This is a genomic window from Cupriavidus numazuensis (assembly GCF_905397435.1).
GTDB lineage: Bacteria > Pseudomonadota > Gammaproteobacteria > Burkholderiales > Burkholderiaceae > Cupriavidus > Cupriavidus numazuensis.
In genome coordinates, this window is the sequence record NZ_CAJPVI010000047.1 from 1 (window position 1) to 55,855 (window position 55,855).

Annotated in this window: 56 protein-coding genes and 1 tRNA gene; 31 read left to right on the plus strand and 26 right to left on the minus strand. The window is 64.3% G+C overall.

Annotated elements, in window-relative coordinates:
• Positions 1 to 279 precede the first annotated feature (279 nt).
• The 5 genes from pyk to gcl form a co-directional block, all read right to left on the minus strand.
• Positions 280 to 1,743 carry a pyruvate kinase gene (gene pyk / locus KHO41_RS29775; protein WP_211956837.1) on the minus strand — a complete coding sequence of 488 codons (1,464 nt, stop codon included), beginning with the start codon at positions 1,741 to 1,743 and terminating at the stop codon, positions 280 to 282.
• Positions 1,744 to 1,830: 87 nt separating this feature from the next.
• Positions 1,831 to 3,138 (minus strand): glycerate kinase type-2 family protein, encoded by a 1,308-nt coding sequence (locus KHO41_RS29780; protein ID WP_211956838.1) that lies wholly within the window; start codon positions 3,136 to 3,138, stop codon positions 1,831 to 1,833.
• Between the two features lie 271 nt (positions 3,139 to 3,409).
• Complete coding sequence (glxR, locus tag KHO41_RS29785) at positions 3,410 to 4,330, minus strand: 2-hydroxy-3-oxopropionate reductase (protein WP_211956839.1); 921 nt, start codon at positions 4,328 to 4,330, stop codon at positions 3,410 to 3,412.
• A 69-nt stretch (positions 4,331 to 4,399) separates the two neighbouring features.
• Positions 4,400 to 5,182 carry a hydroxypyruvate isomerase gene (gene hyi / locus KHO41_RS29790; protein WP_211956840.1) on the minus strand — a complete coding sequence of 261 codons (783 nt, stop codon included), beginning with the start codon at positions 5,180 to 5,182 and terminating at the stop codon, positions 4,400 to 4,402.
• A gap of 131 nt (positions 5,183 to 5,313) precedes the next feature.
• Positions 5,314 to 7,098 carry a glyoxylate carboligase gene (gene gcl / locus KHO41_RS29795; protein ID WP_211956841.1) on the minus strand — a complete coding sequence of 595 codons (1,785 nt, stop codon included), beginning with the start codon at positions 7,096 to 7,098 and terminating at the stop codon, positions 5,314 to 5,316.
• A gap of 177 nt (positions 7,099 to 7,275) precedes the next feature.
• On the opposite strand from gcl, the gene KHO41_RS29800 reads away from it, so the two are divergent.
• The gene (locus tag KHO41_RS29800; RefSeq protein WP_244874097.1) at positions 7,276 to 8,082 is read left to right on the plus strand and encodes a hypothetical protein; all 807 of its coding nucleotides are present in this window, start codon (positions 7,276 to 7,278) and stop codon (positions 8,080 to 8,082) included.
• A gap of 887 nt (positions 8,083 to 8,969) precedes the next feature.
• On the opposite strand, the gene KHO41_RS29805 is transcribed toward KHO41_RS29800, so the two are convergent.
• Positions 8,970 to 10,181: a M20 aminoacylase family protein gene (locus tag KHO41_RS29805; protein ID WP_211956842.1), complete on the minus strand. Its 1,212-nt coding sequence runs from the start codon at positions 10,179 to 10,181 to the stop codon at positions 8,970 to 8,972.
• A 29-nt stretch (positions 10,182 to 10,210) separates the two neighbouring features.
• Positions 10,211 to 11,506, minus strand: coding sequence for an MFS transporter (locus KHO41_RS29810; RefSeq protein ID WP_211956843.1), 1,296 nt, complete (start codon positions 11,504 to 11,506; stop codon positions 10,211 to 10,213).
• Positions 11,507 to 11,850: 344 nt separating this feature from the next.
• Between KHO41_RS29810 and KHO41_RS29815 the strand changes: the two genes are divergently transcribed.
• The 3 genes from KHO41_RS29815 (at position 11,851) to KHO41_RS29825 (ending at position 14,156) form a co-directional block, all read left to right on the plus strand.
• A complete protein-coding gene (locus KHO41_RS29815) occupies positions 11,851 to 12,798 on the plus strand; it encodes a LysR family transcriptional regulator (RefSeq protein ID WP_211956844.1) in 948 nt (315 codons plus the stop codon).
• 64 nt (positions 12,799 to 12,862) lie between these two features.
• On the plus strand, positions 12,863 to 13,774 hold the full coding sequence (locus KHO41_RS29820) for a LysR family transcriptional regulator (RefSeq protein WP_011299414.1): 912 nt from the start codon (positions 12,863 to 12,865) through the stop codon (positions 13,772 to 13,774).
• A 22-nt stretch (positions 13,775 to 13,796) separates the two neighbouring features.
• The gene (locus KHO41_RS29825) at positions 13,797 to 14,156 is read left to right on the plus strand and encodes a DUF2784 domain-containing protein (RefSeq protein WP_211956845.1); all 360 of its coding nucleotides are present in this window, start codon (positions 13,797 to 13,799) and stop codon (positions 14,154 to 14,156) included.
• Between the two features lie 188 nt (positions 14,157 to 14,344).
• Here KHO41_RS29825 and KHO41_RS29830 read toward each other — a convergent pair whose 3' ends face one another.
• The 6 genes from KHO41_RS29830 to KHO41_RS29855 form a co-directional block, all read right to left on the minus strand.
• Positions 14,345 to 15,166, minus strand: a complete 822-nt coding sequence (locus tag KHO41_RS29830) for a crotonase/enoyl-CoA hydratase family protein (protein ID WP_211956846.1) — start codon at positions 15,164 to 15,166, stop codon at positions 14,345 to 14,347.
• 69 nt (positions 15,167 to 15,235) lie between these two features.
• Entirely contained in the window at positions 15,236 to 16,897 is a 1,662-nt protein-coding gene (locus KHO41_RS29835; protein WP_211956847.1) for a long-chain-fatty-acid--CoA ligase, read from the minus strand.
• Positions 16,898 to 16,973: 76 nt separating this feature from the next.
• Complete coding sequence (locus KHO41_RS29840; RefSeq protein ID WP_211956848.1) at positions 16,974 to 17,759, minus strand: enoyl-CoA hydratase-related protein; 786 nt, start codon at positions 17,757 to 17,759, stop codon at positions 16,974 to 16,976.
• 31 nt (positions 17,760 to 17,790) lie between these two features.
• On the minus strand, positions 17,791 to 18,591 hold the full coding sequence (locus KHO41_RS29845) for an SDR family oxidoreductase (protein WP_211956849.1): 801 nt from the start codon (positions 18,589 to 18,591) through the stop codon (positions 17,791 to 17,793).
• 484 nt (positions 18,592 to 19,075) lie between these two features.
• Positions 19,076 to 19,768, minus strand: coding sequence for a GntR family transcriptional regulator (locus KHO41_RS29850; RefSeq protein WP_211956850.1), 693 nt, complete (start codon positions 19,766 to 19,768; stop codon positions 19,076 to 19,078).
• A gap of 47 nt (positions 19,769 to 19,815) precedes the next feature.
• The gene (locus KHO41_RS29855) at positions 19,816 to 21,207 is read right to left on the minus strand and encodes a C4-dicarboxylate transporter DctA (protein WP_211956851.1); all 1,392 of its coding nucleotides are present in this window, start codon (positions 21,205 to 21,207) and stop codon (positions 19,816 to 19,818) included.
• 393 nt (positions 21,208 to 21,600) lie between these two features.
• Here KHO41_RS29855 and KHO41_RS29860 point away from each other — a divergent pair, with 393 nt between their 5' ends.
• Complete coding sequence (locus KHO41_RS29860; protein WP_211956852.1) at positions 21,601 to 22,854, plus strand: allantoate amidohydrolase; 1,254 nt, start codon at positions 21,601 to 21,603, stop codon at positions 22,852 to 22,854.
• Positions 22,855 to 22,903: 49 nt separating this feature from the next.
• On the plus strand, positions 22,904 to 24,172 hold the full coding sequence (locus KHO41_RS29865) for a M20/M25/M40 family metallo-hydrolase (protein WP_011299405.1): 1,269 nt from the start codon (positions 22,904 to 22,906) through the stop codon (positions 24,170 to 24,172).
• 65 nt (positions 24,173 to 24,237) lie between these two features.
• Here KHO41_RS29865 and KHO41_RS29870 read toward each other — a convergent pair whose 3' ends face one another.
• The gene (locus tag KHO41_RS29870; protein WP_211956853.1) at positions 24,238 to 24,744 is read right to left on the minus strand and encodes a MarR family winged helix-turn-helix transcriptional regulator; all 507 of its coding nucleotides are present in this window, start codon (positions 24,742 to 24,744) and stop codon (positions 24,238 to 24,240) included.
• 61 nt (positions 24,745 to 24,805) lie between these two features.
• Here KHO41_RS29870 and KHO41_RS29875 point away from each other — a divergent pair, with 61 nt between their 5' ends.
• The 3 genes from KHO41_RS29875 to KHO41_RS29885 are packed head-to-tail and all read left to right on the plus strand — an operon-like array spanning position 24,806 to position 26,357.
• Complete coding sequence (locus tag KHO41_RS29875; protein ID WP_211956854.1) at positions 24,806 to 25,285, plus strand: carboxymuconolactone decarboxylase family protein; 480 nt, start codon at positions 24,806 to 24,808, stop codon at positions 25,283 to 25,285.
• A gap of 2 nt (positions 25,286 to 25,287) precedes the next feature.
• Complete coding sequence (locus KHO41_RS29880) at positions 25,288 to 25,734, plus strand: GNAT family N-acetyltransferase (protein ID WP_376989839.1); 447 nt, start codon at positions 25,288 to 25,290, stop codon at positions 25,732 to 25,734.
• A gap of 2 nt (positions 25,735 to 25,736) precedes the next feature.
• On the plus strand, positions 25,737 to 26,357 hold the full coding sequence (locus KHO41_RS29885) for an FMN-dependent NADH-azoreductase (protein WP_211956856.1): 621 nt from the start codon (positions 25,737 to 25,739) through the stop codon (positions 26,355 to 26,357).
• A 27-nt stretch (positions 26,358 to 26,384) separates the two neighbouring features.
• On the opposite strand, the gene KHO41_RS29890 is transcribed toward KHO41_RS29885, so the two are convergent.
• A complete protein-coding gene (locus tag KHO41_RS29890) occupies positions 26,385 to 26,960 on the minus strand; it encodes a GNAT family N-acetyltransferase (protein WP_244874098.1) in 576 nt (191 codons plus the stop codon).
• Between the two features lie 141 nt (positions 26,961 to 27,101).
• On the opposite strand from KHO41_RS29890, the gene arsC reads away from it, so the two are divergent.
• Complete coding sequence (arsC, locus tag KHO41_RS29895; protein WP_211956858.1) at positions 27,102 to 27,461, plus strand: arsenate reductase (glutaredoxin); 360 nt, start codon at positions 27,102 to 27,104, stop codon at positions 27,459 to 27,461.
• A 224-nt stretch (positions 27,462 to 27,685) separates the two neighbouring features.
• Here arsC and KHO41_RS29900 read toward each other — a convergent pair whose 3' ends face one another.
• The 8 genes from KHO41_RS29900 to KHO41_RS29935 all read right to left on the minus strand — a co-directional run bounded on the left by KHO41_RS29900 (position 27,686) and on the right by KHO41_RS29935 (position 36,400).
• On the minus strand, positions 27,686 to 28,189 hold the full coding sequence (locus tag KHO41_RS29900; RefSeq protein WP_211956859.1) for an energy transducer TonB: 504 nt from the start codon (positions 28,187 to 28,189) through the stop codon (positions 27,686 to 27,688).
• A complete protein-coding gene (locus KHO41_RS29905) occupies positions 28,186 to 30,426 on the minus strand; it encodes a hypothetical protein (protein WP_211956860.1) in 2,241 nt (746 codons plus the stop codon). The genes KHO41_RS29900 and KHO41_RS29905 overlap by 4 nt, the downstream gene beginning before the upstream one ends.
• 54 nt (positions 30,427 to 30,480) lie before the next feature.
• Positions 30,481 to 31,056 carry a hypothetical protein gene (locus KHO41_RS29910; protein ID WP_211956861.1) on the minus strand — a complete coding sequence of 192 codons (576 nt, stop codon included), beginning with the start codon at positions 31,054 to 31,056 and terminating at the stop codon, positions 30,481 to 30,483.
• A gap of 121 nt (positions 31,057 to 31,177) precedes the next feature.
• Positions 31,178 to 32,488, minus strand: coding sequence for an HlyD family type I secretion periplasmic adaptor subunit (locus KHO41_RS29915; protein ID WP_211956862.1), 1,311 nt, complete (start codon positions 32,486 to 32,488; stop codon positions 31,178 to 31,180).
• Entirely contained in the window at positions 32,485 to 34,230 is a 1,746-nt protein-coding gene (locus KHO41_RS29920) for an ATP-binding cassette domain-containing protein (RefSeq protein ID WP_211956863.1), read from the minus strand. Before KHO41_RS29920 ends, KHO41_RS29915 begins: the two co-directional genes overlap by 4 nt.
• A gap of 431 nt (positions 34,231 to 34,661) precedes the next feature.
• Positions 34,662 to 34,892: a hypothetical protein gene (locus tag KHO41_RS29925; RefSeq protein ID WP_211956864.1), complete on the minus strand. Its 231-nt coding sequence runs from the start codon at positions 34,890 to 34,892 to the stop codon at positions 34,662 to 34,664.
• 184 nt (positions 34,893 to 35,076) lie between these two features.
• Positions 35,077 to 35,724, minus strand: a complete 648-nt coding sequence (locus KHO41_RS29930) for an exonuclease (RefSeq protein ID WP_211956865.1) — start codon at positions 35,722 to 35,724, stop codon at positions 35,077 to 35,079.
• 25 nt (positions 35,725 to 35,749) lie between these two features.
• Positions 35,750 to 36,400 (minus strand): MBL fold metallo-hydrolase, encoded by a 651-nt coding sequence (locus tag KHO41_RS29935; RefSeq protein ID WP_211956866.1) that lies wholly within the window; start codon positions 36,398 to 36,400, stop codon positions 35,750 to 35,752.
• A 260-nt stretch (positions 36,401 to 36,660) separates the two neighbouring features.
• On the opposite strand from KHO41_RS29935, the gene KHO41_RS29940 reads away from it, so the two are divergent.
• Entirely contained in the window at positions 36,661 to 37,404 is a 744-nt protein-coding gene (locus tag KHO41_RS29940) for a septal ring lytic transglycosylase RlpA family protein (RefSeq protein WP_211956867.1), read from the plus strand.
• 72 nt (positions 37,405 to 37,476) lie between these two features.
• Here the strand turns inward: KHO41_RS29940 and rsmI are convergent, their stop codons facing one another.
• Positions 37,477 to 38,376 carry a 16S rRNA (cytidine(1402)-2'-O)-methyltransferase gene (gene rsmI / locus KHO41_RS29945; protein ID WP_211956868.1) on the minus strand — a complete coding sequence of 300 codons (900 nt, stop codon included), beginning with the start codon at positions 38,374 to 38,376 and terminating at the stop codon, positions 37,477 to 37,479.
• 11 nt (positions 38,377 to 38,387) lie between these two features.
• Here rsmI and KHO41_RS29950 point away from each other — a divergent pair, with 11 nt between their 5' ends.
• The 18 genes from KHO41_RS29950 to KHO41_RS30035 all read left to right on the plus strand — a co-directional run bounded on the left by KHO41_RS29950 (position 38,388) and on the right by KHO41_RS30035 (position 51,990).
• Positions 38,388 to 38,771, plus strand: a complete 384-nt coding sequence (locus KHO41_RS29950; protein ID WP_211956869.1) for a YraN family protein — start codon at positions 38,388 to 38,390, stop codon at positions 38,769 to 38,771.
• An 85-nt stretch (positions 38,772 to 38,856) separates the two neighbouring features.
• On the plus strand, positions 38,857 to 39,444 hold the full coding sequence (locus KHO41_RS29955; RefSeq protein WP_011299392.1) for a phosphoheptose isomerase: 588 nt from the start codon (positions 38,857 to 38,859) through the stop codon (positions 39,442 to 39,444).
• Between the two features lie 75 nt (positions 39,445 to 39,519).
• Positions 39,520 to 40,293, plus strand: coding sequence for a BON domain-containing protein (locus KHO41_RS29960; RefSeq protein WP_376989838.1), 774 nt, complete (start codon positions 39,520 to 39,522; stop codon positions 40,291 to 40,293).
• A 129-nt stretch (positions 40,294 to 40,422) separates the two neighbouring features.
• Entirely contained in the window at positions 40,423 to 40,749 is a 327-nt protein-coding gene (locus tag KHO41_RS29965; protein ID WP_211956871.1) for a c-type cytochrome, read from the plus strand.
• Between the two features lie 9 nt (positions 40,750 to 40,758).
• Positions 40,759 to 42,018 carry an NAD(P)/FAD-dependent oxidoreductase gene (locus KHO41_RS29970; protein WP_211956872.1) on the plus strand — a complete coding sequence of 420 codons (1,260 nt, stop codon included), beginning with the start codon at positions 40,759 to 40,761 and terminating at the stop codon, positions 42,016 to 42,018.
• 98 nt (positions 42,019 to 42,116) lie between these two features.
• Entirely contained in the window at positions 42,117 to 43,010 is an 894-nt protein-coding gene (locus KHO41_RS29975; RefSeq protein ID WP_211956873.1) for an EamA family transporter, read from the plus strand.
• Positions 43,011 to 43,085: 75 nt separating this feature from the next.
• Positions 43,086 to 43,502 (plus strand): ArsR/SmtB family transcription factor, encoded by a 417-nt coding sequence (locus KHO41_RS29980; protein WP_211956874.1) that lies wholly within the window; start codon positions 43,086 to 43,088, stop codon positions 43,500 to 43,502.
• Positions 43,503 to 43,571: 69 nt separating this feature from the next.
• Complete coding sequence (gene soxC, locus KHO41_RS29985) at positions 43,572 to 44,921, plus strand: sulfite dehydrogenase (RefSeq protein ID WP_211956875.1); 1,350 nt, start codon at positions 43,572 to 43,574, stop codon at positions 44,919 to 44,921.
• A complete protein-coding gene (locus tag KHO41_RS29990) occupies positions 44,905 to 45,939 on the plus strand; it encodes a c-type cytochrome (protein ID WP_211956876.1) in 1,035 nt (344 codons plus the stop codon). The genes soxC and KHO41_RS29990 overlap by 17 nt, the downstream gene beginning before the upstream one ends.
• 117 nt (positions 45,940 to 46,056) lie before the next feature.
• Positions 46,057 to 46,383, plus strand: coding sequence for a c-type cytochrome (locus KHO41_RS29995; RefSeq protein ID WP_211956877.1), 327 nt, complete (start codon positions 46,057 to 46,059; stop codon positions 46,381 to 46,383).
• A gap of 167 nt (positions 46,384 to 46,550) precedes the next feature.
• Entirely contained in the window at positions 46,551 to 47,006 is a 456-nt protein-coding gene (gene soxY, locus KHO41_RS30000; RefSeq protein ID WP_211956878.1) for a thiosulfate oxidation carrier protein SoxY, read from the plus strand.
• Positions 47,007 to 47,052: 46 nt separating this feature from the next.
• A complete protein-coding gene (soxZ, locus tag KHO41_RS30005; protein WP_211956879.1) occupies positions 47,053 to 47,364 on the plus strand; it encodes a thiosulfate oxidation carrier complex protein SoxZ in 312 nt (103 codons plus the stop codon).
• Between the two features lie 67 nt (positions 47,365 to 47,431).
• Positions 47,432 to 47,890, plus strand: coding sequence for a DsrE family protein (locus tag KHO41_RS30010; protein ID WP_211956880.1), 459 nt, complete (start codon positions 47,432 to 47,434; stop codon positions 47,888 to 47,890).
• Between the two features lie 76 nt (positions 47,891 to 47,966).
• Entirely contained in the window at positions 47,967 to 48,794 is an 828-nt protein-coding gene (soxA, locus tag KHO41_RS30015) for a sulfur oxidation c-type cytochrome SoxA (RefSeq protein WP_211956881.1), read from the plus strand.
• 18 nt (positions 48,795 to 48,812) lie between these two features.
• Complete coding sequence (gene soxX / locus KHO41_RS30020) at positions 48,813 to 49,487, plus strand: sulfur oxidation c-type cytochrome SoxX (RefSeq protein ID WP_211956882.1); 675 nt, start codon at positions 48,813 to 48,815, stop codon at positions 49,485 to 49,487.
• Between the two features lie 10 nt (positions 49,488 to 49,497).
• A complete protein-coding gene (locus KHO41_RS30025) occupies positions 49,498 to 49,995 on the plus strand; it encodes a TlpA family protein disulfide reductase (protein WP_211956883.1) in 498 nt (165 codons plus the stop codon).
• Between the two features lie 123 nt (positions 49,996 to 50,118).
• Entirely contained in the window at positions 50,119 to 51,840 is a 1,722-nt protein-coding gene (soxB, locus tag KHO41_RS30030) for a thiosulfohydrolase SoxB (RefSeq protein ID WP_211956884.1), read from the plus strand.
• A gap of 74 nt (positions 51,841 to 51,914) precedes the next feature.
• Positions 51,915 to 51,990: transfer RNA gene (locus KHO41_RS30035), tRNA-Ala, on the plus strand.
• Between the two features lie 72 nt (positions 51,991 to 52,062).
• Here the strand turns inward: KHO41_RS30035 and KHO41_RS30040 are convergent.
• Together KHO41_RS30040 and KHO41_RS30045 are read right to left on the minus strand one after the other, a co-directional pair.
• Entirely contained in the window at positions 52,063 to 52,314 is a 252-nt protein-coding gene (locus KHO41_RS30040) for a hypothetical protein (protein ID WP_211956885.1), read from the minus strand.
• Between the two features lie 131 nt (positions 52,315 to 52,445).
• Positions 52,446 to 53,981 carry a DHA2 family efflux MFS transporter permease subunit gene (locus tag KHO41_RS30045; RefSeq protein ID WP_211956886.1) on the minus strand — a complete coding sequence of 512 codons (1,536 nt, stop codon included), beginning with the start codon at positions 53,979 to 53,981 and terminating at the stop codon, positions 52,446 to 52,448.
• A gap of 129 nt (positions 53,982 to 54,110) precedes the next feature.
• On the opposite strand from KHO41_RS30045, the gene KHO41_RS30050 reads away from it, so the two are divergent.
• Together KHO41_RS30050 and KHO41_RS30055 are read left to right on the plus strand one after the other, a co-directional pair.
• Positions 54,111 to 54,554: a MarR family winged helix-turn-helix transcriptional regulator gene (locus KHO41_RS30050; RefSeq protein WP_211956887.1), complete on the plus strand. Its 444-nt coding sequence runs from the start codon at positions 54,111 to 54,113 to the stop codon at positions 54,552 to 54,554.
• Positions 54,555 to 54,559: 5 nt separating this feature from the next.
• A complete protein-coding gene (locus KHO41_RS30055) occupies positions 54,560 to 55,489 on the plus strand; it encodes a cation diffusion facilitator family transporter (protein ID WP_211956888.1) in 930 nt (309 codons plus the stop codon).
• Positions 55,490 to 55,855 lie beyond the last annotated feature (366 nt).

Consider the following 55,855-nt stretch of genomic DNA (forward strand, 5'->3'; position numbering starts at 1 on the left):
TCGCTCACGTTCCCCAGATCTACAACTGAATTGCCGCTGCCTTCTGCTTAGTGGGCCGGGGCGCGTTCATTCCATCTTTTTGTCGCTCGGACAAAAAGTGACTCGCCGGCTACGCCGGCGAAACAGCGGCGCATGCCAAGAACGACAACCCATCAAACAACACCCATCACCCCCAAAAAAACAAAAAACGTCACCCGCGCAGCCTCAAAAAAGGCCCTCGCGGGTGACGGGCGGCAATCAACACCATCCGGGCGCTGCCAGCGCCCGACGACAAAAAAATCAAACCGTAGCAGTCTCCCGCACGGACTCGACCCCAGCCACCGCATTGCCACCGACTTCCGCCACGCGCAGCAGGTTGGTCGTCCCACCCTGCCCAAACGGCATCCCTGCAGCAATCGTGATCTGATCGCCCGGCGCGGCATAGCCTTCGACGAGCGCGGCACGCGTAGCTGCTTCGACCATCTCGTCAACGCTCTTCACATCCGGGCTCACGGTCGAGTGAATCCCCCATGCAATCGCCAGCCGACGTGCAATCTCCAGGTTCGGCGTGATGCTGACGATCGGCGCGCAAGGCCGTTCACGCGCAGCGCGCAGCGCCGTGGCGCCGGACGACGTGTAGGTCACCGTCGCCACAGCACCAATGATCTGCGTGACTTCGCGCAACGCCGCGCAAATCGCATCCTGCCGCGTGTTCAGCGGCGTCTCGTGCTGCGCGTCGAGCAAATTGCGATAGAGCGGGTCACGCTCCACCTCGGTGACGATGCGATTCATCATCGACACCGCCGGCACGGGGTAGCGGCCATTGGCCGACTCCGCCGACAACATCACCGCGTCAGCACCTTCATAGATCGCGCTGGCCACGTCCGATGCTTCGGCGCGCGTCGGCACCGGCGAGTCGATCATCGACTCAAGCATCTGCGTAGCAATCACCACGGGTTTGCCGAGTTGGCGGCACACACGCAGGATGCGCTTCTGCACGCCGGGTACGCGCTCGGGCGGCAGTTCCACGCCGAGGTCGCCACGCGCGACCATCACCGAATCCGACACGCGCACGATTTCTTCGAGTTGCTGCAGCGCGGCCGGCTTTTCGATCTTCGACAGGATGCCGGCACGCGTGCCGACGATTTCGCGCGCTTCGACGATGTCGGACGGGCGCTGCACGAACGACAGGCCGATCCAGTCCGCGCCGAGCGACAGCGCGAAGTCCAGGTCCTTGCGATCCTTCTCGGTCAGCGCAGGAATCGGGATCACCGCGTCAGGCACGTTCACACCCTTGCGGTCCGACAGCGTGCCGTTGTTCACCACGCGCGTGGCGATGCTGCCGCTCGCCACGGATTCGATCGCGAGGCGCACCTTGCCATCGTCGATCAGTAGCGACTGGCCCGGCTGCGCGGCGTGGAACAGTTCCGGATGCGGCAGGTGCACGCGCGTGCCGTCGCCGGGCGTCGGATCGCTGTCGAGCACGAACGAATCGCCGGCGCGCACCGCGACCTTGCCGGCGGCGAATACGCCGATACGCAGCTTCGGACCTTGCAGGTCAGCCAGCACCGCGATCGGGCGGCCGGTCTCGGCCTCGATCTGGCGCACGGCGTCGTAGCGCGCGCGGTGGTCTTCATGCGTGCCGTGGCTGAAGTTCAGGCGGAACACGTCGGCCCCGGCTTCGAACAGCTGTCGGATCACCGCGATATCGGTGCTCGCGGGACCGAGCGTGGCAACGATCTTGGCTTTGCGCTGGCGTCTCATGATGTCTCCTCTTCCATTCTCGAAACGGCGCGCCGTCGTGGCGCGCCGGTAATGCAGTTCGGTTCGGTGTTGCTGCTGCGACGATGCTCAGACGATGAGGATCGCGCGGAAGTCGTTCACGTTGGTACGGGTCGGGCCGGTCACGATCAGGTCGTCCACGCCGGCGAAGAAGCCATAGCCGTCGTTGTTTTCCAGATGCGCGCGTGCCGACAGGCCGCGCGCCGCGGCGCGGGTCAGCGTATCGGGTGCAAGCAGCGCACCGGCGTTGTCTTCGGAGCCGTCGATGCCGTCGGTATCGCACGCAATCGCATGCACGCCGGGCAAGCCGTCGAGCGCGACCGCCAGCGACAGCAGGAATTCCGCATTGCGTCCGCCACGGCCTTTGCCACGCACGGTCACGGTAGTCTCGCCGCCGGACAGCAGCACGCAGGGCTTGCTGAAGGGCTGGCCGTGCTGTGCGATCTGGCGTGCGATGGCCGCGTGCACGAGCGCCACGTCGCGCGCTTCGCCTTCAATGCAATCGGACAGGATGTGCGCTTCGAAGCCGAGTTCGCGCGCACGTGCCGCCGCAGCCTCGAGCGATTGCTGCGCAGTGGCCAGCGTCACGCTGCGATGGCCCTCGAAACGGGCATCGCCGGGCTTCGGCGTTTCGCCGGCGCCGCTCTCCAGGTGCGCGCGCACATTGGCCGGCACCTCGATGCCGTACTTGGCGATGACGGCGAGCGCATCGGCGCATGTGGTCGCGTCGGGCAGCGTCGGGCCGCTCGCGATCAGCGTCGGGTCATCGCCGGGAATATCGGAGATCAGCAGCGTCTCGACACGCGCCGGTGCGCAATGCAACGCGAGGCGTCCGCCCTTGAGCGCCGACAGGTGCTTGCGCACGCAATTCATTTCGCCGATGCTCGCGCCGCTGCGCAGCAAGGCCTTGTTCACAGCCTGCTTGTCGGCGAGCGAGATACCAGGCGCGGGCGCGGCGAGCAGCGCGGAGCCGCCACCGGAAATCAGGCACAGCACGAGATCGTCAGCGGTCAGGCCCTGCACGAGTTCGACCATGCGCTGCGCGGCGCGCGCGCCCGCTTCATCGGGCACCGGATGGGCGGCTTCGACGACTTCGATGCGCTTGCAGTCGGCGCCGTGGCCATAGCGCGTCACCACCAGTCCGCTCAGTTCGCCTTGCCAGTGCGCTTCGACAGCCTGCGCCATCGCGGCGGCGGCCTTGCCGGCACCGATTACCACGGTGCGGCCCTTCGGCGGCTGCGGCAGATGCGGGGGCAGGCAGTGGCTGGCGCTGACCGATGCCACGGCGGTATCGAACAGGTCGCGCAGCAGGGTGCGCGGCTGGAGACTGGGACGCTGCGGGGTCAGCAGGACGGCGCTGGTTTCGGTGTCGAGCATGGGGAATCCTGGGAACTGAAACTGAGGCCGTCCCCGGCGAGGGGGACGGCGGTGTTCTGCAACTACATTTGCTGCTACTGGCACTGCAATGGCATTGGGTCCTCCGCTCTCCCGCTTGCGGGAGAAGGGCTGGGGGTGAGGGCCGGCGCTAGCAGCAACGACGCCCCTCGCTTCGTGGCAGCCCCGGGGGGGGCCCCCCCCCCCCCCCCCCCCGACCCCTCTCCCACGCGTGGGAGAGGGGAGAAACCCGCCTGTGGCGGGTCGATCCGTCTTACTTGGCCTTGGCGATATCGTGGTTCGACATGATCTCGATCGCGCGGCACAGGGCCGAGTGGTCAGACTTGCCGAAGCCGTTGGCAGCACAGGTGTTGAACAGTTCCTGCGCGGTAGCGGTGTTCGGCAGCGCCACGCCCAGCGCCTTGGCGCCTTGCAGTGCCAGGTTCAGGTCCTTCTGGTGCAGTTCAATGCGGAAGCCCGGATCGAACGTGCGCTTGACCATGCGCTCGCCGTGCACTTCCAGGATGCGCGACGCAGCAAAGCCGCCCATCAGCGCCTGGCGCACGCGTGCCGGATCGGCACCGGCCTTCGAGGCGAACAGCAGCGCTTCGGACACGGCCTGGATATTCAGCGCGACGATGATCTGGTTCGCCACCTTGGTGGTCTGGCCGTCGCCGTTGCCGCCGACCAGCGTGATGTTCTTGCCCATCAGCTCGAACAGCGGCTTGACCTGGTCGAACGCTTCTTCCGGACCACCGACCATGATCGTCAGCGATGCGGCCTTGGCGCCCACTTCACCACCGGACACCGGTGCGTCCAGGTACGAAGCGCCCAGCTTGTTGATGCGTGCAGCGAAGTCCTTGGTCGCGATCGGCGAGATCGAGCTCATGTCGACCACGATCTTGCTGTAGCTCGCTTCCTTGCCGGCGGCCTTCAGCGCGGCGGCAACGCCCTTGTCGGCAAACAGCACGGCTTCGACGTGCGGCGTGTCCGGCACCATGATGACGATGATGTCGGCACGCTTGGCGACTTCCTCGGCGCTGGTGCAGACGGTCACGCCTGCATCGACCAGCGTTTGCGGGGCCGGGTTGACGTCATGCACGAACAGCGTGTGGCCGGCGGCGCGCAGGTGGCCCGCCATGGGTGCGCCCATGATGCCCAGACCGATGAAGCCGACGTTGCGTTGGTTTGCCATGTTGATGTCTCCGATTGGATGTTAAGTCTGTGATGGATTGCGTGTGCGGTAACCCGTTACTGCCCGCTGTTACTGCACGCCGTGGGCGGCGCGCCAGCCCAGGCCAGCTTCGGTTGTGGTCTTCGGCTTGTATTCGCAGCCGATCCAGCCGGTGTAGCCGATCTCGTCCAGGTACTTGAACAGGAACTGGTAGTTCAGCTCGCCCGTGCCCGGCTCGTTGCGGCCCGGGTTGTCGGCCAGCTGCACATGCTTGATCTTCGGCAGGTTGGCCTTGATCGTGTTGGCGATCTCGCCTTCCATGCGCTGCATGTGATAGATGTCGTACTGCACGTAGAGGTTCGGCGCGTTGACCTGATTGATCAGGTCCACCGCCTGCTGCGTGCGCGACAGGAAGAAGCCCGGGATATCGAAGGTGTTGATCGGCTCGATCAGCAGGTCGATATGCTCGGCGGCGAGTGCATTGGCGGCGAAGCGCAGGTTCTCCACCAGCGTTTCCTGCGCCTGCTCGCGCTTCACGTTCTGCGGCTGGATGCCGACCAGGCAGTTGAGCTGGCGCACGCCGAGCACCTTGGCGTACTTGATGGCCTCGCCCACGCCGTCCTGGAACTCGCTCACGCGGTCCGGGTGGCACGCAATGCCGCGCTCGCCCGCATCCCACTTGCCGGCCGGCAGGTTATGCAGCACCAGGTCCAGCTGGAAGCGGTTCAGGCGGTCCGCGATCTGGTCCGCGTGAAACGCATACGGAAACAGGAATTCCACGCCGCGGAAGCCCGCGCGCGCGGCGGCTTCGAAGCGGTCGAGAAAGCCCACTTCGTTGAACAGCATGGTGAGGTTTGCCGCAAGTTTGGTCATGAATCTCTCCGGTTTAATTGTGGTTGTCGCTCCGCCGGTGCGGAGCCGCTACTGCTTTCTTATCTGCTGCAAAAACAGGGGGCGCTGACAGCAGCGCGGGCCTGTTGCCCGCGCTGCGTGTGGAGGCTTGCTTACGCCGTTTCCACTTCTTCCTTCAGGATCGCTTCTTCGATGTCCTCGATGTCCTCGATCGGCTCGAACTCGTTGATGTTGTCGATCTCGGTGCCCATCGCGATATTGGTCACACGTTCCAGGATCACTTCGACGACCACCGGCACCGAGAACTCGGCCATCAGGTCGCGCGCTTCGGCGAACGCCGGGGCGATGTCTTCCGGCTTGAACACGCGGATCGCCTTGCAGCCCAGGCCTTCGACGACCTTGACGTGGTCCACGCCGTAGCCGTTCAGTTCCGGCGCGTTGATGTTGTCGAACGCGAGCTGCACGCAGTAGTCCATCTCGAAGCCGCGCTGTGCCTGGCGGATCAGGCCGAGGTAGGAGTTGTTCACCACCACGTGGATGTACGGCACCTTGAACTGCGCGGCCACGGCCAGCTCTTCGATCATGAACTGGAAGTCGTAGTCACCCGAGATCGCCACCACGTCCGAGTTCGGCGAAGCGGTCTTCACGCCGATCGCAGCCGGGATGGTCCAGCCCAGCGGCCCGGCCTGGCCGCAGTTGATCCAGTGGCGCGGCTCGTTGACCGACAGGAACTGCGCCGCGGCGATCTGCGACAGGCCGATCGTGCTGACGTAGCGCACGTCGCGCGGGAAGTACTGGTTCATCTCGCGGTAGACACGTTGCGGCTTGACCGGCACGTTGTCGAAGTCGCTCTTGCGCTGCATGGTGCGGCGGCGCTTCTGCACGTCGGCAACCCACGACTTGCGGCACGGCAGGCGGCCGGCCATCTTCATTTCACGGGCGACTTCGACGAACAGTTCCAGCGCGGCCTTGGCGTCCGACACGATGCCCAGGTCCGGACCGAACACGCGGCCGATCTGGGTGGGCTCGATATCGACGTGCACGAACTTGCGGCCCTTGGTGTAGACGTCGACGCTGCCGGTGTGGCGGTTAGCCCAGCGGTTGCCGATGCCCATCACGAAGTCCGAAGCGAGCAGCGTGGCGTTGCCGTAGCGGTGCGAGGTCTGCAGGCCGACCATGCCGGCTTGCAGCGGGTGGTCGTCGGCCAGCACGCCCCAGCCCATCAGCGTCGGCACCACCGGCACGTTGACCAGTTCGGCGAACTCGACCAGCAGGTCGGACGCGTCAGCGTTGATCACGCCGCCGCCGCACACGATCAGCGGGCGCTCGGCCGCGTTCAGCATCGAGATTGCCTTCTCGATCTGGGCGCGCGAGGCGGCCGGCTTGTACGGCTGCAGCGACTGGTAGGTCTCGATATCGAATTCGATCTCGGCCACCTGCACGTCGAACGGCAGGTCGACCAGCACCGGACCCGGACGGCCCGAACGCATGATGTGGAACGCCTGCTGGAACACTTGCGGCACCAGTGCCGGCTCACGCACGGTCACGGCCCATTTGGTCACGGGCTTGGCGATCGATTCGATATCGACAGCCTGGAAGTCTTCCTTGTACAGGCGGGCGCGCGGGGCCTGGCCCGTAATGCAGAGAATGGGGATCGAATCCGCCCACGCCGAGTACAGGCCGGTGATCATGTCGGTGCCGGCGGGGCCCGAGGTACCGACGCAGACGCCGATATTGCCCGGCTCGGCACGGGTGTAGCCTTCGGCCATGTGCGAGGCGCCTTCGACGTGGCGGGCCAGCACGTGGCTGATGTTGCCCGACTTGCGCATCGCCGAGTAGAACGGGTTGATCGCCGCGCCCGGCACGCCGAACGCCGTGGTCACGCCTTCCTTCTCCAGCACCGCGATGGCCGCGTCGATTGCTCTCATCTTTGCCATGATCTTGTCTCCAGTTGGGGTGGGTTTTCCGTTGGAGTTGATCCTATTCCCGCAACGGGTGTCGGATAAAGGGAAGCGAGATCAGTTGATTCGATACCTGGAGTTTGTAATTTGGCCTTGGAAGCCGCGATGGACGGTTGGCGTCCGTGCCCGGCGCGCCGGGATTCCAGATGGGATGTGACGATCGGGATACGCGAAACGCTATCCTCGCCAAGCGGCTGCGGCGACAATGTCGGGATTTCCCGCGCCGACCAGACCCCGATTTTTCCCGCCATGTACTCCCGGCTACCGTCCACCTATGAATTGCTTGAGGCCCTTGCCGCCGCGCCGGCGCCCGCGCCCGTCCCGGCGTCCGTGAGCGCAGTGGGGGCGACGCCATGGCCGCAGCGGCTCGGGCGCGCGTTCTGGCTCGGCTTCGTGGGCACACTGGTGGCAACGCTCATTGCCGCGGCCGGGCTGGCCATCTGGCGGCTGGTGCTCAAGCATCCGCTGGCGCCATGGTCGATCCGGCTGACCGAGGCGCTGCTGGTGCTGTCGGCGGCTTGCTATGCGGGCGCGGGGCTGATGCGACTTCCCAGTGTGCTGGCGGTCGTGCGTAACCCGCTGCGCTGGCAGGCCACGCAGATGGATCTCGACGGCGCTATCGAGAATGCGCTGCTGCGGCGGCTTGGGCGGATTCATCCGCTGCAGCTGCAGGCACGGCAACGGCGAGTGGCGCTGCAATTGCGGTTATGGGAAGGGATGGCGCGCACCGTGGGGCTGCTGCTTGCTCTGGCGCCGGCGGCACTGGTGCTGATCAGCGGGCTCCATCCGCTGCCGCATCAGGCGGAGATGAAGGGATCGCTGCTGTGGCTGTATGCCGTGATGGTGGTCGTGGGTGCCGCGTTCTACCTGTACGTGCACGTGCAATGCAGCCGGCCGTTGCGGCGGCTGTTGCATGTGTTGGGGGAGGCGGTGGAGATTAATGGGAGGTTGAGGGGTTAAGGGTGGGGCCTCGTTCGGGCTGGGTTAGCGCTCTTGGCGGGCGCCGCTGTTTCGCCGGCGTAGCCGGCGGGGCTTCTCGTTTGGGTGGGTGGTCGCTCTTCGCTGGCGCTGCTGTTTCGCCGGCGTAGCCGGCGAGTCACTTTTGTCCGAGCGACAAAAGTAACCAAAAACGCGTTTTGGTTGCCCCAAAGGGGCGAATTTTTATCGTAGTGTGCTGAGGGTGTTGTACGGGTATGGGCTTCAGAGGGGATTTCCGCTGCCTGCCGCGTGGTGCACGACCGAGAGAGGAATTACCGCGCTGATTGGACGAGCCCTGCAAGCGTCTGTGGCCCCTGCTGCGGGCGATATCGTGTGATCGCCTTCGGCTGCGCTATGCGCAGAGCCCTAGTCTGAAGTCGCCAGCCCAGGGCAAACCACGCCTCGGTAACGAGGCCCGCGCATTGCATGCGCGAAGTAGAGAGAAGGGGCACTCGGGCGCTAGCCACGTTGATGAGCTTGCCCCCAGACGACGACGCGCGCGCAGCGCAGCCGAAGGCGTCCCACCACTGATCTTTTTGAAACGCTGTACCCGAGTCCGTCTTGGGGATCGTCCAAAAACCGTGCCGCGTGAGGCACAGGTTCTGACTCACATGGCGTAGCAGGGTCGAACGGCTGACCACCATCGCAGGCGTCCAAAGCCGTTTGAACGACTGCCACCGTGGAATTGATGGCCAGCGGCAACGACGCGCTTTTTGGTTACTTTTTGTCGCTCGGACTAAAAGTGACTCGCCGGCTACGCCGGCGAAACCGCGGCGCCAGCCAAGCACGACAACCCAATCCCAACCAAGCCCCCCCGCCGCCTACGCCAGAAGAAACAGCCGCGCAAGCCAGAAACAACAAGCTGTCAATCAACCAACCAAATAGGCCTGCACCAACCTAACCCAGGCCGCCGCGCCCAGCGGCAAAACAGCATCATTGAAGTCATACCCCGGGTTATGCACCATGCACCCGCCGAACTCGCCTTCCCCGTTGCCAAGAATCAGATAGCACCCCGGCACCTCATTCAGCATCCACGCAAAATCTTCACTGCCATTCAGCCCCTTGGGCGCCTGCGTAACCACATTCTCCGCACCCACCAGTTCCGAACACACACGTTGCGCCAGCTGCGTTTCGGCTTCGGCATTGACCATCGGCGGCGTGAGCTGCCGGTAATCGATCTCCGCTTCCACACCATGCGCCTGCGCGGTCAGCGACACGATCTCGCGAATGCGCTGCTCGACCATGGCGCGCGTTTCCGGCCGTGCCGCACGCACGTTCAGCCCGATCGTCACGGACTCCGGAATCACGTTATGCGTCGCGCCGCCGCGGATAAAGCCGACTGACACCACCGCCGTGTCATCGGGCGCGACATTGCGTGCCACGACGGTCTGCAATGCAGTGACGATGGCCGCCGACGCAGCGATCGGATCGCGCGCACGATGGGGCATCGCACCATGACCACCAACGCCCTTGATGGTCACGTCTGCCACGTCCGACGACAGGCTGACCGGCCCCGGCAGCACGCGGAACGTGCCCGCCGGCACACCCGGCATGTTGTGCAACGCGAACACCGCATCGCATGGGAAGCGTTCGAACAATCCATCCTCGATCATCGCCCGCGCGCCGCAGAGGTTTTCCTCGTCAGGCTGGAAGATCAGGTTCAGCGTGCCGTCGAAATCGGGATGGTCGGCAATGGCCTTCGCAGCAGCGAGCAGGATCGCGGTGTGCCCGTCATGACCGCACGCATGCATCTTGCCGTGCAGCTGGCTCGCATAGGGCAGGCCAGTGGCTTCGATGATCGGCAGCGCATCCATGTCGGCACGGATGCCGAGACGACGCTTGCCGGTGCCGCGCTTCAACTGTCCGACCACGCCGCTCTTGCCGATACCCGTATGAACTTCGTAGCCCCATTCGCTCAGCAGCGTGGCCACGAGCTTGCTGGTCGCGCCGACCTCGAAACCAAGTTCGGGATGCGAGTGAATCTGGCGGCGGATGCCGACGAAGGTCTCGGCGTCGATGCTGATGTTCGGCAGCAGGTGCGGCAGGTACTGGAACGGCTTGAGCGTGGGTGCGCGGGTCATGGATCGGGTCTCCGGAAGAATGGTGGGAATCAGTGCACGCGGCGTTCGCGGATGCTGAGCACGGCAAGCAGCGTGATGGCGCCGCAAATCAGCATGTACCAGGCCGGCGACAGCGGATTGCCGGTACGCGAGAGCAGCCACGTGACGATGAACTGCGACGAGCCGCCGAACACGGTCACGCCGACGCTGTAGATCACCGACAGGCCGCTGGCGCGCACGCCGGCGGGCAGCATCTCGAGCATCATCAGGAACATCGGCGTCGTGCCGAGGTTGATGCCGGCGGTCAGCAGCGCCGACAGGCACAGCACCAGCGGCACGCTCGGATGGGCGTTGATCAGCCAGAACGCGGGATACACGGCGACCATGCTGAACACGAGCGATGCGACCACCAATGGCTTGCGGTTCGTCAGGCGGTCAGCCAGGCGGCCGGCGATGAGCGATACCACGGTCAGCGTGAGTCCGGTCACGCAGCCCGACAGGAACGACAGCGACGGCGGCATCTTGAGCACGCGGATCATGTAGGTCGGCATGAAGAAGACCACGAGGTACATCGTCGCGGTGCCGGCCGTGGTGGCCAGGATGCCTTTCACGACCGTCGCCCAGTGATTGCGGAACAGCTCGCCGAGCGGGCTCGGCGCGTGTTCATCGGCCTGGTGCGTTTCGTCGAGATTGGCGCGGATGTAGAGGCCCACGGGCGCGATCAGCAGGCCCACCAGGAACGGCAGGCGCCAGCCCCAGCTTTCGAGCGATTCAGTCGGCAGCAGCGCATACAGGGCTGCGCCCGTGAGCGCGCCCAGCATCGCCGAAATGCCCTGGCTGCCGAGCTGCCAGCTCACGCGCCAGCCGCGGCCGCGCACGCCGCCCGCTTCCATCAGCATCGCGGTGGACGCGCCGATCTCGCCGCCAAGCGAGAAGCCCTGCAGCAGGCGCCCGGCCAGGATCATCAGCGAGCCGAACACGCCGGCCGATGCATAAGGCGGCGCCAGCGCGATGCACAGCGTGCCGGCCACCATCAGCCCGATGGTCAGCGTCATGGCGGCCTTGCGGCCACGGCGGTCGGCATAGCTGCCGATCACCACGCCGCCGAGCGGGCGCATCACGAAGCCGATGCCGAAGGTTGCCACGGCTAGCAGCAGCGAGCCGTAGGGGTTGTCGGACGGGAAGAACAGCTTGCCGATCAGCAGCGAGAAGAAGCTGTAGACGGTGAAGTCGAACATCTCCAGCGCATTGCCGAGCGAACAGGCGGCGATCAGGCGGAACTGGCTTTGCGGCCGCGCCGGCTTGGCAAGCGTGCCGGTGCCGGCGGCGAGGGTGGCGTCGTTCATGCGGTCTCCACGAACTGGTGGGTAGGAGGCGCACGCGGGACCGGTCTTGTTCGTTGCCGGTGGGTCGGGATCCGCGCTGGCCGAGGGGTGGCGATGACTGCGATGAAGTATTCAGGCAAACGCGGCGGGACAAAAAATCATATATTTTCATATTGATAACCAAATCGAATCACCGTCATAACCGGGGGTCAGCGGATATCGGGACAAGTACCAATCCGGCGAGGAAACTCAGCACTGGCGCGGGACGGCGGGAAAGCGGCGTCCGCCGCGCATCGCATGCGAACGCCCGCAATCGGGGCGCGCTGCACTGCACGCGGGCTTGCTGCACAAAAAGAAAGGAATCGATGAAGCTGCAACAACTGCGCATCCTGCTGGCCGTGGCCGAGCACGGCAGCATCCATGAAGCGTCGCGTTCGCTGCATATCTCGCAGCCGGCGCTGTCGAAGGCGATTGCGGAGCTCGAACGCGAACTCGGCGTCACGCTGATGTCGCGCTCGGTGCGCGGCGTGAGCCTGACAAACTATGGCGTGGCGCTGGTCAAGCGCGCCAGCGTGGTCGAACAGGAACTGCGGCACGCGCTGGAAGATATCGAATCGATCCGCGGCCATGCCGAGGCCGAACTCAATATCGGCTTCACGGCGGTCGCGTCCAGCGGGCCGCTGCCCGATGCCATGGCGGCATTCCGCAAGCGCTTTCCGAACGTGGCGCTGCGCGGCTTCGAACTGCGCCCGCAGCAGATCCAGGAAGGACTGCGCGAAGGACGGCTCGATCTGGGGCTGATCTCCACCAACAGTGGTCCCGGATCGGCGTCGTTCCAGTGGGAGCCGCTGTTCTCCGTCGGCATGAAGCTGGCCGTGCGCACCGGCCATCCGCTGCGCCGCGCACGACGGCTGCGGCCGCTGCTCGATGCCGACTGGCTCGTGCTCGACCCGGTCGATGATGCCGGCAGCCCGCTCGCAAGCCTGATGCGCCTGCATCGGCTCGAGATGCCCAAGCGCGTGGTGCAAAGCGCCTCCAACTTGCTAGGCCTGCAACTGGCGACCAAGACCGACCTCGTGAGCATGTGGTCGGATTTCGTCTTCTTCGGCACCGGCCCGCTGCAAGTGGTACGCGATGCGCTGACGCCGCTGCAGATCCAGGACGAATTGCCTGATTTCCGCGTGTTCCTGGTCTACCGCTCGATGGATCTGATGACGCACGTTTGCGCCGAATTCGTGCGCGAGGTGCGCCATTGTGCCCGCCAGATAGCCGAGCCGCCGGCCACCATGCGCAAGTCCCGATCCGCTTCATAAGTGCCGGCACGATGTCACGGCGCCGCCGATGCCGCACAATGGCGGGCAGGAGACGCAACACCATATGGACAAACTCAAGCAAATCGAAGCCTTTATTGCGGTGGTGGAACACGGCAGCATGGCCGCCGCCGCGCTCACGCAGGACGTCACGCCCGTGATGATCGGGCGCCGCATCAACGCACTGGAAGCGCGCATCGGCGTCAAGCTGCTGCACCGCTCGACGCGCCGCATCGTGGTGACCGAGCAGGGCGCGGTGTTCATGGAGCAGTGCAAGAAGGCGCTGGCTGACCTGGACCGCGCCGAGATGCTGATCGCCGAAGGCAAGCACAAGGCGACGGGCCACCTGATCGTGTCGGCCCCGGCCGCGTTCGGCCGCAAGCATGTGGCGCCGCATGCGCCGGCCTTTCTGGCCGCGAATCCGGAGGTGCAGATTTCGTTCAACCTGACCGACCGCGTAGTCGATCTCGTGCGCGAGGGGTATGACGTCGGCATCCGCATCGGCGGCGCGATCGACCCGAACTTCGTCGCGATCAAGCTTGCGACCAACAAGCGCGTGGTGTGCGGTACGCCCGCGTACTTTGCCAAGCACGGCGTGCCGCTGACGCTGGACGACCTGGAGCACCACAACTGCCTGGCCTTCAACCTGCAGGGCGGCCAGCAGCGCGGCTGGTATTTCCAGCAGAACGGCAAGACCGTGACCGTGCGCGTCAATGGCAATCTCGACTGCAACGATGGCGAGCTGCTGCACCGCTGGACCGGCGAGCACCTGGGCCTCGGCTGGCGCTCCACGTGGGAGATCTTGCCGCAACTGGAGAGCGGCGAACTTGTCACCGTGCTCGATGAGTACGCATTGCCGGACTACGACATCCTTGCCGTGTACCCGCAGCAGCGTCCGGTGCCGGCCAAGATCCGCTTCTTCATCGAGCATCTGAAGGCGCAATTCGCGCAGCCGGGCTACTGGACGGCGCGCGGCTGACCTGCGCAAGAGGAGGGCGCTGATGGCAGGGTGGCTGGCGGACCTGGTGGTCGTGGTCCACTTCCTGTTCATCGCCTTCGTGGTCGGCGGCGCGCTGCTGCTGTTCCGCTGGCCGCGCATGGCTTGGGTGCATCTGCCGGCTGCGGCGTGGGGCGTGTTCGTGGAGTGGTCGGGGCGGATCTGTCCGCTGACGCCGCTCGAGAATGCGCTGCGTCGGGCAGCGGGGGAGGCGGGGTATGGTGGTGGGTTTGTCGAGCGGTATCTGTTGCCGGTGATTTATCCGGCCGGGCTGACGCCAGCTGTGCAGCTATGGCTTGGGGTGTTTGTGGTGGTGATTAATGCGGCGGTCTATGCGGTCTGGTGGCGGAGACGGCGGTCATAGCGCTCAAGCCGGATTAGGCTGACGGTTGTCTCCCCTCTCCCATTTATGGGAGAGGGGCGGGGGAGAGGGTAGGCTTGTCTCGATGCGACGGCTTTTGCTTCGTGGAAGCTCCTGCTCTCTCCCCCAACCCCTCTCCCGCAAGCGGGAGAGGGGAGCCGGTCAGCGGTGAATTAACGCGCGTTGCCCAGTCACGCCTCAAACTTCGGCGCCCGCTTCTCCAGATTCGCCCGTACCGCCTCGCGCTGATTCGGCGATCCGACCAGCTTGTCCTGCTCGACCGATTCCGCGATCAGGATGGCTGCGTTGTCGCCGCCCTCGACCACTTCCATCAGCCGCTTCGCGGCCCGAATGGCATGCGGGTTCTTCTGGGCGACCTGACGTGCAGCCTCCAGCGCTGCGGCGCGCGGATCCTCCACGACCCGCGTAGCCAGGCCAAGCTCGCACGCCTCAGTGCCCGTGACGATACGCCCCGTGTAGACCAGCTCGCGCAGCAGGTCCGGACGCACAAGTCCGCGCGTCAGCACCATACCCGCCATGTCGGGAACCAGACCCCATTTGATCTCCATGACGGAGAGCTTCGTGTCGGCCGTGACGAAGCGCACATCGGCGCCGAGCGCAACCTGCAGTCCGCCACCGAAGGCAACGCCGTGCACGGCGGCGAATACCGGCACCGGCAGCTCGCGCCACACCATGCAAGCGTATTGCGGCCGATTCGAAATGCCATGCACGCGCGCAGCAAGACGACCCGGGCGGATGCCCGGATCGCCGCCCGCGCCGCCGAGCATGCCAGCCATGCTTTCCATGTCCAGACCCGCGCAAAACGCGCGGCCTTCACCCGACAGCACCACCGCGCGCAGGTCCGGCGTCTGCTTCAACTGCTCGCCCGTGGCGATCAATGCGTCGAACATCGCGGGATCGAGCGCGTTCATCTTGTCCGCGCGGTTGAGACGGACATCGGCAACGCCGTCTTCGATGGTCACAATGATGCGGTCGGTGCTGCTGGCGCTCATGCGCGGCTCCTTCTGGGTTCGTACAGTGTTTGGATGGCGCCCGCGCCCAGGTGGCGCGGGCAGTCAGATCTATGCAATGCGTTCGTCCCGCACGGTCGGCAGGACGTAGTTGCGGTAGGCCTCGCGCAGCTTCACCTTGAGCAGCTTGCCGGTGGCGGTGTGCGGCAGTGCATCGACGAACACCACGTCATCGGGCACCCACCAGCGCACCACCTTGCCGGCCAGGAAGGCGAGCAACTCGGCGGATGTGACTTCGTGGTCGGGCCGCTTCACCACGATCAGCAGCGGCCGCTCCTGCCACTTGGGATGCGGCACGCCGATGACGGCTGCCTCGGCCACCGCCGGGTGGCTCATGGTCGCGTTTTCAAGGTCGATCGACGAGATCCACTCGCCGCCCGACTTGATCACATCCTTGGCGCGGTCGACGAGCTGCACATAGCCTTCGGGATCGATATTGGCCACGTCGCCGGTATCGAACCAGCCATCGTTGTCGAGCGCATCGTGCTCGGCCTTGAAGTAGCCCGACGCAATCCACGGCCCGCGTACCTTCAGCTTGCCGAACGCCTGGCCGTCGTGCGGCAGCACTCGGCCTTCATCGTCCTCGATACGCAGTTCCACGCCCCACAGCGCGCGGCCTTGCTTGAGCTTGATCTTGAGCTGCTCGGCTTCGCTGAGGCTCGCGTGCTGCGGCAGCAGCGTGTTGATCACGCCGATAGGGCTGGTCTCGGTCATGCCCCAGCCCTGCATCAGCGTCGCGCCGAATTGCTTCTCGAAGCGCTCGATCATCGCCGCAGGCGCGGCCGATCCGCCCACGCCGGCGATGCGCAGGCTCAGCTCGCGCGGATCGATCTCGGGATGCGCGTCAAGGTACTGGAACAGCATCAGCCACACCGTCGGCACAGCGGTCGAGTAATTTACGCGTTCGTCGCGCAGCAAGCGGTACACGCTTTCGCCGTCGAGATGCTGGGCGGGCAGCACCATCTTTGCGCCGTTCATCGCGCAGGCGTAGGGCAGGCCCCAGGCGTTCGCGTGGAACAGCGGCACGATCATCAGGATGCTGTTTTCAGGGCTCACACCGAAGGTATCGGAGCCGCTCGCCTTCAGGCTGTGCAGCACCGTGGATCGATGCGAATACAGCACGCCTTTAGGATTGCCCGTGGTGCCCGACGTGTAGCACAGCGACGACGCGGTGCGCTCGTCGAACTGCGGCCATTCGTAGTCCTCGCTGCTGTCGGCAAGCAGGTCTTCGTAGCAGACCAGATTGGGAATGCCGGCACTGGCCAGCGCGGCCATGTGTTCGGGATCGGTCATCGCCACGTAGTGCCGCACTGTCTTCAACTGCGGCGCCAGCTTGGCCACCAGCGGCGCAAAGCAGCTGTCGAAGCACAGCACGCTGTCTTCGGCATGGTTGATGATGTATTCGATCTGCTCGGGAAACAGCCGCGGATTGACCGTATGCAGCACGGCGCCCGAACCCGAGACGCCGAAGTACATCTCCAGGTGCCGGTGGGTGTTCCACGCCAGCGTGCCGATGCGGTCGCCTTCGCTGAGACCCAGCTTCGCGAGCGCGTTGGCGAGCCGCTTCGCGCGGCGGTGCACTTCATCGTAATTGGTACGCACCGTGCCGCCTTCCACGGTGCGCGAGATGATCTCCTGTTGCGGGTGGTACGCCGCTGCGTATTCGATCAGCGATGAAATCAACAACGGACGGTCTTGCATGAGGCCCAGCATGATGCGTCTCCCTGTGTTGTTCTCGTGATGCCCCGGGATGGCCATCCCGGGGGTGCTGCAAACGGCGACGATGCGATCAGCGGCCCTTGAACTGCGGCGGACGCTTGGCGACGAATGCGGCCACGCCTTCGCGGAAGTCCTCGCTGCGGCATGCACGCGACTGCTGCGATGCCTCCAGCTCGAGCTGCGCCGCCAGGTCATTGCCGGAGCTCGCGTTGAGCGCTTCCTTGATCAGGCCGTAGGCGAAGGTCGGCATGTTGGCAAGGTGACTCGCCATCTTGCTGGCCTCGGCCTGCAGCGCGTCGTCGGCGTGGACCTTCCACACCAGACCGATACGCTGCGCCTCTTCCGCGTCGATCTTCTCGGCGAGGATGGCCAGCGCACGGGCGCGCATTTCGCCCGCATAGCGCGGCACGAAGTACGTGCTGCCAGCGTCCGGCACCAGGCCGATCTTCGAGAAGGCCTGCAGGAACGAGGCGGATTTGCCCGCCAGCACCACGTCGGCCGCGAGCGCGAGGCTCATGCCGGCGCCGGCGGCAACGCCGTTCACGGCGCTGATCACCGGCTTGGGCATCTGGCGCAGCGCCAGCACGATCGGGTGATAGCGTTCGCGCAGCAGCGTGCCGGAATCGGCCATCTCGCCACTGGCGTTCTGGCGCGCGCCAAGGTCGGCGCCCGACGAGAAACCACGTCCGGCGCCGGTCAGCACGACGGCGCGCACCGATTCGTCGGCGGCGGCACGGTCCACGGCCGCGCGCAGTTCGCGCAGCAGTTCCGCGTTGAGCGCGTTCAGGACTTCGGGGCGGTTCAGGGTGATGGTGGCCACGCCTTCACTGGCGTGGTAGAGGACAGGGGAAGTCATCGCGGTGTTTTCCTTCGGGTGATCGTGGGGGTTATTTCGTCTTCAGGGCATCGGCCGACGCATCGCCGAGCTTGCTGCCGCCGTCGCAATCGAGGATGGTGCCGGTCACGTAGCGCGCGTTGTCGCAGCTCAGGTACAGCGCCGCATCGGCAATGTCCTGCTTGGTGCCGTAGTCGCGCAGCGGCAGGCGGCCCTTGTAGCGCGCCTCCATCTCTGGCGTGGGCGCCAGGCGCGCCATGCCTTCGGTATCGGCGATCGGGCCGGGCGAGATGCCATTCACGCGCACGCCGGCCGGGCCCCACTCCATCGCCAGGCACTTCACGAGCATGTTGATGCCGGCCTTGGCCGCGCACGCGTGTGCCTGGAACATCATCGGGTTCACGCCCTGCGGCGCGGTGATGGCAATCAGCGAGGCGCCGGGCTTGTTCAGGTAATCGAACGACGCGCGGAACACGTTGAAGGTGCCGATCAGGTCGATATCGACCACGGTCTTGAAGCCGTTGGCCGACATGCCGACCACGGGCGCCAGGAAGTTGCCGGCCGCGCCCGAGATGACGACGTCGATCGGGCCAAGCGTGTCGCGCGCCTGTTTCAGCGCAGCCTCCACCGCGGCGTAGTCGCGCACGTCGGCGGCCATGCCGATGGCGGTGCCGCCGGCTTCGGTGATGGTGGCGGCAGCGGCCGCCACGCGCTCGGGGTCGCGGCTGATCAGCGCGAGCTTCGCGCCGGCGCGCGCAAAGCCTTGCGCGATGCCAAGGTTGATGCCGGACGAGCCGCCGGCGACAAAGACGGTCTTGCCGGCGAGCGCGTCAGGGCGGAATGCACTGGACATGGAATTCCCTCTGTGGATTGGGTGAGCGAGACAAGGCACCGGCTTGCGCAGGGGCACGCCGGCGGTTCACGTAAAGGGAGCAGGGGAAGCAGGGCCAGGTTCAGCGCGATGTGCGCGTAGTCAGCCAGGCGTTGCGGCAGGGGTCGGCGTGGGCGAAAACGTGCATGGGTGTCTCCTGTCTGTAGTTATCGCGGCTCGGGCCTGCGACATGCTAACCCGAAGACGGATTCGATTCATGTCCGCCTGCGCAATGCCGCGCCGCAGCAGCGGAAATTATGTGGCGCGGCCGGGCGGGGCGGCAACCGGCAAAGACAGTCTTCCAAAAAGAAAAAGCCCGCACACCGTTGCGGTGGGCGGGCGGCCTGCCAGGAGGAATCAGTCAGGCACAGTGCCCGTGAAGTGCGCCCCCGCGTCTTCACGAGCGGGGTCAATATTGCATCGGCGACCCCGCAAGCGCTTTGACCGGGGTCAAGCGGCGATGCCGCTACGCCAGCAGCGCTGCAACCAGGTCCTTGCCGCGCGCTGCCGGCGCGTTTTCCTCGAAATGCAGGGCGGCCTCGACGTGGCTGAGGTGGTCGACCATCAGCGCCACCGCGCGCTCCACGTCGCCCGCGCGGGCAGCCTCGATAAACTCGCGGTGTTCGTCGGACGAGCACGCCGCATCGCGCCGCGACTGGTACAGCATGGTGATGACCGCGCTGCGCGCCGACAGCTCGCGCATCATCTCGGTCAGCACGCTGTTGCCGACCACTTCGGCCAGCACGATGTGGAAATCGCCGAGCAGCCGCGTACGGGTCTGGGCATCGACACCTTCGATCGACTTGCGCTCGGAGGACAGGTGCTTGTCGATGCGCTTGTAGTCGGCAGGCTTTGCCTTGGCGACGAACTCGCGCGCGAGCGCCGCCTCCAGGATGCGGCGCACCGCGAAGACTTCGCGCGCTTCCTCGGCGCTCGGCTTGGCGACGAAGGCGCCCTTGTCCGGCACGATCTGGATGACCTTGTCCTTGGACAGCATCAACAGCGCCGCGCGCACCTTGGTGCGGCTTACGCGGTAGACGCTGGCCAGGGCTTCCTCCCGCAGCTTGGTGCCCGGAGGCAGCCGGTGCGAGACGATCGCCGCGACGATGTCATCGGCAATCGCTTCGGCGGTCATGTCGGGATCGATATGCTCGGGCATGGCTTGCTTGGGCGCAGGGCCTGCGCGTTTGGGGAAATGCCGAGATTCTAGCGCCCCGCCGCGGGGGACGGCACCGGCGCCGCATTGTGGGCCGCATCGGCCATCGGCAGGCCTTCGTCCAACTCGGTGGCCGGCACCACGCCGTTGAGCACGTCCCGCGCGCGGTCGCGGTCGATATCCTTCTCCCAGGCGGCCACAACGACCGTGGCGACGCAGTTGCCGATCAGGTTGCCCAGCGCGCGGGCAATGCCGATGAACCAGTCCACCGACAGCACCAGCACCAGACCGATCGCCGGGATGGCCGGGTGCGCCGACAGCGTCGCCGCCAGGATCACGATGGCCGAGCCCGGAATGCCGTGCGCGCCCTTGGAGGTGACCAGCGCCACCGCCAGGATGCCGAGCAGGTCGCCCATGGCCAGCGGCGTGTTGGTAGCCTGCGCGATGAACACGGCGGCCAGCGTCAGGTAGATCGAGAACGCGTCAAGGTTGAACGAGTAGCCGGTCGGGATCACGAGGCCGACCACGGACTTCTTGATGCCCATGAATTCCAGCTTCTTCATCACCTGCGGCAAAACGCTGTCCGACGAAGCGGTGCCCAGTACCACGAGCAATTCGGCGCGCAGGTAGCGGATCAGCTTGATCACGGAGAAGCCGCACAGGCGCATGATCGTGCCCAGCACCACCAGCACGAACACTGTCACGGCACCGTAGAACAGAATTACCAGGAAACCGAGCTGCTTGAGCGAGCCGATGCCGTACTTGCCGACGGTAAAGGCCACTGCACCCAGCACGCCCAGCGGTGCGAGCTTGATGATGAAACCCATCATCTTGAACAGCGTGTGCGAGAAGGTGTCGATCAGGCTTACCAGCGGCTTGGCCTTTTCACCGACCAGCGACAGCGCGCAGCCGAACAGCACCGAGATCAGCAGCACCTGCAACACGTCGCCGCTGGCGAAGGCACCCATGATCGTATTGGGAATCAGCTTGAGCAGGAAATCGGCCGTGCCCTCGCTCTTCACCTTGGTGGCGTTCTCGATATAGCCGGAGATGGCCGATGCATCGAGCGAGCGCGGATCCACGTTCATGCCCGTGCCCGGGTGAAAGACATAGGCCAGCAGGATGCCGAGCGCCAGCGCGATGGTGGTGACGATCTCGAAGTACACCACCGCCTTGATGCCGACGCGGCCGACCTTCTTGAGCTCGCCCGCGCCGCAGATACCGGCCACGACCACGCAGAACACGATGGGGCCGATCAGCATTTTGACCAGCTTGATGAATGCATCGCCAAGCGGCTTGAGCTTGGCGGCAAATTCGGGGAACAGCATGCCGAGCGCCGTGCCGATCACGAGGGCGATCAGCACCTGGCCGAACAGCGACCGGGTAAAGCGGGTGTGGAGGCGGCCACCAGGGGCGGGGCGCGACTGGACTGCGTGCTGCATGGTTGTCTCCGTACCGGGTCGTTGCCTGGCCTGTCGCCGGGCCGCCCGTTTTGATTCAGGAATGCCTGCCGCCCGGTGCTGCGCTGGCTATTTGGGCTGCCGGCCTTGCCATTCAGGGTGCGTGTCCGAGTCACCGGCACATCACCTTCGCGGACTGCCCCCCTGTTGGGGCGGAATCCACGCAATCCGTTGTCCGGACCGGATTGTCCGCAGCGGATTGTCTGAACGTGGAACCGAATATAGTGCATATCATTTTTGTATGCAATTTTTGAATTCACTGTGCTACCATGAATCGCACAGAATAGAGCTTCGGCCCATGGGGTGACTGCCCCGACTGGCACCTCGCCAGCCAAGCGTGCCGCGGCTTCAAGCCCTTCCAGCAGGAGACAACGCATGGCAGCAAACCTGTCGCCGTCCGCAGACATCGGCACGCGCATCATGACCTGGGCCGACGCCCTGGCCGTTCACACCGAGCAGCCCGGCTTGCTCACCCGCACTTACCTGACCGAGGCACACCACGGCGCGGCCGCACAGCTGACCGAATGGATGCAGGCCGCCGGCATGACCGTGCGCCGTGACGCCGCCGGCAACGTGATCGGCCGCTATGAAGGCACGGAGCCGGGTGCTCCGGCACTGCTGACGGGATCGCATTTCGACACCGTGCGCGACGCCGGCCGCTTTGACGGCAACCTCGGCGTGATCCTGCCGGTCGCTTGCGTGGCGGAATGGAACCGCCAGGGCAAGCGTTTCCCGTTCGCGATCGAGGTGGTCGGCTTCGCGGAAGAAGAGGGCGTGCGTTTCAAGGCGACGCTGCTGGGTAGCCGCGCCATTGCCGGCACCTTCGACAACAACGTGCTCGACAACGTCGACGACAGCGGCAAGACCATGCGCGAAGTGATGGCCGCGGCCGGTTTCGACCCGGCCGGCCTGCCCGCCGCCGCGCATGACCCGAAGAAGGTGGTGGCCTTCATCGAAGTCCATATCGAACAGGGCCCGGTGCTGCTCAACGAAGGCCTGCCGGTCGGCGTGGTGACCGCGATCTCGGGCGCGACCCGCTTCGTCATCGAACTCGAAGGCCTGGCCGGCCACGCCGGCACGGTGCCGATGGACATGCGCCGCGACGCGGCCATGGCGGGTGCCGAAATCGGCCTTTACATCGAAAAGCGCTGCGGCGGCAAGCCGGGCCTGGTGGGCACCGTGGGCCAGTTCAACGTGCCGAACGGCGCGACTAATACGGTGCCGGGCCGCGCGGTGTTCTCGATCGACATCCGCGCCGGCGAGGACGCCGAGCGCGAAGCCGCCGTCAACGACGTGCTGGCCGAAATCGAACGCGTGTGCGCACGCCGCAACGTGCGTGCGCAGGTGCGCAAGACGCACGAAGCCAAGAGTGTTCCCTGCGCCTCGTGGCTGCAGGAGCAATGGGCCGCCGCCGTCGCCCGCCAGGGCGTGCCGGTGCGCCACCTTCCCTCCGGCGCCGGCCATGACTCCATGGCCATTGCCGCGATTGCCGACGTCGCGATGCTGTTCGTGCGCTGCGGCAACGGCGGCATCAGCCACCATCCGACCGAAACCATGACCGCCGAGGACGCCGAACTGTCCGCGCGCGTGTTCAGCGATTTCGTCGAGCACTTCCAGCGGCAGCAATAAGACTGTCCCCCGAACGCTTCCTGTTACTAAGATTCCCAGAAAACAAGCCATGACCGCACGAGACAATATGAACCCGATCGAAACCACGCTGACGACGTTCATCGACCAGCATCGCCCGCAACAGGAAGCTTTCCTGGCGGAGCTGGTCAAGGTGCCCTCCGACAACCCGGCGGGCGACTGCGATGCCCACGGCAAGCGCGCCAAGGAACTGCTGGAAGGTCTGGGCTTCACCGTCGAAGCGCACAAGGTGCCTGAAGCGCAGGTGAAGGCCGCCGGCATGATCAGCGCGACCAACCTGGTCGTGCGCAAGCAATTCGGCACGGGCGGCCCGGTCATCGCCATGAACGCCCACGGCGACGTGGTGCCTCCGGGCCTGGGCTGGACCAAGGACCCGTACGGCGGCGAGATTGCGGACAGCGAGCACGGCCCGGTCATGTACGGCCGCGGCGTGGCGGTGTCGAAGTCGGACTTCGCCACGTACACCTACGCCGTGCTGGCGCTGATGGAAGCCGAAAAGCAGGGCGCGAAGATCAACGGCGCGGTCGAGCTGCAGTTCACCTATGACGAGGAAACCGGCGGCGACATCGGTCCCAAGTTCCTGCTCGACAACAACCTCAGCAAGGCCGACTACGCGATCTCGGCGGGCTTCTCGTATGGCATCACGTCGTCGCACAACGGCTGCCTGCACGTCGAAGTGACGGTCAAGGGCAAGCAAGGCCACGCCGCCATGCCGCACACCGGCGTCGACGCTATCGAAGCCGCCACGCACATCCTGCAAGCCATCTACGGCCTGCGCGCCGAGCTGGCCACGCGCAAGTCCAAGGTGCCGGGCATCGACACCGCCACGCTGAACGTTGGCCTGATCAAGGGCGGCATCAACACCAACGTGGTGCCGGACCTGGTGACCTTCCGCGTCGACCGCCGCATGATCCCCGAGGAAATCGGCTTCGACGCCGAAGGCGAAATCCGCGCCGTGGTGGAAAAGGCCGCGAAGGACCGTCCGGGCATCGAAGTGAAGGTCGAGCGCATCATCCTGGCCGAGCCGCTGTCGGAACTGCCGGGCGTGGAAAAGCTGATCGGCGCGCTGAAGAGCCGTGCCGAGTCGGTGTTTGGCGTGGAGATCCCGGTGCAAGGCGTGCCGCTGTACACGGACGCGCGCCACTACACCAAGCGTGGCATCCCGACGGTGCTGTACGGCGCCGGCCCGCGCACGCTGATGGAAGCACGCGGCCACAACTCGGACGAGAACCTGCGCCTCAATGACCTGAACCGCGCGACCAAAGTGGTGGCGCTGGCGCTGTCGGATCTGATGGCTTAAGCCTTCGGCGTCTCGCCGTACAGATCAAGGGCCCGCAGCAATGCGGGCCTTTTCTTTTGCGGGCGTCACTCCGTCTCGACGGCCAGCGCTACCAGCCAGCGCCGGACAACCTGCTCGTCGGCCTCTGTGAGTCCCGTGCGCAGGCGCGCCTCGTTCTCCTGCGCGCGCTCCCGGCATTGCGCGAGCAGCGTCTTGCCTGCCTCCGTCAGTGCGATGTTTTGGATGCGGCCATGCACCGGATGCGGCTGGCGTTCGATGACGCCGGCCTTGTCCAGGTTGCCGATGATCACGCTGACTGTCTGCGGCGTCAGCACCGCGAGCCGCGCGAGATCGGCGTTCGACACGCCCGGGTACGCGCCGATCATCGTCATCACCACGAACTGCGGCGGCGTCACGCCGAGATCCGCGAGTGCTCGCTCCATACGCAGGCGATTCGCGGCGCCGGCCTGGCGGAGCAGGTAGCCCAAATAACCGCTTTCCCCGCGTTTGCCTTCGCCGGGCGCTGGAATGGGTACGCCTTCCGCCCCCGAATTCCCTGCCGCCGATACGGTCTTGTCCTTGGTCTTGCGCATGATGTCAGTGCTCTTATATTATGTTCGTGCTCTGATATTATCACTTCCAACGGAGGACCCAATGGCGAACACCCTGGCACGCATGGAATACCAGCAATTCACCCAGACCGCTCCCGCCGTCTATGCCGCGCTGGCTGCGCTCAGCAAGGCCGTGACCGACTCCGGGCTGGACAAAGCGCTGGTAGAGCTCGTCAAGCTGCGCGTCTCGCAGATCAACGGCTGCGCGTTCTGCCTGCAGTTCCACTTGAACATCATCCGCAAGCTCGATGTCGATCCGCGCAAGCTCGACCTGCTCGCGGCATGGCGTGACGCCGGCGTGTTCAGCGACCGCGAGCAGGCCGCGCTGGCCTGGGCCGAAGCACTGACCGATCTGTCAGGCGATGGACCCGGGGATGCCGCTTACGCGCAGGTCCGGGAACAGTTCTCTGAACAGGAACTTGCGTTCCTCGGCACGGCGATCGCCAGCATCAACTTCTGGAACCGTATCGCCGTGGGCTACCGGTTCACGCCGCCGACGTCCGACACTGGAGTTGCAAGATGAATATGCCAATCGCAAAAGTTAGCGAAGATATTCGTTACGTTGATGATTCCGTCGATGTGGCGGCCTGCTTTGGCTTGATGCGCCAGCTTCGTCCTCATCTAACAGACGTGAACGAATTTATCGTTCGCTGGCGCCGCCAGCAGGCGGCCGGCTACCGGCTCATGGCCGCGTGGGACCAGGATCGTCCGGTCGCATTGGCGGGCTTCCGCGTGCAGGACAACCTGGTCCACGGCGTGCACTTCTACGTCGATGACCTTGTCACCGATGAGTCCGCGCGCAGTGGTGGGTACGGTGCCCGGCTGATGGATCGGCTCAAAAATGAGGCACGTGCGCTCGGTTGCACCAAGCTGGTGCTCGATACGCCGCTCACCAACGTGCTTGGCCACCGCTTCTATTACCGCAACGGCCTGCTGGCGTCGGCGCTGCGTTTCAACATCGTTCTGGATTGATCATGCCCAAGCTCCTTTACCTGAGCGTCAGTCCGCGCGCCGAAAACTCCCATAGCCGGCAGGCCGGCGCTCGCATGATCGCGTGGCTGGAACGCCGGCACGGGCCCCTGACCGTGATCGATCGCGACCTTGCCGCTGACCCGGTGCCTCATATCGACGGCGCCATGGCCCGCGCAAGCCTGATGCCGGCTGCGGACCGCGGTCCCGCCGAGCTTGCCGCACTGGCGTTGTCCGAGACGCTGATTGGTGAACTGGAGGCGGCAGATATCGTGCTGATCTCGACGCCGATGCACAACTTCACGGTGCCGTCCGCACTCAAGGCCTGGATCGACCACGTGGTGCGGCCCAACCGGACCTTCCGCAGCACGCCTGCCGGCAAGGCCGGCCTGCTGGTGGACCGCCCGGTGCTGGCCGTGGTGTCGTGTGGCGGACCATTCCATGACGGGCCGGGCAGCCAGCGCGACATGATGACGCCTTACCTGCAGTATGTATTCGGCTCGGTCGGCATCACGCAGGTCGAAGTCGTGCGCATGGAGAATATGGCCCGCGGCGCAGACTTTGTCACACGGGGCTTCGATCGACTCGCCGCGTGGACGGGGAGCCTGGCGCTCCGGGCGGCCTGACGGACGACTGCCGGGACGACTGGCAGACTATTCGGGCAGCGTCCCGTTGCCAGCGCCAAGCGGCCGCTGCATCAGTACCGTATCGATCCACTGTCCGTGCTTGAAGCCGACCGCTTCGAGCCGGCCGACCGTGCGGAAACCAAGCCGCTCATGCACGGCGAGCGAGCCAGCACCTTCGCCGCTGGCGGTGCAGGCGACCACCGCGACCATCTGCCGCCACGGCCCGGTCTCGCAGCGCGCGATCAGCGCTTCCAGCAGGGTTCGCCCCAGACCTTCGCCTACACAGCGGTGATCAATATAGATGGAGTCCTCGATGGCGTACCGGTAAGCGCTGCGGGCGCGGTATGACGAGGCATAGGCGTAACCGAGCACCTCACCGTCGCGCTCCGCGACCAGGTACGGCAATCCCTTGCGCAGGACTTCGGCCATGCGCAACTGCATATCGTCCACGTCGGGCGGGGTTTCCTCGAACGAGGCGCGGCCGTGCAGTACGTGGTGGGCGTAGATTGCCTGGATGGCCGACACGTCGGCAGGACCGGCATTGCGGAGGGTGAAGGGTTTGCGTGGCTGGTCGGCTCGCGCCGCAGTCGGGGAAATCGTCATGGGAATCGGTGTCGCCGCCATGGCTGGCAATCGTAGAGTGCGAGGCATTCAGCACAATGCGTGCCGGCATCGGGCGGCAGGCTTGCACAGCGCTGGTGCACGTATATAGTGCGTGATTATTCGACAAGAAGGATATCTGCCATGATCACCATCTATCACAACCCTCGCTGCTCGAAATCGCGCGAAACGCTGGCCCTGGTCGAGGCCGCTGGTGAGCGCCTCGGTGAACCGGTAGAGATCGTGGAGTATCTGAAGTCGCCACCTTCGCTGTCGACGCTGCGGCAGTTGCAGACCATGCTCGGGGTGTCGGCGCGGGAAATGATGCGGGATAACGAGGCGGCTTATCAGGAATTGGATCTGGCCGATCCGGGGCTGACGGATGCCGAGCTGCTGGCGGCGGTCGCCGACAATCCTATCTTGCTGCAGCGGCCGGTGGTGGTGCGGAATCGGAGGGCGGCTATTGGGAGGCCGCCGGAGAAGGTGGTTAGTTTGTTGGGGTGATTTGGGTTGGGATGCCCTTCGGAGCTGGCGTTCTTAGCGGACGCCTCGTTTCCCGGTCGCGTCCCTGACTTTTGTCTGGGCGAGCGACAACAAGACGGAATTCGCTGTGGGCATCGCCAGCCGTGCCAGCGTGACTACGCTACCGCGCTCCGATGTAGCCAGCCGCAACGCCTTGCAGGCGGCTAGCGGCTAGGTAGGAATGAGAAATATTGGCCCGTAATGAATCACAGGCTGCCTGGCATTGCTGGGCGCCGCCAGACCGGCGAGGGCTCGTCCAAATAGAACCCCAGAGGCTGCCTAAACGTTACCTTGGCAGCAAATCCTCTTACAGGGTCAGCGAAAGGCGGGCACACGGCTCTACTCGCCGCCTCAATCGCAGCAGCATCCAGCAACGGCCAGCCCGAAGATGCGGCAATTTCCGTGGACACAATACTTCCCTTATCGTCCACTGTAATTCGCAGCGTTACAGTACCTTGTTGTCCCTGCCGGCGAGCTACCGCTGGGTACGAGATTGACTTGAATTCGCAACGCCACCCTACTCGTCCTTTATCCGAAAATGCGTGGGTGGGAGTATAAACATCCGGCGATTCACAACCATGCAGCACAAAGCTCGCTACGGCGACGATGATAGCCCTTAATATACTCAACATTCTTGTCACAAAATCAATGCCAAAATGGGCGAAAACAAAATCGCCGACGCGTGCCGCCGGCATATCGTTCAAAATCAATTTAAGTAGTGAAATTCCTCAACGTACAATTCGCCGATCACCGTCCTTCCTGCGGGCAAATCTCCCTCCGCGGGAAAATAATAGGTCACTTCACCGCTCGGCCGGTAAGTATATGGTTGACTAGGGGTGCCACCATTGGGGACAGATACCCAATGAGGAAGACTGTCGCTCAGATTGCCATTTGACGCGTAAAACGGCGCTCCACCGGAAAACCCTATGGGCGTAAAATATGCAATCAACCCCGGTTTCACTTGCAAGCCGATATACGCTAGACCTGAATCGACAGTACCACCCTTGTAGACATAATCGGTTGGCTGCGTGGGCGACCGTGGGTCGTGGAAATTTTGAACGTGGAGATGGCCAGTTTGGTCAACAAAATTCTGCTTTGCGAGTCCGGAAAACGGGTCAGTTCCATTGTACATTGAATCGGCATAGTGTCCTGCACCGTCCGTCCACCAGGTACGAAAGTGGCCGTTCTCCGTCCAGTATTTGGTTGTTACGAAGCTATTAGGATCTGCACTCGCATGCCACGCAGTTGTCGCCACACTTCCCGACGAATCGTAGGTCTTTTCCAAGAATTTTCCGTTCTCGATAACTTGACTATAAGTTAGGGGGGATGCCAGCGATTCGTTTTGATGAACATTCGAGCCGATGTAATGACCGGTCGAGTCATAAATATATTCACTCATGCGGCCATCGATCTTTTCACAGCCCCAAGTCAGGGGAGAGCTCAGCAAGTCTGTCTGATGGATAAAGGTACCGCTCCAGTGCCCTTCGGCATCGTATTTGTATTCATTGATTCTTCCATCGGACTTTTGACATCCCCAAACCAAAGGCGAAGAAAGCGATTCACCCTGATGAACGAAGGTGCCACTCCAATGGCCGGTCGCATCGTAGAGATATTCATTCATCTTGCCACCGGATTTCTCACAACCCCAGATCAAGTGCGAATTTAGTGAATCAGACTGATGTATGTAGGTGGCCTTCCAATTGCCGTTGCCATCGTAGTTATACTCGTTCATCTTGCCATCCACCCTCTCGCATCCTGATACTAACGGAGAGGCGAACGAATCGGTCTGATGAATGAAGGTTGCACTCCAGTTGCCGCTGGTATCGTAGCAATACTCGTGCATCCGGCCATCAACTTTCTCGCAGCCGGAAATTAGCTGGGAACTCAGCGAATCAGTCTGATGCAGATAAGTCCCCACCCAATTTCCGTTGCTATCGTAGACATATTCGCTGACTTTGCCTTCAGCTTTTTCCCACACCCAGACCAAAGGCGAGTTCAATGATGTGCTTTGATGCACATAGCTGGAAATCTCATGACCGTCAATGTCGTAGTAGCTTTCAATGAGTCTACCGTTGTCGAATTGACGAGAGAAGCTCACACTGGAATTCCTGTCTCCGAAATGCACGTCCTCGCGAAGGCAGGCGCCGAGCACATCGTAGTAGTATTCCGAGAAGATGCCATTTTTGATAATGGTTTCAGTTATCTGGTCAGTGCTGGTATCACGACTGGCCGAGACCGTCACCTTTCCCAGGATGCCAATATCGACAATTTCGATACTTCCTACTTTTAGGCCGGAAGGTGAGAGGCCATGTTCAATATTCCACTTCCCAACGGAGGTCGCGGTTAATCCCAAATCGCTGAGAATGTGAGCAATGCGTTGTGGGTCGGACGAAATTGATTTGACCATTGAATCGGCTTGAGCGATCTCTTCGGAGTTCAGGGACGCGGCAACCCAATTTCCGAGATCATCCACTTTCCATCCCTTGGAAGACGCCACCAGAGCAAAGGCTCCGGCACCGATTCCGACGAGCGTTAGACCGACAACCACGGGAGTGGATGCAATTGCAGCGGGAATCACCGCAAAACCAAGCACCGCGCTAATAGCGGCCTCCCCCGCGCCAAGGGTCGCCACTGTGCCAGCCATATTCGCGACAAGCGATGAAATATCTGCTAAGTTCACCGAACTCACAGAACCACTCGCATTGTAGCTGTTTAGAATATTGGAGATGCTGTAAGCAGCTCCGGCTGCACTGAGTGCTGCGCCGAGACTTGGAATTGAGGCCCTTGGGATGTCGGTGGACGCAATGGAGACTACAGACTGCGCAGCTTGTCCCACACCAATAACAGTTGCCGTAAGGTTCTTTGGATCGGTGAGCGCACTAGCGGCCGAAACGCCTGCTGATGTTTGAGCCAAAAATACAGTAAGACCATTTATTGGAACCGCCATTTAATTCTCCATTGCAAAAGTACCTCATATTGAAAAACGACAGTGAGGGGCGCATCAATTGCAACGAAATTTTTTATTTTCGGAATCTTTCCATTTCTTGCACTCGAACGCAAAGACGCGCAAAATCAAATATATTGGGAAAGCATTCATCAGCAAAGCCACCCAAAGCATCGCTCTTTTAATCCATTGAGCGTCTCGTGCTGATTTTTCGTACTCGATTCCTTTCTTGTAACAGTCGAGCTCCCAAATTCGTTGCGGCATTTCAATAATCGACCACTTGACATCAGAAACACCTATTCGTGCGCTGCACCCCAAGAACGATTCATAATTGGTGACTTGCTCATCAGAGAGCTCCGGTCGACCTCGCGCAAGTCCCGATAAATTTCCGTAGAAATCAAATCCGTGAATTGATCCATCACTCAACTTCAATGTCATATGTGGCGATTTTTTTCTCACCGATATCACGTCACCGGACAACCAGCGCAGATTTTCCCTTTTTGGTACAGAATTGACATATTCAAGCAAGGTCGGATAGCCAAGAATGGGGAAGATGATTGAGAGAATCCATATGGTTCCCTTGAAGGATCTAAGGATTACTCCAACACGTTCGGAAAAATTCGAAGAATACATATGATCGCCGAATGATTACTGGTATCCCGCTGGCGAGCGTAATCCAATTGTCTAACTGCCCGGATTAGCCGATGCATAGGCGTGGGACCTGAAAAATTGCTCCGCATGAGCCAACTTCCATTCAGTGTTCCCGCATCGAACGATTGATTCCCTGCAAGATAGGATCGAGGAGATAGGTCAGCGCACTGCGCGCCCGCGTGGTGATGAAGACTTCGGCGCCCATGCCCGGTGCTAGCGCCACGGGCTCGCCGCTTACCGCGCGAGCGTGAGCAAGAGAAGCTGGTTCAACGGAAGTGCGCACTAGGTAATACGCCTCGCGTGTTATGTTGTCCTCCAGACGATCGGCACCAATGTAGATAACCCGCCCATCGATTCGCGGCACCTTGCGAGTCGAGTAAGCGGTAAGGTGGAGGCTCGCGGCTTGATTCAAGGTGACATCGGCGATCTGTTCTGGATGAACGTGCGCCTCTACCACAAGCGGTTGATTGCGAGGCACTATTTCCAGCACAGGAGCACCCGGCGCAATCACTGCTCCTGGCGTCTTTACCTTCAGGTTGATCACCACTCCCTCTACGGGCGCCCGAAGAGTTTGCTTGAGCTCCGCGTCCTTGAGAGGGCGCCTGTCCTCTTCAAGCCTGAGAAGTTGAGCATTTGCTTCCCTGAGCTCTTCATTAGCCTGCTTCGCATAATCGGCCTCCAGCGTGGCGCGGCGGAGACGTATATCTTCGCGGCGCTGCCTGGCGCGGACCGTTTCGGCCTCATAGTTGGTTTGCTGTATCTGGCTTTGCAGATGTTCCTTTTCCAACTGCGCCACACGCATTTCTGAGATGAACCCCCTTTCCCGAAGGCTCCGGTTCAATGCTTCCTCCCGCTTGGTTATCTGGCGAACGCCATTGGAGCTCGCCTCCAGCTTGTATAGAGTGCGGAGTTCCTTATCGATCTCCCCTTCCTGCTGCGCAAGGATATGTCGTTGCCCGATGAGAGCATGGCGTCGTGCCTGAAACACGCCGGTTTCCAAACTGACCAGTTCCCTCATCCTCTGCGTCCCAGCTTGGGGAAATTCGACGGTATCGGCCAGCTTGGCTTCCGCCTCCAGGCGCAAGCGCTTCATCCGGAGCGCTTCCAGCGCAATATCGATGCCCTCAAGAGAAGCGGAAACGTGCTCATCGCCAAGAACAATTAGCGGAGCGCCTATGGCAACGGTATCGCCTTCCGTCACCACAATCCGATGAACCGTACCACCGGTTACATGCTGGACCTCCTTACGATCGCCGGCCACCTTGACAGTCCCTTGCGCCACAACCGCGCCATTCAGTGGGGCAAGCGCCAACCATGCAGCGGAAGCCAGACCGCACCCAAGAATGGAGATCCCGCCAATCCAGTGTCCTGTCCTTGCAAGTGCAGGCAATGCCTCAACCGGCTGCGACATCATTGCGCTCCGGGTACGCTAGGCGCGCCAACCGAACGCAGCGGATGTACGCGACTTGCCACTATTGGCGGCGAAATTGGCATGGGCGGTGCTTGCAGCTGCGACTCACGTAGCACGGTGCCGCCGCGCAGGTGCGCGAGCTGTGAGGCATCCACGGGGAACGGCGACTCAATTGCGCAGATGACGACAGCCATACCGCTATCCAACATTCGCTCGATCGCAAGCTGCAAGCGTGTGCGCCACGCTTCATCCAAGCGCGTGGCCGGTTCGTCAAGCACGATAAGCTTTGGGGCCCAATACACGCTACGCGCGAGCTCAATAAAGCGAGTTTCGGCATAGGTCAAATGGTGGCCGTCGGATCCAATCGGCGTTTCATAACCGAGCGGCAGGCTCAGAATCCACTCATGGATGCCGACCATTTTTGCGGCACACTCTAGGGCTTGCTGTGCCGGGCGCTGCGCCCCACCATGCATGGTCCTACCGATGTTCTGGGCAATGGTGCCACTGAAGATTGCGGCATCCTGCGCCAACAGGCCAATGCCATTCCCACCGACCCGGTCGACCGTGTACGTACTCTTCGCATCGAGGGTGACAGCACCACGATGGGGGCGATACATACCCGATAGCAGTCGGGCAAGCGTTGTCTTGCCACTCCCACTGGCTCCGCGAATGATCAACAACTCACCACCCGCAAGCCTAAATGATGCTTGCATTAGCACTGGGCACGAGGTATTCGGATAGCCGAAGCCCAGAGCGTCCACGATCAAATCCGCCGTGGCCGGGGTCATCGGCTTGGTGTCTTCATTTGGCTGTTGAAGCCATGCATGTAGGCGCAGGAATGCCGTTAGCCCGTTGCTAATGGATTGCCAGGATGCGGCCAACGGTTGCAATGGCTGCAACACCTTACCAAGGAGCAAGGTGGCTGCGAGCATGATGCCCCCGCTGGCATGGCTGTTGATCACCAGAATGGCTCCGGCCGTGAGCATGGCGGTCTGCAGCCCACCCATGACCGCCTTCGAAGCGAGCCGATAGAACGAAAGCGATATCACCAGGGCTGTTCCCGCAAGCTGCTCCCGAAGTCGCAAAGCGCTATGCGCAGCAACCAGTTCTCGCGTGCCGCCCATCTGCAGCAGCGTAATCGCGTGCAACTGAAGCTCCCGATCTGCCCGCTCTGCCAGCGCTTGGGACTCGCTTGCCGCTTCCATTTTCCGTGCGACTAGGCGCTTATCGAGATAAGCGACCAAGACCATGAGAAAAAGGCCGCCGAGCGCCACTAAACCGAGACGGGCGTCGAATGCAAAGACCACTAACAGGAAAAAAAGGCCCCAAGGGGCATCCAGTAGCAACGGTAAGCCAGGCCCCGACAGAAACGCCTCCGCCGTCCGCATATCGTTCGGCAACGCAGCGCCGGTCGCTGATTGTCCGCCGGCCAGGGACAACAACAGATATTTATCACTGTGGCTACGGCACGCCACCCCAAAGTGCAACGCCGTATCAGCGAGAATGAGTCCGCGCGCGTACTCAAGACCAAACGACAGGAGATAGGCCAAGATGCTAATAAACACCAGCATCCACAGCGTTTCGATACTACGGCTGCTTAGAACACGATCATAGACTTGCAGCAAGAACAGCGAAGGCACAAGTGCCGCCAGATTGCCGAACACGCTGAAGATGACCACAAGCCCAAGCGGCCATTGCAAATCAATGCCCGCAACCTTGCTAATGCTAGTGTTGCGCCGATTCATGTGACGCTGTCAGGAGAAGGGAAAACACCGGTTATGAAGTAAACAGGCGGGAGGCACATAGAAAACTCCGGCAACTAGATTTTTGAATGCAATTTCTACCCTCAAAAATATCCTAATGACCCCACCGGGCTCAATCGAATGATTTCGAAAAATCGCAAAACTTCGATTCAGCGCAATTTGCGCAGGATGATGCTAGCGGGTTCGGCGCAAAGGAATTGGCGCATGGGTCTGACCACGGAGCAACTGATAATGGACGATGTCGGAAACAACGCAGGGCTTCGCACGCGGCACAAGAACTTGGGTACGATGCCGAGATAGGGCTTCGGAAGGTGATCCGTGGGACACCAACGGACCAAAAATCAAAACCGGCCTCCACCAAAGGCAGAGGCCGGCCCGGTCAGCAAAACCAGATAGCTTCAGATTGAGTCGTCTTAAGGAACACCCAACCAGTGCATAGCTTCCTGACCGAAAGCGATAGCCGCCAGCACGACCAGCAGCACGACCAACGTAACCGTACTCACATACAGCGTCGCCTTGGCGACTTCGGCATCTTCATCCGAGGTGTGTCGATGGGTGATTGGTGAAGCATTGCGCGCGGCGGGATGCGGCCAATGGATCCGGCCGGCCAGTTCCCTCAAATGCAGGTCGGTAGGAATACGCATGATCAACACCTCCTCGGCGGGAGCCGCGCAGGCCGGGCAACGCGATGGCGCAGGCAGATGGCGTGATTGCGCTGGTCCGCGAATCGCAAGTCGTCAGGTTTCACCCGGTGCCGCCACCTGCATCTTTACTATAGGCGGCTTGCCGGCAGATGCCAGCCCACGCACATGCGGCGGAAACAGCGGCTCACTCCGTCACCGGCGGAGGTGAAGGTTCGCTTGCGTCGGAGACCTCGCCAGCAGCCAGCCTGGCTTCACGCGCCCGGAGTTCCGCGAGCATGTTGCAGAACAGGGCGCCTTGTTCCAGCGCATCGTCGAGCGCCACGTGGGTGTGGGGAAGCGGATCTTTCCAGGCGTCCGGAAACGCCGGCTTGACGGTCTTGCGGTATGGCAGGCCGGTCAGCGCGAAGCCCAGCGTCTTGACGTCGAGCGCGGCCCAGCCGAACGGCGAGCGGCCGACGAAGCGCATCATGTACCAGAACATCCACGTGAAATCGAAGCCGGCCGGGAACGCCACGAACACGGGCTTGCCGGGCAGGCTCTCGACCCACTCGACGTAGCGGACCATCGCTTCCTCGGGCCGCTGCAGGTCGCGCCGGCAGGCGGTCCAGGCTTCAGGCTGCGTTTCCCACCATTGCATCTGGACCGGATGGCCAACCGCGCCGGGCAAGGTCTCCAGGTTGGCCGAGAATGTGCCGACCACGGTCTTGTCGGCGAGCATGGCGGCCGATGCAAACGAGAGCATCGAATGCGGGCCGGGGATCGGTCCGTCAGCCTCGATGTCGGTGCTGACGTAGATCTCCGGGCGGGTGTCGGGAGCTTGCCGCTTGGCCATGGCGCTTGCGGGAGCGGCCTGTGGATCAGGCTGCGTCGATGAGGTGATCGGCCACGAACGGGTTGCTACGACGCTCATCGCCGAATGTGGATACCGGGCCGTGGCCCGGGATGAACGTCACGTCCTCGCCCAGCGGCCACAGGCGCGTGCGGATCGAGCGGACCAGGTCCGCATGATTGCCGCGCGGGAAATCCGTGCGGCCGATCGAGCCGGCAAACAGCACGTCGCCGACCACGGCGAGCCGGTTGGCGCGCGAGAAGAACACCACGTGGCCGGGCGTGTGGCCGGGGCAGTGGTAGACCTCGAGCGTCTCGCCGCCGAACTGGACCGTATCACCGTCCTGCAACCAGCGATTGGGCTCGAACACCTCGGCCTGGCCGAAGCCGAAGCGGCGCGTTTGCTCGGGAAGCTGGTCGATCCAGAAGCGTTCGTCCTCGTGCGGGCCTTCGATCGGGATGCCGAGCTGGCGCGACAGCGCCGCGGCGCCCGCACAATGATCGACGTGGCCATGCGTGAGGAAGATCTTTTCCAGCGTCACGCCCTGTTCCTTCACGGCCTCCAGGATACGGTCCAGGTCGCCGCCGGGATCGCAGACGGCGGCCTTGCCGGTGTGCTCGTCGATCAGCAGCGAACAGTTTTGCTGGAAGGGCGTGACGGGGATCAGCAGGGCTTTCATGGGTGTCTTTTCGTGGGCCGCGACAGGCTCGGTCGCATGCGGCAGGTTGTGCCGGCATTGTAGCGCCGGCAGGCGGAAGGGCCGCCGGCGAGATCTAAAAGCGCCTCTTAAATCACCACACTCAGAAAATATTGTGTCGGCCGCAATCCCTTGCCAGGCGGTGGATTGCGGCGAATTGAGGGGCCATTCGTGCGAGATCGCACATAATTCGTAACAAAATCAATGCTATAGCCGGAACAGTACGATGTTAGACTCGCGCGATGAACTGGATTCTGCCGATCTTCTCCGGCTGGCAGCGGCTGGCAAAACTGGGCACATGCACGGCATGTGCCGCGGTTCTGGCCGCCTGTGCGACGCCGCCCGAGGGCGGCAGTTCTGCCGATGCCGGGACCTCTGGCGCGGTGCCGACCAAGGCTGCCCGCGCGCCCAAAATTGCCAAGGCCGACAAGCCCGATACCGGCAGCTGGAACCTGTTTGGCCTCGATCAGGACGACAGCAGCCTGAGCGGCCGTTCGCTCGACGGCCTGCGCGCCGACATGGGCTCGTTCGAGCAACGCGGCATGGCGTCCTGGTACGGCAAGGGCTTCCATGGCCGCAAGACCGCCAACGGTGAACGCTTTGACATGCGCGCGATGACCGCGGCGCATCCGTCGCTGCCGCTCGACAGCTGGGTGCTCGTGCGCAACCTGCGCAACAACAAGGTGGCCGTGCTGCGCATCAACGACCGCGGTCCGTACCACGGTAACCGCGTGCTCGACGTGTCCTATGGCGCCGCCCGCCGCCTGGGCTTTGTCGACCACGGCGCCACGCAGGTCGAAATCCGGCGCTTGTCGCGCACGGAAGTCGCCGCGCTGGGCCCGCAGTTTGACGCAGGTGGCAATGAAGCCGGCGATGGCGCTGGCGATGACGACGTCGCTGTGCCGGAACTGGCCAACTCGTTGGCACCGACCAAGGGCAAGTCGTCCGCGAAGGCCAGGTCTACGGCCAAGCGCAAGCGCCACTGATGCGGCGCGGGCCGACGCATGCCGCCACGCGCTCCGGCCCGTCCCACCGCCTTCCTCTTTCCCAGCTTCGCTTCAGTCTCCGCCGCGCTGCGCCAGCGCCAGCTTGTACAGCGCATCGGTACTCGCACCGGTGATCGCGGCAGCCAGCTTGGCCGCGCGCTTGGCGGGCAATTCCGCCAGCAGCAGAGACAGCACGCGCTGTGCTTGCGCGTCGGGCGCCCCGTCATCGGCCGCGTTCGCCGCGGCACCCTCCACCACCAGCACGAATTCGCCCTTGGCGCGCGTGGCTTCGCCCGCCAGCCATGCCGGCGCCTCGGCCACGGTCATCACCGGGGTCTCCTCGAACAGCTTGGTCAGTTCGCGCCCGACCAGCAGCCGGCGCGTGGGCGGCAGGCCCGCGGCCAACGCGGCCAGTGTCTCGGCGATGCGGTGCGGCGCTTCGTACAGGACCCAGGCGTGGTCGAGCGAGGCCAGCGCGGCAATGGCTTCGCCGCGTGCCTTGGGTTTGCTCGGCAGGAAGCCGACGAAGGTGAAGCGGCCGGCGCCGGTGTCGAGCATTTCGCCAGCGACCGACAGCGCCGCCACGGCGGCACTGGGGCCGGGCAGTGGCACCACTGGCAGGCCCGCGGCGCGCACTGCCTCGACCAACCGTGCGCCGGGATCGGAAATGCCCGGCGTGCCGGCATCCGACACATAGGCAATGCACTCGCCCGCAGCCAGGCGCTGCACGATGCGGCCTGCCGCTTCGCGCTCGTTGTGCTCGTGCACGGCGACCAGCGGGCGCTGCAGGCCCACGCGCGACAGCAGTTGGCCGGTGTTGCGCGTGTCTTCGCACGCGATGGCGTCGGCCAGCCCCAGCACATGCAGCGCACGCAGCGACAGGTCCGCCACATTGCCGATCGGAGTCGCCACGACATACAGCGTGCCGGCCGGGTACGACTGGCCGGCCGCCAGCGAGATCCAGTCACTCATGAGAACTTCCGTTGATTCCATCATTCAAAAGCACGACGCAGGCACGCGGCGCGCTGGCTGAGGACCGCGCGCTCGCTCACCTGCAGCGGCACGGCCTGCAGCCCGTGGTGCGCAATTATCGCTGCAAAGGCGGCGAGATCGACCTGGTCATGCGCGCGCCGGACGGCACGCTGGTATTTATAGAGGTGCGCCAGCGCAGCGCGAGCGCGTTTGGCGGCGCCGCGGCCAGCGTGACGCCGGCCAAGCAGCGACGCGTGGTACTGGCGGCGCTGCACTACCTGTCTACGCTGGCGCAGCAGCCACCGTGCCGGTTCGACGTGGTAGCGCTGGCGCCGGGCCGGCTGGAATGGCTGCAGCATGCGTTCGATCTCGACACGGCCGGCGAGATCGGCTGAGTGCGGTTCGGCGGCCGCGCTGGTTCATAATGCGCGGTAACGCGCGGCCCGTGCCGCCACAGTAATAACTAGGCCCCCTCGAGCGATGAGCATCGAAAGCATTCAGCAGCAATTCCTGGACAGCGCGGAAGCCAAGCGGCAGGCCGCGGCCGTGATGGCGCCGTATATCGACGCCGCGGTGGAGCGCATGGTCGGCGCGCTGACCAGTGGCAACAAGATTCTGGTGTGCGGCAACGGCGGTTCGGCCGCCGACGCCCAGCACTTCGCCGCCGAACTGGTCGGCCGCTTCGAACGCGAGCGGCCGGGCCTGGCGGCGATCGCGCTGACCACGGACAGCTCGATCCTGACCGCCATCGGCAATGACTATGACTTCAGCGTGGTGTTCTCCAAGCAGGTCGAGGCGCTGGGCCAGCCCGGCGACATCCTGCTGGCGCTTTCCACGTCGGGCAACTCCGGCAACGTGATCGCCGCGATCGAGGCTGCGCGCCAGCGCGACATGAGCGTGGTCGCGCTGACGGGCAAGGGCGGCGGCCAGATCGGCGCCATGCTCGATGAATTCGATATCCACCTGTGCGTGCCGAACGAGCGGACGGCGCGTGTCCAGGAAGTTCACCTGCTCACCCTGCATTGCCTGTGCGATGGCATCGACGAGGCATTGCTCGGCGAAGCCTGATCCACTTACCCCAGCTACAGCAAGGACAGCATGAAGAATCTGCCTTTCCAGGCCTCCCGCCTGACCCGCATTGCAATGACAGCCGCCGTGCTCGCGGTTGGCACCACCCAGCTCGCCGGCTGCTTCCCGGTGATGGCCGGCGCCGTGGCCAGCGGCGTCGCGGTGGCCACCGACCGTCGCCCGACCGCCACGCAGACCGTGGACCGCGGGCTGCAGATGGAGGCCGACAGCACCCTTAGCTCGCGCTACAACGGCCAGGCGCGCGTGAGCGTCACCGTGTTCAACCGCAAGGTCCTGCTGACCGGCGAAGCCGCGAACGACAACGTGAAGCAGCAGGTCGACCAGTACGTGCGCGGCCTGCCGAATGCGCGCGTGGTCGTCAACGAACTGGAAATCACGTCTTCGCCGTCGTTCATGACGCAGACCCAGGACACCTACCTGACCAGCGCAGTCAAGACCCAGCTCATGACCGCCGAGGGCGTGCCGTCGAACTCCATCAAGATCACCACCGACAAGGGCGTGGTCTACCTGCTGGGCATCGTCACCACGACCGAGGGCGACCGCGCCACGGAAGTCGCCCGCAATACGAGCGGCGTCACCAAGGTGGTCAAGGCTTTCGATTACGTGAGCGAAGCCGAACGCGCGCGCCTGGACCAGGCCTCTACCTCGCAGAATCCGCAGCCGGACGGGACCGTCGGCACACCGGCACCGGTGCAATCGGTGCCGGGCGTGGGTGGTCCGGTCAATGCGCCGGCCAACTCGTCGGCTGCCAATGGCGCTGTCGCGACCCCGGTGACTGCGCCGGTGACCTCGCCGGTGGCGCTGCCGCCGGGCCGCAGCCTGCCCTGAGCAGGACCTGGCCTCTGCGTCGGGCAGCGACTGGCTGCCTGACGTCATGCGTATTTCGCTCCACCCGCCCCCGCGCGATGTGATACGGTTGCCACGCGCCGCCCGCCGGGCGGACCCCGGAGCGAGACCATGACAAGGATCCCCATGCCGGCGGCACTGGCCGCGCTGGCCTTGCCGATTGCGTGCGGCGCCGCTTCCGCGGCCGATACAGACCCCTCGGCACTGCGCGCCCGCAACCACGCCGCTGCCTGCACCAGTTGCCATGGCCCGCAGGGCCGCCCGCCTGCGGGTAGTCCAATTCCGGCGCTGGCCGGACGTCCCCAGTCCGAACTCGTTACCCAGATGCAGGCGTTCAAGGCCGGGACGCGTCCGGCCACCGTCATGCACCAGATCGCCAAGGGCTACAGCGACGAGCAGATCACGGCCATCGCGGCGTGGTTCGCCGCCGTCAGGTAGGAGCGCGCCATGCAACGACGCAACTTTCTGAAGGCGGCCGCCGGCGCCGCTGCACTGGGTACGCTCGGCGCGCGCGCGGCAGCGCCGGCAAAGGTTGTAGTGGTCGGCGGCGGCTACGGCGGTGCCACGGCGGCGCGCTACCTGCGGGAGTGGAGCGGTAACGCCATCGACGTCACGCTGGTGGAGCCGAACGCAGCCTTCGTGTCGTGCCCGCTGTCCAATCTGGTGATCGGCGGCAGCCGGCGCATGGAAGACATCACCGTGCCATACGACGCGCTGGTGCGCCGCCATGGCGTGAAACTCGTGCGCGACAGCGCCGTCGCCATCGATCCCGGCAAACGCACCGTGCGCCTCGCCGGCGACGCGACGCTGCCCTATGACCGCCTGGTGCTCTCGCCCGGCGTCGACATGATGAGCGACGCGCTGCCGGGGCTGCAGCAACCCGGCGGCGATCAGATCCTGCACGCATGGAAGGCCGGTCCGCAGACGCTCGCACTGCGCCGCCAGCTCGAAGCGATGCGCGACGGCGGGACCTTTGTCATCAGCATCCCGCTTGCGCCTTACCGCTGCCCGCCGGGCCCGTACGAGCGCGCGTGCCAGGTCGCGCACTATTTCAGCCGGCACAAGCCCCGCAGCAAGGTGCTGATCCTCGATGCGAATCCGGACATCACCTCCAAGGCAGCGCTGTTCCGCCAGGTGTGGGCGACGCAATACAAGGGCATGGTCGAGTACCGGCCGCAGTACAACGCGGTTGACGTCGATCCGGCGACACGCACGCTCAAGTTCGACGTGCAGGACGATGAGCGCGCCGACGTGCTTAACGTGCTGCCGCCGCAGCGTGCGGGTGCCATTGCCGTATCGGCGGGGCTGGCGACTGCCAATGGCCGTTGGTGCGAGGTCGATTTCCTCACCTTCGAATCGCTCACCGTGCCCAAAATCCATGTGCTCGGCGACGCCATCCAGATCGCTCCGCTGATGCCCAAGTCGGGGCATATGGCGAATCAGCACGGCAAGGTGACGGCCGCAGCCATCGTCGCGCTGCTGTCGGGCGGGACGCCCGATGCGGAGCCGCTCTACAACAACACCTGCTACAGCTTCACGTCCGACCGCGAAGCCGTGCATGTGGCAAGCGTGCATCGCTACGATGCGGCGCAGAAGACGATGATCACGGTGCCTGGATCGGGCGGATTGTCGGCCGCGCCGAACACGCCCGAGGGCGACCTGGCCCTGGCCTGGGCGAAGAGCATTTGGGCCGACATGCTGGGCTAGCCATTCGGCAAAAACCGCAAGAACGTGCAATGCCCCGGGCCGGGGCGCTGCTACGCTGGGGCTTTCCGAATCCGCCCCGCGCTGCACGCCCGTCCGCCATGCAACCCAAAGACCGTCTCCTAGCCCTGGCCATCGTCTGCGTCTGGGGCGTCAACTTTGTCGTCATCAAGGTCGGCTTGGCCGGCGTCCCGCCGATGCTGCTGGGTGCCTTGCGTTTCTGCCTGGTCGTGTTCCCGGCGATCTTCTTCGTGCCGCGCCCTCGCGTACCCCTGCGCATGCTGCTGGCCTACGGAGCGACCATCAGCCTCGGGCAGTTCGCGTTCCTGTTCTATGCGATGGCCGTCGGCATGCCGGCCGGGCTCGCCTCGCTGGTGCTGCAGTCGCAGGTGTTCTTCACGGTCGGCATTGCCGCACTGTGGCTCGGTGAGCCGCTGCGCTGGCATAACGTGGCCGGCATGGTAGTGGCCGCAGGCGGCCTCGTCCTGATCGGCTCGGGCGCTGCAACGGGTACGGGCGGCATGAGCGTCGCCGGCTTCCTGCTGACGCTGTGCGGCGCGGCGAGCTGGGCGACCGGCAATATCGTCAGCAAGAAGATCGGCCCCGTCGACCTGCTGGGTCTCGTGGTGTGGGCGGCGCTGATCCCGATCGTGCCGTTCGCGCTGCTGTCGCTGTGGTTCGAAGGCCCGGCGCGCATTGCCGCCAGCCTGACCCACATCTCCGGATTGGGCGTGTTCGCGGTGCTGTACCTGGCGTTCGCCGCGACGGTGTTCGGCTACACCATGTGGGGCCGGCTGCTGACGCGCTACCCGGCCAGCCAGGTCGCGCCGCTCACGCTGCTGGTGCCGGTAGTGGGGCTGCTGGCCGCGCATGGGCTGCTTGGCGAAGACCTGTCGATGCCCCAGTGGCTCGGCGCGGCGGTGGTCATGGCCGGCCTGCTGCTCAATGTCTTCGGCGGCCGCCTGTGGGTAAGCCGGCGCTTCGCGCGCCGTTGATCGACCGCGAGTTCTGGTGCCGCCGTGCGACTGGCGGCACAATCATGCTGTTCTGCATCAATGGGTAAACACTATATGCGCAATCACGCATATACGAATATATTGGACGGCATGGAAGAGCTGGATCGCGTGTTCGAGAAGGTGTCGGGGTATTTCAGCCTGCTGGCGGAGCCAACGCGGCTGAAGATCCTGCACGCCCTGTGCGATGGCGAGAAGCCGGTGAACACGGTGGTGGAGACGGTGGGTTCGTCCCAGACCAACGTGTCGCGGCATCTCAACGCGATGTACCGCTCGGGCGTGCTGTCGCGCCGCAAGGAGGCGAACCTTGTGTTCTACGCCATTGCGGACGAAAGCGTGGTGGAGCTGTGCCGCATGGTCTGCGTGCAGGTGGCCAGCCGGCTGGAGGACAATGCCTTGGCCTCCGGCGCGGTCGACCGCTTCATGACGCAGCCTGCACCGTCCCCCGCCCGCCGGCGCAAGGCCGCGCAGTAGTCTCGCTCTTCCTGCAAACCGCATCAGAACAGGCGCGCCGCCACCGCGGACGTGCCGGAGGAGACGGCATTGCAGGAACGCATTCCGCGCGGGCGCATCGTGTCCGCGCCCGAGCACTTCGTCAGCACATCGCTGCAGCAGGACATCGCCCGGCACGGCCTCGACAGCCCGCGGCGCGACTTCCTGCGCAAGAGCTTCCTTGGCGCGGCGGCCGGCGTGGCCGCGGCAACGCTGGGCCGGCGCGCGCTGGCTGCCGAGGGCGACCCCGCCATCCTCGAGCCGCAGCCGTGGGCCACGTCGCTGGGCCAGCCGGTGGCGGCACGGCCGTATGGCCAGCCCTCCGTTCATGAGAAAAACCTGGCGCGGCGCGAGTCGCCGGGGCTGACGCGCGTATCGGCCGCCTCGGTCGCGTTCGCGCCGCTGCAAGGGCTGTTCGGCATCATCACGCCCAACGGCCTGCATTTCGAGCGGCACCACCAGGGCTGGCAGGACATCGATCCGGCCCGCCACCGCCTGATGATCAACGGGTTGGTCAAGGCGCCGCGCGTTTATACGATGGACGACCTGATGCGGCTGCCTTCGGTGTCGCGCATGCATTTCATCGAATGCGGCGCCAATACCGGCATGGAGTGGGGCAATGTGGCGGTGCCGACCGTCCAGTACACCCACGGCATGCTGTCCTGCTGCGAATTCACGGGTGTGCCGCTCAAGGTGCTGCTCGACGATGCCGGCGCGGACCTGCGCCGAGGCAAATACCTGCTTGCCGAAGGCGGCGACGGCTCGGGCATGACGCGCACGATCCCGATGGAGCTGGCCGACGAGATCATCGTCGCCTGGGGCATGAATGGCGAGATGCTGCGTCCCGAGAACGGCTACCCGCTGCGGCTGGTGGTGCCGGGCGTCCAGGGTGTGTCGTGGGTCAAATGGCTGCGCCGGCTGGAACTGGGCGACCAGCCGTGGAACGCCAAGGACGAGACCATCCATTACGTCGACATGATGCCGGACGGCAAGCTGCGTCAGTACACGTCGATCCAGGAGTGCAAGTCCGTCATCACGTCGCCATCCGGCGGGCAGCAGATGGTCGGCAAGGGCTTCTACAACATCAGCGGACTCGCGTGGTCCGGGCGCGGACGGATACGCCGCGTCGATGTCTCGACCGACGGTGGCCGCAACTGGCGCACCGCGCGGCTGGAAACGCCGGTGCTGTCCAAGTGCCTGACGCGCTTCAACCTCGACTGGGTCTGGGACGGCGGCCCGGCCATCCTGCAAAGCCGCGCGATCGACGAAACCGGCTACGTGCAGCCGAAGATGGCGCAGCTGCGCGCGGTACGCGGCACGCGCTCGATCTATCACAACAACGCCATCCAGAGCTGGCAGGTGGCGCAGGGCGGGGAGGTGTCCAATGTCCACGTGGGCTGACACCGCACGCGTGCTGATGCTCGCCGCCGGATGCCTGGTCACGGCGGCCTGGGCGGGGACTAGCGACACCGCCGCCGCACGCGCGGCGCTGGGCCGCACCGCCACGGCGGCCGAGGTCGCCGCCTGGGACATCGACGTACGCCCTGACTTCCAGGGCTTGCCCAAGGGCAGCGGCACGGTGTCGCAGGGCCAGAAGATCTGGGACGGCAAGTGCGCATCCTGCCATGGCGACTTCGGCGAATCGAACGAGGTGTTCTCGCCGATCGTCGGCGGCACGACGGCCGACGACATCCGCACCGGCCGTGTCGCGGCGATGACCGGCAACCAGCCATACCGCACGACGCTGATGAAGGTCAGCACGGTCAGCACGCTCTGGGACTACATCCACCGCGCGATGCCATGGAATGCGCCGCGCAGCCTGAGCGCCGACGATGTCTATGCCGTCACGGCGTATCTGCTGAACCTCGGCGAGATCGTCCCGGCCGATTTCACGCTCTCGGACGCCAACATCGCCGAAGTCCAGCGCAAGATGCCGAACCGCAACGGCATGACTACGGACCATGGCATGTGGCCCGGCCGTGGCCGGCCCGACACGCGCAACACGGCCTGCATGAAGGACTGCGAAGCGACAGTGAAGGTCGTCTCGGCGATGCCGGCGTACGCGCGCGATGCGCATGGCGACCTGTCCCAGCAACAACGCGGGTTTGGGCCAACGCGCGGCGTCGCAGCAGTGACGACCCCGGCGACAGTGGCTTCGGCGCCGGTAGCGCCCGGCGCCAAGCTCACCGGCCAGTACCAGTGCATGGCCTGCCATGCACTCGACCGGAAAGTGGTCGGCCCGTCATTTTCGGATATCGCCAGCAAATACCGCGGCCAGGGTGACGCGCACGCCGCGCTGGAGCGCAAGGTCAAGGCCGGCGGGCAGGGCGCATGGGGCAACGTGCCGATGCCGCCGCAGCCCCAGATCCCCGATTCGGACATCCGTGCCATGGTGGGGTGGATTCTTGAGGCAAAATAGCGGGCTGGCCGCTGGAGTGCCCCCAGGCGGCGGCCAGAGTGTGTTGTGCCGCAACGCAGTCCGGTTGTGGCGTGGCCTTTGCCGTCCCCACGGCTTTACAAAGCTTGGAGCTTAATAATGAAGCAGTTTGTCATCGCAGCGCTGATGCTGGGCGCCGCCGCATCGGCCCACGCGGTCGATGCCGCCAAGGCACAGGAGATCGCCAACAAGAACGCCTGCATGGGTTGCCACCAGGTCGACAAGAAGCTGGTTGGCCCGGCCTACAAGGACGTGGCCGCCAAGTACAAGGGCGACAAGAACGCCCTTGCGACCCTGACCAAGAAGGTCAAGGCCGGTGGTTCGGGCGTCTGGGGCCCGGTGCCGATGCCCGCGAACGCCGGTCTGAGCGACGCTGACGCGAAGACCGTGGTCGAGTGGGTGCTGGCTGGCGCGCCGGCCAAGTAAGCAAGGCCCGCAAGGGCAGACAAACCGATGCAACAGGCTGGCCGGCATCCGTCGCGCGGGCCTGGATACAGAGCACAGCGGCCGGCAATGCACCGGCCGCATGCAGCAAGCACCGCCCCAAGCGGTCAACCACGACTGGGAACGGAGTAGCCGGAGAGCAAAGCACAATGAATTCGAAACGACGAGAAGTACTGCGGGTCACCGCTGTCCTGTCGCTGATGGCCGCAACGGGTCTGATCACCGAAGCGCAGGCAGCCGAGTGGAACAAGACCGCTTTTGACGGAAAGAGCGTAGCCGATGTCATCAAGGCCCTCGGCGGCAGTGGCACGGAAAAGAGCAGCGCCATCACCTTCAACGCCCCGGACATCGCCGAGAACGGCGCCGTGGTGCCGGTGGCGGTGACCAGCACGATCCCGGATACCGAGCAGATCGCGATCCTGGTCGAAAAGAACCCCAACACGCTGGCCGCGGATTTCGTGATCCCGGCGGGCACCGAACCATTCGTCTCCACGCGCGTGAAGATGGGCCAGACCTCCGTGGTGTACGCCGCGGTCAAGGCCGGCGGCAAGTGGTACGTGGCATCCAAGGAAATCAAGGTCACCTTGGGCGGCTGCGGCGGCTGAGCCCCGCGCCCCGCCAATCCACGATCATCTGCAACAGGAGAGAACCATGGCAGACCCGATGCGCGTACGCGCCACCGAAAACGGCGGCGTAGTCGACGTCAAGATTCTGATGAAGCACGACATGGAAACCGGCCAGCGCAAGGACAGCGCCGGCAAGACCGTTCCGGCGTGGCATATCCAGACCGTGAGCGCCCAGTGCAAGGGCAAGGAAGTGTTCCGCGCCCAGTTCGGGCCGGCGGTGTCGAAGGACCCGTTCCTGAACTTCAAGTTCAAGGGCGGCGCCAAGGGCGACAAGGTCACAGTGACCTGGATCGACAACCGCGGCGACAAGCGCACCGACGAAGCAACCATCGCCTGATGCCCGCCCGGCGCGGCCGGCCGTCGTCTGCTATGGTTCTGGTCGGAAACTGACCTCGGAAACAATCATGCGGCGAGCATTTATTCGGGCATCGGCGGCGCTGGCCGCCATCGGACTGGCGGCAAAGGCATCGGCGCAAGCTGCGCCAGCCGCGTCCGCAGGCAAGGGCAAGCGCGTCAAGGTGGTGTACCAGCTTTCGGAAGGCATCGACCAGGCGGTGCGCGCAATGGGCAATCTGCGCAACCACCTGAACGGCGCGCCCGATACGAAGATCGTCGTGGTCGCGTTCGGCTACGGCGTGGATTTCCTGGTGGAAGGCGCCAAGGATTCGCGCGGCAACACCTTTGAAGGCCCCGTGGGCGCGCTGGCTTCGGCCGGCGTCGAGTTCCGCGTGTGCCGCAATACGCTGACGGCTCGCAAGATTTCCGAATCGAGCCTGCTGATGGAAACGAAGATCGTACCGGCCGGCGTGGTGGAGATTGCCCGCCTGCAGTTTGACGAAGGCTACGCCTACATCAAGCCTTGAGGACGGCCCGGGCAAGGGAAGGCCCGGAGACAGAAGAACAACCCGGCGCGCGAGCGGCCGGGAGGAGAAGCCCCCAATGACCAAGATCCGACGCCTGGCCACGGGCGCCGCGCTGGCCGCGGCCGGCGCCACCGCGCTGACCCTGGCGGCCGCCGTGCACGCGCAGGGCAGCACCGCCGACGAAATCGCCAAGTACCGCCAGATGCTGGCCGAAGGCAATCCTGCCGAGCTGTGGGAAGCCGCCGGCGAAGAGCTGTGGAAAAAGCCCGCCGGCCCGAAGAACGCCTCGCTCGAACAGTGCGACCTGGGCAAGGGCCCGGGCGTGACCAAGGGCGCCTACGCTGAACTGCCGCGCTACTTCAAGGACGCCGGCAAGGTCATGGACCTGGAACAGCGCCTGGCCTACTGCCGCGTGACGCTGCAAGGCCTGACCAAGGAAGAGGCGATGGCCAACCCGTTCTCGTCCTCGGGCAAGCCGTCGGACATCGAGCGCCTGGCCTCGTACCTGACGGCCGAATCGCGCGGCGTGAAGATGAACGTCCAGCTCAGCCACCCGGAAGAGCAGCGCACCTATGCGCTCGGCCAGAAGATGTTCTTCTACCGCGGCGGCGCCTATGACTTCGCCTGCGCCACGTGCCATGCCGTGGACGGCCAGCGCATCCGCCTGCAAGACCTGCCGAACCTGCTGACCGAGAAGGGCGCGCAGGCGGCCTACACCACGTGGCCCGCCTACCGCGTCTCGCAGGGCGAGGTACGCACCATGCAGCATCGCCTGTACGACTGCCTGCGCCAGCAGCGCTTTCCCGAGCCCGCCTACGGTTCGGACGTGATCACCGCCCTCACCATGTTCCTGGCCAGGAACGCGAACGGCGGCACCTACGATGGCCCCGCCATGAAGCGCTGACGAGCACGGGAGACGAACATGCAACGATTCACCAAGCAATACGGCGTGTGGCTCGCGGCTGTGCTGGCGCTGGCCGCCAGCACTGGCGCCGTCGCGCAGGACAATGCCAAGGCCAAGCCGGCGGCAAAGGGCAAGCCCGCCGCCGTGAGCAGCGCCGACATGAAGCACCTGATCGAGGGCTCGTTCTCGTCGAAGGGCCCGGCCACCGTCGAAGGCGTGCTCAACCAGGACGCCATGCAGCAGGCCTGCAGCCAGTACCCGGACCGCAGCAAGGTGCCGGCGACCACGGCCAAGAAGATCGAAGCGGGCGAGCTCAAGCAGGTGAAATATCCCGCTGACGGCAAGTGGCTCGGCGACTGGAAGGAAGGCGAGAAGATCGCGCAGAACGGCCGCGGCATGCAGTTCTCCGACCAGGTGGGCGGCACCAACGGCGGCAACTGCTACGCGTGCCACCAGATGACCAAGGCCGAGATCTCGTTCGGCAATATCGGCCCGTCGCTGTACCAGTACGGCAAGCTGCGCGGCAATTCCGATGACGTGGTCAAGTACACGTGGGGCAAGATCTGGGACTCCAGCGCCTATGCTGCGTGCTCCAACATGCCGCGCTTCGGCCACAAGGGCATCCTGACGGAAGCGCAGATCCGCGACGTGATGGCACTGCTGCTGGACCCGGCTTCGCCGGTCAACCAGTAAGGGCACGGGCATGCTGCACGTACGCGCATCCTTCATCGCGTGGCTGCTGGCTTTCGGCCTGATGGCCGGGGCGAGCGGCGCCGGCGCGCTGGAGGTGGGCGACACGGTGCGGCTGCCCGATGTGCAGACGCTTGACGGCCGCACCGTGAGCGCCGCATCGCTCGCCGGCAAGCCGCTGATCGTCGAGGTGTGGGCGTCGTGGTGCCCGTTCTGCGCCTTGCAGAACCCGCGGCTGCAGAAGCTCTACGAGCGCACGCGCGGCACGCCGCTGCAGGTGCTGACTATCAGCATCGACAAGGATCCGCGCGAAGCCACCGAATACCTGCGCAAGCGCGGCTACACCTTCCCGGCCACCATGGACTCGCCCGCGCTGCGCAGCGTGTTCAGCCCGCGCAAGGGCCTGCCCGAGCTGTACGTGATCGACGCGCGCGGCCGCGTGGTGCAGAAGGAAGTGGGCGAGATGCTGGAAGACGAGGTCGCAGCGCTCGACCGCTACGCAAAGCCCTGAATCAGTGCCTTGCCAGGCGCTGACGCATATCGGCGCACGGCCAAACATGAAACCGATGCCGGAAGCGCCTTGCATGCCTTGCAGCGCGCGCACCAGCACGCCGATTCCACAGGAAGAGACGACATGAACCGACGCGAGTTCCTGCAGGTGCTGGCCATCGCCGGCGCCAGCGGCATGAGCTTCCCCGCCAGCGCGGCCCAGGCGGCGAAATCCGCCGAGGCCATGTACGACCTGCCGCGCTTCGGCAATGTCCACCTGCTGCACTTTACCGACTGCCACGCGCAGCTGCGGCCGGTGTATTTCCGCGAACCGAACGTCAACCTTGGCATCGGCGCCTATGCCGGCAAGCCACCGCATCTCGTCGGCGACGCGCTGCTGCGCCACTACGGTATTCGCCCCGGCACGCCGCAAGCCCACGCGTTCACGTACCTCGACTTCACTGAAGCCGCGCAGCGCTATGGCAAGGTCGGCGGGTTTGCCCACCTGGCTACGCTGGTCAAGCGCATGAAGGCCAGCCGCCCCGGCGCGCTGCTGCTCGACGGCGGAGACACCTGGCAAGGCTCCGCCACCGCGTTGTGGACCAAGGGCCAGGACATGGTCGACGCGGCGCTCGCGCTCGGCGTCAACGTCATGACGCCGCACTGGGAAATGACGCTCGGTGCCGACCGCGTCAAGGAAATCGTCGAGAAGGACTTCAAGGACAAGGTCTCGTTCCTCGCCCAGAACATCAAGACCAACGACTTCGGCGACCCGGTCTTCGACCCATACGTGATGCGCGACATCAACGGCGTCGCGGTCGCCATCATCGGCCAGGCCTTCCCGTACACGCCGATCGCCAATCCGCGCTACTTCGTGCCGGACTGGACCTTCGGCATCCAGGAAGAAAACCTGCAGCAAGTCATCGATGATGCGCGCACCAAGGGCGCGCAGGTGGTCGTGCTGCTGTCGCACAACGGCATGGACGTCGACCTGAAGCTCGCCTCGCGCGTGCGCGGCCTCGACGCGATCCTCGGCGGCCACACCCATGACGGCATGCCGGCGCCGGTACCGGTGAAGAACGCCGGCGGCACCACGCTGGTCACCAATGCCGGCTCCAACGGCAAGTTCCTCGGCGTGCTGGACTTTGACGTCAAGAACGGCAAGGTGACGGACTTCCGCTACCGCCTGCTGCCGGTGTTCGCCAACTACCTGCCGGCCGATCCCGCAATGGACGCGCTGATCACGAAGGTCCGCGCGCCGTACGAACAGAAGCTCGGCGAGGTTCTGGCAGTGAACCGTGGCCTGCTGTACCGGCGCGGCAACTTCAACGGCACCTTCGACCAGCTGATCCTCGATGGCCTGATGGAAGTGCAGGGCGCACAGATCGCGTTCTCGCCGGGCTTCCGCTGGGGCACCTCGCTGCTGCCGGGCCAGGCCATCACCATGGAACACCTGATGGACCAGACCGCCATCACGTACCCGTACACCACTGTGACGGACATGAGCGGCGACACCATCAAGACCATCCTCGAAGACGTGGCCGACAACCTGTTCAACCCGGACCCGTACTATCAGCAGGGCGGCGACATGGTGCGCGTGGGCGGGCTGCAGTACACCATCGACCCCAACGCCGGCATGGGCAAACGCATCCGCGACATGCGCCTGAACGGCCAGCCTTTGGATGCCGCCAAAACCTACAAGGTAGCCGGCTGGGCGCCTGTGGCCGAGGAAGCGAAACAAGCCGGCGGTGCGCCAATCTGGGACGTCATGGCCCAATGGCTGCGCGCCAACAAGGAGGTCAGCGCCCGGCCGCTGAACCAGCCGCGCGTGGTCGGCATGGAGCGAAATCCAGGCATGGCGGCCTGATGTTGCGCGCGATCCTCACCCCGGCGGGTACGGATTGAAGCGCTCGAAGGAAGTAGGCTACAATCGTTCGCGACGGGCCGATAGCTCAGCTGGGAGAGCGCTGCGTTCGCAATGCAGAGGTCGGGAGTTCGATCCTCCTTCGGTCCACCAAATACAAAGGGCTCGGAATTCGTTCCGAGCCCTTTTCGTTTTCCCGTTCCCGTTTCGGCGCCAAGGCCCGCCTCACGCCACCTTCTGCCCCCGCCTGGCCTTCATCGCCGAAGGCCGTACCTGTTGCAGCGCTCTCAACGACTGCAACGCATCTTCCACCGCCTCGATCCCATCCCGCAACCGCGCCGTGGCATAGCCAAGCCGGCTTTGTGCATCGGGGTCTGGCGCGGATAGCTGTTCGAGCGTGTCGACCTCCGCCTGCATCTGGCCGATCAGGCGGCGTAACTGGGATGTGCTGTGCGAAGCAAGCGACCGAATAGCCATGCGGACTCCTCGGACGTCATTGGCGACGCCCAATTTGTACCGTAGTACGTCACAGGAAGTTCGCCAGTGCTGTTACGTCTCCATACACCTGTGTCGTCTCGCGCATACAACGGCCGCATGTCAGGCCATCGTCAGTCCATTGCTGCGTGGGCCAGGTCTGTCGGCGCTTGTCTGACCGGGCGCACGAGCAGGATCAGCGGTACCACCAGCAGCGTGGCGATGAACATCGCCTTGAAGTCGTTGAGGTAGGCGATCATCGACGCCTGCTGGGTGATGGCATGGTTCAGCGCTACCAGGTCGGTGCGCGAGCCGTTTGCGACCATCGACTGCAGGTTCGGGTTGTAGACGCTGACATGCGCGGCCAGGTCGGCGTGCGCGATTTGCGTGTTGCGTGTCATCAGCGCCTGGATGACGGAGATGCCGATGCTGCTGCCGATATTGCGCACCAGGCTGTAGGTGGCAGTGCCGTCGGCACGCAGATCCGGCCGCAGCGTGGAGAACGTCAGCGCGCTCAGTGGCACAAACACGAGTCCCAGCCCGAAGCCCTGGATCACGCCGGGCCAGACGATATCGGACATCGACAGCACGATGGTGTAGTGCATCATCTGCCACAGCGCGAACGCCGAGATCAGGAAGCCCGACAGGAGCAGCAGCCGCGCATCGATGCGGCGCAGCAAACGGCCGGCCAGCAGCATTGCCACCATGGTGCCGGCGCCGCTCGGCGCGGTGACAAGACCAGTGGTCGCCACGGGATACTGCATCAGCCCTTGCAGCATCGGCGGCAGCAGTGCACGCGTGGCGTACATGACCGCCCCGATGACGAAGATGAAACACGTGCCCGTGGCGAAGTTGCGGTCCTTCAGCAGTTCGAACCGGAAGAACGACTTCGAGCCTGCCGTCGCCGTGTGCACGATGAAATAGGCAAAGCTGATCACTGCGAGCAGCGCTTCGATGCGGATTTCCAGCGAACTGAACCAGTCGAGCTGTTCGCCGCGGTCGAGCATGGCCTGGAGCGCGCCGATGGCCAGGCTCAGCGTGGCAAAGCCGAATGCGTCGAACTTGATCTCCCTGCGCGGCTCCCGGGCGGGCAGGAACGACATGACGCCGAACATGGCAAACGCGCCGATCGGCACGTTGATGAAGAACACCCAGCGCCAGTTGTAGCTGTCGGTCAGCCAGCCACCCAGCGTCGGCCCGAGGATCGGGCCGACCATCACGCCCATGCCCCACACCGCCATGGCCTGCCCCTGGCGCGATGGCGGGTTGATGTCGAGCAGGATCGACTGCGATAGCGGCACCAGCGATGCGCCGAAGATGCCTTGCAGCAGGCGCGCGGCGACCATTTGCGGCAGCGTCTCGGCCAGCCCGCAGAACGCCGATGCCACCGTGAAGCCACCGATGGCGATCAGCAACAGCCGCTTCACGCCGAGCCGGTCGGACAACCAGCCGGTCAGTGGCGTGGCGATGGCTGCGGCGACGATGTAGGACGTCAGCACCCACGTGATCTCGTCCTGCGATGCAGAGAGCGTGCCCTGCATGTGCGGCAACGCGACGTTGGCAATGGTGCTGTCCAGCGTCTGGATCAGCGTTGCCAGCATGATCGAGACGGTGATCATGGGCCGGTTCAGCGGCGTGTCGGCGCCGGCCGGCTGGGCTAGGGAGGACATGAAGCGCGCGGGGGCTGTTTTATTGATAAGCGTGCTTATTATATGACCGGGTGGGAGCGCGGTGGCGGGTCGCGTTGGCCCGGTGTGCCGAACCCTTCACTGTCACGGTTCTTCGGCTATAGTCGCGCGATGGAATCGGAATCCGAAAAACGCCTTGGCTTCCTGGTGACCGACGTGGGCCGCTTGTGCGGCAAGCGGTTCGACGACCTGGCGAAGTCCAAGCTGGACCTCACGCGCGCGCAGTGCCGCGCGCTCGCCTACCTCGGCCACCATGGCGAAATCAACCAGGCCAGCCTGGCCGACATCCTCGATGTGGCACCGATCTCGGCCGGCCGACTGCTCGACCGCATGGAAGAGGGCGGGTGGATCGTGCGCCGCCCGAATCCCGACGACCGCCGCGAACGGCTGGTGCAGATGACGGCGAAGGCACGCAAGGCGCTAGGGCAGGCGCGGCTCGTCGGCGACGAGATCGCTGCGGAAGCCCTGCGCGGCTTCACCCCGCAGGAGCACGAGCAACTGATTGCGCTGCTGCAACGCGTGCGCGCCAACCTGGTCGACGCGGTCGAGCGATGACTCCCATGCCCATCCAGGACATTCCTTCGGGCCCGGGCGCCGACGCGCACGCCGATTACCTGGCCGGCCGGCGCAGCACGCTGGTCAGCGTCGGCGTCAATATCGGCCTGAGCGCGGCCCAGGCCGCGGCCGGCCTGTGGGCGGGCTCGCAGGCGCTGCTCGCGGATGCGCTGCATTCGCTGTCCGACCTGATGTCCGACTTCGTGGTGCTGCTGGCCGGCCACCACGGACGCAAGGGACCGGATGCCGACCACCAGTATGGTCACCGCCGCTATGAAACCGCCGCCTCGCTGGTGCTCGGTTGCCTGCTGCTCGCGGTGGGTGTCGGCATGTTGTGGGCGGCGGTCGGCAAGATCCAGCATCCGCAGGGCGCGGGGGCGGTCAAGCCGATCGCGCTCTGGGTCGCCGTGGTCGCGCTGCTGTCCAAGGAATTGCTGTTCCGCTATATGCTGGCCGTCGCCAAACGCGTGCGCTCCGGCATGCTGGTCGCCAATGCCTGGCACGCGCGCTCGGACGCCGCATCTTCGCTGGTCGTGGCCCTCGGCATCGGCGGCAACCTGCTTGGCTACCACGTACTGGACCCGGTCGCCGCAATCGTGGTCGGCCTGATGGTCTCGCGCATGGGCTGGAAGTTCGGCTGGGATGCGCTCAACGACCTCATGGACCGCGCCGCCGATACCGAAACCGTCGCCGCGATCCGGCAGACCATGCTCGAAACCCCGGGCGTGCTCGGCGTGCACGACCTGCGCACGCGCAAGATGGGCGACCAGGTGCTGGTCGACGTGCATCTCGAGATCAACGCCAACCTGACCGTGGCGGAAGGCCACGCGATCGCAGCGGAAGCACATCAACGCACGGTGGACCGCCACCACGTGCTAAGCGTGATGACACACGTCGACCCCGTATACGTCCCTGCATCCGAAGCCCGCAGCTGAGGAGCCTGTGGATATCTCCGCCCTGTGCTGGGGATAACTGCATGGAAAGGCTGTGGTCCGGCTGGGGGCGCGCTGTGGGGCGTATACGTACAACGTTTACCTTGTTTCGTCGACGTATACGTCCGCTCCCGGATATTCAGGTGCAACCGCCATCCCGCACACGGGTTGTCTTTCTTGCAACCTGTTGATCCTGAAGGGAAAAAGACTGTTATCCACGGCCGAAGGCCACGTTTACCTACTACTACTATTTATGTATACGTAAACAGTTTTAAGAAAAGACATCAGATGGTTCCTGCCGAACGCGGGATGTCTATCCCGCCCGTTGTGCCACGACGTATACCTCTCGCTGCCTTGTCGTGAGCCGCT

Bases quoted from the DNA above. Each gene is read 5' to 3' on its own strand.
- KHO41_RS29780 (WP_211956838.1), bottom strand. From the start codon at position 3,138: ATGCTCGACACCGAAACCAGCGCCGTCCTGCTGACCCCGCAGCGTCCC.
- soxX (WP_211956882.1), top strand. From the start codon at position 48,813: ATGCAACGATTCACCAAGCAATACGGCGTGTGGCTCGCGGCTGTGCTG.
- KHO41_RS29860 (WP_211956852.1), top strand. From the start codon at position 21,601: ATGGCAGCAAACCTGTCGCCGTCCGCAGACATCGGCACGCGCATCATG.
- KHO41_RS29975 (WP_211956873.1), top strand. From the start codon at position 42,117: ATGCAACCCAAAGACCGTCTCCTAGCCCTGGCCATCGTCTGCGTCTGG.
- glxR (WP_211956839.1), bottom strand. From the start codon at position 4,330: ATGGCAAACCAACGCAACGTCGGCTTCATCGGTCTGGGCATCATGGGC.
- soxY (WP_211956878.1), top strand. From the start codon at position 46,551: ATGAATTCGAAACGACGAGAAGTACTGCGGGTCACCGCTGTCCTGTCG.
- KHO41_RS29820 (WP_011299414.1), top strand. From the start codon at position 12,863: ATGGACAAACTCAAGCAAATCGAAGCCTTTATTGCGGTGGTGGAACAC.
- arsC (WP_211956858.1), top strand. From the start codon at position 27,102: ATGATCACCATCTATCACAACCCTCGCTGCTCGAAATCGCGCGAAACG.
- KHO41_RS29930 (WP_211956865.1), bottom strand. From the start codon at position 35,724: ATGGCCAAGCGGCAAGCTCCCGACACCCGCCCGGAGATCTACGTCAGC.
- KHO41_RS29870 (WP_211956853.1), bottom strand. From the start codon at position 24,744: ATGCGCAAGACCAAGGACAAGACCGTATCGGCGGCAGGGAATTCGGGG.
- KHO41_RS29925 (WP_211956864.1), bottom strand. From the start codon at position 34,892: ATGCGTATTCCTACCGACCTGCATTTGAGGGAACTGGCCGGCCGGATC.
- KHO41_RS29960 (WP_376989838.1), top strand. From the start codon at position 39,520: ATGACAGCCGCCGTGCTCGCGGTTGGCACCACCCAGCTCGCCGGCTGC.
- pyk (WP_211956837.1), bottom strand. From the start codon at position 1,743: ATGAGACGCCAGCGCAAAGCCAAGATCGTTGCCACGCTCGGTCCCGCG.
- KHO41_RS29825 (WP_211956845.1), top strand. From the start codon at position 13,797: ATGGCAGGGTGGCTGGCGGACCTGGTGGTCGTGGTCCACTTCCTGTTC.
- KHO41_RS30055 (WP_211956888.1), top strand. From the start codon at position 54,560: ATGCCCATCCAGGACATTCCTTCGGGCCCGGGCGCCGACGCGCACGCC.
- soxA (WP_211956881.1), top strand. From the start codon at position 47,967: ATGACCAAGATCCGACGCCTGGCCACGGGCGCCGCGCTGGCCGCGGCC.
- KHO41_RS30045 (WP_211956886.1), bottom strand. From the start codon at position 53,981: ATGTCCTCCCTAGCCCAGCCGGCCGGCGCCGACACGCCGCTGAACCGG.
- KHO41_RS29990 (WP_211956876.1), top strand. From the start codon at position 44,905: ATGTCCACGTGGGCTGACACCGCACGCGTGCTGATGCTCGCCGCCGGA.
- soxB (WP_211956884.1), top strand. From the start codon at position 50,119: ATGAACCGACGCGAGTTCCTGCAGGTGCTGGCCATCGCCGGCGCCAGC.
- KHO41_RS30025 (WP_211956883.1), top strand. From the start codon at position 49,498: ATGCTGCACGTACGCGCATCCTTCATCGCGTGGCTGCTGGCTTTCGGC.
- KHO41_RS29830 (WP_211956846.1), bottom strand. From the start codon at position 15,166: ATGAGCGCCAGCAGCACCGACCGCATCATTGTGACCATCGAAGACGGC.
- KHO41_RS29905 (WP_211956860.1), bottom strand. From the start codon at position 30,426: ATGGCGGTTCCAATAAATGGTCTTACTGTATTTTTGGCTCAAACATCA.
- KHO41_RS29805 (WP_211956842.1), bottom strand. From the start codon at position 10,181: ATGACCCGCGCACCCACGCTCAAGCCGTTCCAGTACCTGCCGCACCTG.
- KHO41_RS29880 (WP_376989839.1), top strand. From the start codon at position 25,288: ATGCCAATCGCAAAAGTTAGCGAAGATATTCGTTACGTTGATGATTCC.
- KHO41_RS29980 (WP_211956874.1), top strand. From the start codon at position 43,086: ATGCGCAATCACGCATATACGAATATATTGGACGGCATGGAAGAGCTG.
- rsmI (WP_211956868.1), bottom strand. From the start codon at position 38,376: ATGAGTGACTGGATCTCGCTGGCGGCCGGCCAGTCGTACCCGGCCGGC.
- KHO41_RS29875 (WP_211956854.1), top strand. From the start codon at position 24,806: ATGGCGAACACCCTGGCACGCATGGAATACCAGCAATTCACCCAGACC.
- KHO41_RS29965 (WP_211956871.1), top strand. From the start codon at position 40,423: ATGACAAGGATCCCCATGCCGGCGGCACTGGCCGCGCTGGCCTTGCCG.
- KHO41_RS29845 (WP_211956849.1), bottom strand. From the start codon at position 18,591: ATGTCCAGTGCATTCCGCCCTGACGCGCTCGCCGGCAAGACCGTCTTT.
- KHO41_RS29835 (WP_211956847.1), bottom strand. From the start codon at position 16,897: ATGCTGGGCCTCATGCAAGACCGTCCGTTGTTGATTTCATCGCTGATC.
- KHO41_RS29885 (WP_211956856.1), top strand. From the start codon at position 25,737: ATGCCCAAGCTCCTTTACCTGAGCGTCAGTCCGCGCGCCGAAAACTCC.
- KHO41_RS29955 (WP_011299392.1), top strand. From the start codon at position 38,857: ATGAGCATCGAAAGCATTCAGCAGCAATTCCTGGACAGCGCGGAAGCC.
- KHO41_RS29855 (WP_211956851.1), bottom strand. From the start codon at position 21,207: ATGCAGCACGCAGTCCAGTCGCGCCCCGCCCCTGGTGGCCGCCTCCAC.
- KHO41_RS29890 (WP_244874098.1), bottom strand. From the start codon at position 26,960: ATGACGATTTCCCCGACTGCGGCGCGAGCCGACCAGCCACGCAAACCC.
- KHO41_RS29970 (WP_211956872.1), top strand. From the start codon at position 40,759: ATGCAACGACGCAACTTTCTGAAGGCGGCCGCCGGCGCCGCTGCACTG.
- KHO41_RS30040 (WP_211956885.1), bottom strand. From the start codon at position 52,314: ATGGCTATTCGGTCGCTTGCTTCGCACAGCACATCCCAGTTACGCCGC.
- KHO41_RS29910 (WP_211956861.1), bottom strand. From the start codon at position 31,056: ATGTATTCTTCGAATTTTTCCGAACGTGTTGGAGTAATCCTTAGATCC.
- KHO41_RS29850 (WP_211956850.1), bottom strand. From the start codon at position 19,768: ATGCCCGAGCATATCGATCCCGACATGACCGCCGAAGCGATTGCCGAT.
- gcl (WP_211956841.1), bottom strand. From the start codon at position 7,098: ATGGCAAAGATGAGAGCAATCGACGCGGCCATCGCGGTGCTGGAGAAG.
- KHO41_RS29865 (WP_011299405.1), top strand. From the start codon at position 22,904: ATGACCGCACGAGACAATATGAACCCGATCGAAACCACGCTGACGACG.
- KHO41_RS30010 (WP_211956880.1), top strand. From the start codon at position 47,432: ATGCGGCGAGCATTTATTCGGGCATCGGCGGCGCTGGCCGCCATCGGA.
- soxZ (WP_211956879.1), top strand. From the start codon at position 47,053: ATGGCAGACCCGATGCGCGTACGCGCCACCGAAAACGGCGGCGTAGTC.
- hyi (WP_211956840.1), bottom strand. From the start codon at position 5,182: ATGACCAAACTTGCGGCAAACCTCACCATGCTGTTCAACGAAGTGGGC.
- KHO41_RS29920 (WP_211956863.1), bottom strand. From the start codon at position 34,230: ATGAATCGGCGCAACACTAGCATTAGCAAGGTTGCGGGCATTGATTTG.
- KHO41_RS29915 (WP_211956862.1), bottom strand. From the start codon at position 32,488: ATGATGTCGCAGCCGGTTGAGGCATTGCCTGCACTTGCAAGGACAGGA.
- KHO41_RS29995 (WP_211956877.1), top strand. From the start codon at position 46,057: ATGAAGCAGTTTGTCATCGCAGCGCTGATGCTGGGCGCCGCCGCATCG.
- KHO41_RS29840 (WP_211956848.1), bottom strand. From the start codon at position 17,759: ATGACTTCCCCTGTCCTCTACCACGCCAGTGAAGGCGTGGCCACCATC.
- KHO41_RS29815 (WP_211956844.1), top strand. From the start codon at position 11,851: ATGAAGCTGCAACAACTGCGCATCCTGCTGGCCGTGGCCGAGCACGGC.
- KHO41_RS29940 (WP_211956867.1), top strand. From the start codon at position 36,661: ATGAACTGGATTCTGCCGATCTTCTCCGGCTGGCAGCGGCTGGCAAAA.
- KHO41_RS30050 (WP_211956887.1), top strand. From the start codon at position 54,111: ATGGAATCGGAATCCGAAAAACGCCTTGGCTTCCTGGTGACCGACGTG.
- KHO41_RS29935 (WP_211956866.1), bottom strand. From the start codon at position 36,400: ATGAAAGCCCTGCTGATCCCCGTCACGCCCTTCCAGCAAAACTGTTCG.
- KHO41_RS29810 (WP_211956843.1), bottom strand. From the start codon at position 11,506: ATGAACGACGCCACCCTCGCCGCCGGCACCGGCACGCTTGCCAAGCCG.